The organism is Streptomyces sp. NRRL S-646 (assembly GCF_000720765.1).
Classification (GTDB): Bacteria; Actinomycetota; Actinomycetes; order Streptomycetales; family Streptomycetaceae; genus Streptomyces.
Genome location: NZ_JODC01000015.1, coordinates 1 through 57,671 on the forward strand (window position 1 = coordinate 1; position 57,671 = coordinate 57,671).

The window sequence follows — 57,671 nt, forward strand, 5'->3', positions numbered from 1 at the left end:
ATTCCGAACCCGGAAGCTAAGCCTTACAGCGCCGATGGTACTGCAGGGGGGACCCTGTGGGAGAGTAGGACGCCGCCGAACAAAATTTGAGAAAACCCCGCACCATTTTGGTGCGGGGTTTTCTGCATTTCAGGGCTTAGGTCGCGGGCCCTTCAAAGAGGGCCCTCCTCTTACAGACGACCCGCCGCCTTCAAGGCCAGATACGCATCTGCCAGTGCCGGCGCCAGTTCTTCGGGAGTCTCGTCGACGACCGTGACTCCGTGACGGCGGAGCTGCTCCGCGGTGCGGTGGCGGTCACTTTGGGCCTGGGCAGCGGCTGCAGCTTCGTAGATGGCCTCGGTGTTTCCACGGGCGTTCGCCATACGGGCGATGTATGGGTCCGCTACCGATGCCATCAGAATGGTGTGGCGCTGGGTGAGTTGAGAGAGCACCGGAAGCAGACCTTCCTCCACGGGGGCCGCATCGAGGCTTGTGAGCAGCACGATGAGTGAGCGGCGGGGGGCCGTGCGGAGTGCGGTGGCTGTCAGGCCTCGGGCATCCAGTTCGACCAGTTCGGGTTCAAGCGTGGCCATCGCGTTGACCAGGGACGGGAGGACATCGCGTGCTGTGCGGCCCTGGACGAGGGCGCGTACCCGGCGGTCGTAGGCGAGCAGGTCCACCCGGTCGCCGGCGCGTGAAGCGAGTGCTGCCAGGAGCAGGGCCGCGTCCATAGAAGCGTCGAGGCGGGGGGCGTCCCCCACGCGGCCGGCTGAGGTGCGGCCCGTGTCCAGGACGATCAGGATGTGACGGTCGCGTTCGGGTCGCCATGTGCGCACGGCAACCGTGGACTGGCGGGCCGTCGCACGCCAGTCGATGGAGCGGGTGTCGTCGCCTGGTACGTACTCGCGCAGGCTGTCGAATTCTGTCCCCTCGCCGCGAGTGAGCACGCTGGTGCGGCCGTCCAGCTCGCGGAGGCGTGCGAGTTTCGATGGCAGGTGCTTGCGGCTGGTGAAGGGGGGCAGGACGCGTACTGTCCAAGGGACCTGGTGGCTGCCTTGGCGTGAGAACAGACCGAGCGGGCCGTAGGAGCGGATCGTTACGCGGTCTGCCTGACGGTCGCCGCGGCGGCTGGGGCGTAGACGGGTGGTGGCGCGGCGGCGTTCGCCTGCAGGCACGGTCAGGCGGTGGCGGGAGGCCGCGAACTCTGTGCCGGGCTGCCAGCTGCTGGGGGGCCAGGCGTCGCGCAGGCGGGCACGCAGGAGGCGGCGCGATGGATTGGTGACGGTGAGGGTTACGTCGGCGGCCTCGCCCAGGCGGACGGACGTGTCCCCGGAGCGGGTCAGGCCTAGGCGCCGTACCGGTGCTGCGAGGGCGAAGTCGCAGGCGCAGGCCAAGGCCAGGGGACCGTTCACGGCGAGGATGCCCGTCCAGCTGGGGTCCCAGATTCCGACGGGGAGGGAGCCGAGGGCCGCGAGGAGCGCGGCGCGTCCGGTGAGTGCCATCAGCGGGGGACGGGGACGTGGGCGAGGATTGCGTTGATGACGGAGTCTGCCGTGACGCCTTCCATCTCTGCCTCGGGGCGGAGTTGTACGCGGTGTCGGAGAGTGGGGAGCGCCAGGGCCTTGACGTCGTCGGGGATGACGTAGTCACGGCCCGTGAGCCATGCCCAGGCGCGCGAGGTGGCAAGGAGGGCCGTGGCGCCGCGTGGGGAGACGCCCAGGGCGAGGGACGGCGACTCGCGGGTTGCCCGGCAGATGTCCACCACGTAGGCGGTGATTTCCGGGGAGATGGCTGTCTTGGCGACCGCGGCGCGGGCGGCCTCCAAGTCGGCCCCGCCGGCCACGGGGCGTACCCCGGCGGCGCGCAGGTCGCGCGGATTGAAGCCCTCGGCGTGTCGGGTGAGGACGTCGATCTCGTCCTGGCGGGAGGGGAGAGGAACCGTCAGTTTGAGGAGGAAACGGTCCAGTTGGGCTTCAGGGAGGGGGTATGTGCCCTCGTATTCGACCGGGTTCTGGGTTGCGGCGACCAGGAAGGGGTCGGGGAGAGGGCGCGGGGTGCCGTCGACCGTGACCTGGCGTTCCTCCATGGCTTCCAGGAGGGACGACTGGGTCTTCGGGGGCGTGCGGTTGATCTCGTCGGCCAGGAGGAGGTTGGTGAAGACCGGTCCGGGCTGGAACGAGAACTCGGCGGTGCGAGTGTCGTAGACCAGCGAGCCCGTGACGTCGCTCGGCATCAGGTCGGGGGTGAACTGCACGCGCTTCGTGTCGAGTTCGAGTGCGGAGGCGAGGGCGCGTACGAGCAACGTTTTGGCGACCCCGGGGACTCCTTCCAGTAGTACATGTCCGCGGCAGAGGAGGGCGACGACGAGGCCGGTCACGGCGGGGTCCTGGCCGACCACGGCTTTGGCGATCTCGGCGCGCAGGGCTTCCAGGGAGGCTCGGGCTTTGCCCGGGTCCCCGGTGTGCCCGGCGTTGTCAGTGGTCGGGTCCATCATGGACGGCGTACCTCTCTTTCGAGGGCGTCGAGTTGGTCGGCGAGGGCGATGAGAGCCGCGTCGTCGCTGGGTGGCGGGCCGAAGAGGAGGGAGTTCAGGGTCTGTCCGTCGCTGTGGAGGTGGGCGGACAGGGCGGGGAGCAGGGCCTCGGGCGCGTGCGCCTGGGCGGCGGGGACGCCGACGAGGGGGGCGAGGCGGGTGCGGGTGGTGGAGCGAAGAGCGGCGGCCGCGCGGTCGCGGGCGTTCGCCTTGCGGTAGAGACGAGCGCGGCCTTCGACGGTTTCGGAGGCGCGGATCGCCACGGGGAGTTTTTCGGGCACGAGGGGGCCCAGCCGGCGTGCCCGCCAGAAGGCTGCGAGGGCTGCCGCGACGAAGAGTTGCAGTGTGCCCCAGAGCCAGCCGGAAGGGACCAGGTCGAAGAAGCCTTTTTCGTCGCCGGTGTCGGTGGCGGAGCTGTCGGAAAGCGTGGGGAGGTACCAGACCAGATGGGGGCGGGAGCCGAGGAGTTGGAGGGCGAGCGAGGCGTTGCCCTCCTTGTCGAGGCGTTCGTTGAAGAGGATGTCGGGCGCACCGAGGACGACGGTGTCGCCGTCTCCGGAGGTCTCCGGGATGCGCAGGAGGGTGGCCAGGCGCTCGCTGCGGTAGCACTCGTCGGCGCCGAGGCGTGTGGTGGTGTAGCGGATGCCGCCCGTGTCTGCGGTGCCCGCGCGGCGGGCGGCGGGCAGTTGGCAGTCGGGGGAGAGCATCGAGTCGAGGCTGGTGGCGGGGTCCGCGGTGACGCCGGGGGCAAGTTTCTCGACGGACGAGCTGCCTGGGGCGATGAGTACGGTGCGGCCACCGGAGTGTGCGGTCGCGGAGTGCAACTTGGCCTGTTGACGGTGTGTCAACAGGTCGGGGAGGGCGACCAGGAGGGTTGTGTCCGGGGCGGCTGCGGCGCGCGCCCCGTCCAGAGTGGTGACCACGCGCGTGGACACGCCGCGGTCGGCGAGGAGTTCGGCGACGGCGCGGCTGCCGTAGGGGTCGACGGACCGTGGGTCGAGTTCGCCGTGCCGGGTGTCGGAGCGGATCACGGCGATCACGACGGCCGCTGCCAGGAGGAGCACGACGGCGAGTGCGATGCCGCGTGCGCGGGTCCACACCTGGCGTGCGGTGGGCGAGGCCGAGGTGGACGGGAGCATGACCTCGGTCGTCATCCGGCGGCTCCCTGGCGGGCGTTGTGGGCTGTGCTGGACCTGCTGCTCGCGAGCTGGGGCCTGGTGCGTTCGAGATCGTGGTCGAGTTCGGCCATGCGGTGGTACGACTGCTCGCTCGCCCTTCGGCCGCCGTATGTCACATCGTCGAAGTCCCGGGCAGCTGTGTATAGCCGGTCTCGGTGGTCGGGCAGTGCGCGGCCTGCTTCTGCGGCTGCCTCGTCCGCGGTGCGGCCGGGGCGGATGTCGAGGAGTGCGCGCTCCTCGAGGGAGCGGACGATGCCGCGCATGCGTTCCTGGACAGCTTGGTTCCAGTGGCCCTGGGCGGCGTGTGCCTCGGCGGCCGCGCGGTGTTCGGTGGCGCTGCGGGGACGGTCGTCGAACAGGGTGGCGGACGAGGCGGGTTTACGCCGTGGTGTGCCCAACCGCCACCACAGCGCGCCCAGCAACGCGAGGACGGCCACGATGACGACTACCAGGCCGAGTGTGCCTCTGGGCGTCGCGGTCGCCGCCGAGCCGAACAGCTTGTCGACCCAGTCCCAGAAGGCGTTCAGGGCACGCTGGAACAGGCTGGGGTCGTTCTCGTGGTACATGCGCTTCGACAGCTCGCGACGGGCTGCCTCACGTGCAGGATCCCGAGGGATCGTCACCGGCGGTTCGTCGCCGGAGTGCGCCAGTGACAAGACGTATGTGTCGGCGGCGCGCCGCAGCGTTCGTACGGCCGATTCTGCGGCGCGCGGCAGGACCGTCGGCACCGCTGTGAGAACTCCCCCCGTCATGCTCACCGCATCAGCCTCCCGAGCCGGCGTCGGCGCCGTAGCCCTGGACACCGGCGGCGCGGGCCAACTCGAGATCCAGGGCTTCGCGGCGGATGCGTTGGTCGATGTAGAGGAGCACGGTGACGCCGGCGTTGATCGGGAAAGTGATCATGGAGCCGATCACCGAGCCGACGCCGCTGATGATGAGGAAGGTCCAGCCGAGGTTGTTGCCCTCACCGTTGAGGAAGCCGACGACGCCGTCGCCGCCGAGCGCTGCGGCGAGGAAAGTGAAGGGGATGACGACGATCGCCGAGATGATGTTCGCGATGATTCCGGCGAGCAACTGGATGCCGAAGACACGCCACCAGGAGCCTCGGACGAGCTTCGCGGATCGGCTCATCGACTTCAGAACGCCCTGTTTCTCCAGCATCAGTGCGGGCGACGCCAGGGAGAAGCGGATCATCAGCCACAGGGCGACGACGCCGGCGGCGAGGCCGCCCAGGACGGCGAGTGCGACACCCGCGTCGGTGTTCCCGAAGACCGCCACGAGGATGCCGGGCAGCGCGCCCCCGAAGACAATCGTGGCGGCGATGAGAGGCAACAGGAGGATCAGGCCGAACAGTTTCAGGACCTGGGGGCGGGCGTCGCGCCAGGCCTCGCCGGTGGTCACCGGGCGGCCGAGGACCGCACGGCTGGTGACGGTGGTGAGCAGGGCGGTCGCGGCGACTGTGGCGACCAGAGAGATCAGGAAGACCGCACCGGAGCTGAGCATGACCTCGCCCATGGCGCGGGTCAGTTCGCCGGCGGTGGCGCTCGGGTCGTCGAGGGCCGCGGTGCTGGTGTCGTTGAGTACCAGGCCCTGGAGCAGGATGACGAGGACCTCGGTAACCACCGCGACGGTCAGGGAGATGCCCAGCACTGTGCGCCAGTAGGTGCGCATGGTGGAGACGGCGCCGTCGAGGATCTCGCCCACGCCGAGCGGGCGGAGCGGAATGACGCCGGGCTTGGCGGCCGGTGGGGGGCCGCCCCAGCCGCCGCCCCATGCGGGGTATCCGGGAGTGCCGTAGGCCTGGAAGCCGCCCGGACCGTGGCCACCTGGGCCAGGGGGAGGCTGGGTGCCCCAGCCGGGGCTGGGCGGTGGGGGTGGCGGAGCAGCGCGGCCGGAACCGGCGGAACCGGCGGGCGCGGACCACTGGCCGGGTGGCGGCTGCTGCTTGGACCACTGCGAGCCGGGGCCCTGCGGGTCAGGAGTGTCCTGCGGGTCGGGGCCGGACTGGTCCGCGGGCTCCGCGGGGCCGGGGCGGTCGGTGGGCCCGGCAGGGCCGGACGCGCCGGGCTCCTGCCCGTCGGACGGGGCAGATCCGGGCGAGGCCCAGCCCGGAGTGTCTTTCATCGTTGCTCCTTCACGGTGCCCGTCCGCGGTCGCGGCGGCAGGTTGGCAGCCATCGTGCCATGGGGTGGTCGCCGAGGTACCGGCCGCGGTATGGGCTGCACACCTTCAATTGTCTGCCGGATAACGGGCAGACTGACCGCATGGCTGATCAGTACGCGCAATCCGGCGAAGACAGCAGTCCGAACGAGATACCGGCGATCCGCTGGGAGGAGCCACCAGAAGGGCCCGTACTGGTACTTCTCGACCAGACGAGGCTGCCGGCCGAGGAAGTCGAGCGGGTTTGCACGGACGCGCCCGCGCTGGTGGAGGCGATCCGTTCACTGGCTGTGCGCGGGGCGCCGCTGCTCGGCATCGCGGGAGCGTACGGTGTCGCGCTCGCCGCCACGCGCGGCTTCGACGTGGACGAGGCCGCAACCGCGCTGGCAGGTGCCCGGCCCACTGCGGTGAATCTTGCTGTCGGTGTGCGCAGGGCCCAGGCCGCCTACCGGGCCGAGTACGCCAGCAGTGGCGATGCCAGGCAGGCTGCTGCGGCGGCGCTTGCCGCGGCGCGTCGGCTGCACAAGGAGGATGCCGAGGCCAGTGCCCGTATGGCCGAGTGCGGGCTGACACTTCTCGACGAGCTGCTGCCCGGTGGCGGGCACCGGATCCTCACCCACTGCAACACCGGGGCGCTGGTGTCGGGCGGGGAGGGGACTGCGTTCGCGGTGGCGCTCGCCGCGCACCGCGCGGGGAGGTTGCGGCGGCTGTGGGTGGACGAAACGCGTCCGTTGCTGCAGGGCGCTCGCCTGACCGCTTATGAGGCGGCGCGCAGCGGTATGGCGTACACGTTGCTCACGGACAACGCGGCGGGCTCGCTCTTCGCGGCCGGCGAGGTGGACGCGGTGCTGATAGGGGCGGACCGGATTGCCGCCGACGGTTCTGTGGCGAACAAGGTGGGGAGCTATCCGCTTGCGGTGCTCGCGCGGTACCACCATGTGCCGTTCATCGTGGTGGCACCGCTGACGACGGTGGATCCGGACACCCCTGACGGGGCCTCCATCGAGGTCGAGCAGCGGCCCGGCCATGAGGTGACCGAGGTCACAGCACCTCAGGTGCCGATGGCGGGAGCGGAAGCAGGAGGCGGGGTTCCGGTGGCGCCCCTGGGGACCCAGGCGTACAACCCGGCGTTCGATGTGACGCCGCCCGAGCTGGTGACCGCGATCGTCACGGAGGAGGGTGTCGTTTCGCCCGTGACCGCTGAGGCTCTTGCGGAGCTCTGTGCGAGGTCGCGCGAGGTGACGATCGGCTAACGGTGCTCGGCCCGGGCGATGCGAACGACCCTCCACCTGCCCGGGCGGGCGTCTGCCGGTCGCCGCGCGACGGCCGCGCGCCCTGGGGCCAATGTGCCCGGTAGAGGTTCGAGGCCGGTAAAAGGGTGCCCCGTCTGTGAAGCGAGACGTGTTCGGCCGGCTTCGAAATAGGTCTGCCCTGAATTGCCCGTCCGTCAGTCAATAGGGTCGGGGCGGGCATGCCAAGTCGTCACGGCATCGTCGCAGCCCGGCCAGGAGCCGCTGGGCCAACCGTATGGTCAGGCTGCGCCTACCCTGGGTAGCTGACATCCGTGTCTGACATCGACGTCGCGGGACAGGGGCAGACAGTGACGGCCGAGTACGACTATCGTCACGGGCCAGTGACGCTGCTCACCTGCACCTTCGCCACCGTTATGAGAATGGGATGATGTCGTTTATGAAGGGACGAGTCCTTGTCGTCGACGACGACACGGCACTGGCCGAGATGCTCGGCATTGTGCTGCGTGGTGAAGGTTTTGAGCCGTCTTTCGTAGCCGACGGTGACAAGGCGCTGGCCGCATTCCGTGAGAGCAAACCCGACCTGGTGCTGCTCGACCTGATGCTGCCCGGACGGGACGGCATCGAGGTGTGCCGCCTGATCAGGGCGGAATCGGGTGTGCCGATCGTGATGCTCACGGCCAAGAGCGACACCGTCGACGTGGTGGTCGGGCTGGAGTCGGGCGCCGACGACTACATCGTGAAGCCGTTCAAGCCGAAGGAGCTGGTCGCCCGGATCCGGGCGCGGCTGCGGAGGTCGGAGGAGCCGGCGCCGGAACAGCTGGCCATAGGTGACCTCGTCATCGACGTGGCCGGTCACTCCGTGAAGCGGGACGGACAGTCGATCGCGCTGACGCCGCTGGAGTTCGACCTGCTGGTGGCACTGGCCCGCAAGCCGTGGCAGGTGTTCACGCGTGAGGTGCTGCTCGAGCAGGTGTGGGGATACCGGCACGCTGCGGACACCCGGCTGGTGAATGTTCACGTGCAGCGGCTGCGCTCCAAGGTCGAGAAGGACCCGGAGCGGCCGGAGATCGTGGTGACGGTCAGGGGCGTCGGTTACAAGGCAGGGCCCAGCTGACATGTCCGGTGACAGTGCCGCTTCGGCGCCGGGGCCGGACAGGGCCGGCGCGGGGCGGCCTGTCGGCCGGACGACGACAGGGTCGCGCTGGGGCCGGCTGCTGGAGGGTGGGCTGCTGCAGGGCGGAGTCCAGGGCAGCCCGGTGCTCCGCTTGTTCATGCGCTGGGTCCGGCGGCCGTTGCTGCCCGTCATGCGGCTGTGGCGGCGGAACATCCAGCTCAAGGTCGTCGCCACCACGCTGCTGATGTCATTGGGTGTGGTGCTGCTGCTCGGATTCGTCGTCATCGGTCAGGTGCGCAACGGGCTGCTGGACGCCAAGGTGAAGGCCTCGCAGAGCCAGGCCACCGGTGGGTTCGCGGTGGCCAAGCAGAAAGCCGACGAGGCAGCGGCCGGGACCAGCGACGACGGCACGGCGGCGGACGGGCGGCAGTCGCAGAACCTCACCTCGTGGATGAGCGACCTCGTGGAGTCCCTGTCCAGCGGTGGCCAGGGCGCCTTCGAAGTGGTGACCCTGCCCGCGGGCGACGACAACAGCGGCGGCGGGCGCGGGCCGCGCGGCTCCGGCTACGTCGATCCGACGGCCAGCGTGCCCGAGGACCTGCGCGCGCGGATCAACGACGACACGACGGCCGCGCAGAGCTACACCCGGATCCTCTACAGCAACAACCGCCAGGAATCCCAGCCGGCACTCGTCATCGGCAAGCAGGTCAACGACCCGAGCGGCGCCCCGTACCAGCTCTATTACCTCTTCCCGCTCACCCAGGAGGAGAAGTCACTGAGCCTGGTCAAGGGCACGCTGGCGACCGCGGGGCTCTTCGTCGTCGTACTGCTCGGGGCCATTGCCTGGCTGGTGGTGCGGCAGGTCGTCACGCCCGTGCGGATGGCCGCGGGGATCGCCGAGCGGCTGTCCGCCGGGCGGCTGCAGGAACGTATGAAGGTCACCGGCGAGGACGACATCGCCCGCCTCGGCGAGGCCTTCAACAAGATGGCGCAGAACCTGCAGTTGAAGATCCAGCAGTTGGAGGACCTGTCGCGGATGCAGCGGCGGTTCGTGTCGGACGTGTCGCACGAGCTGCGGACACCGCTGACGACCGTTCGGATGGCCGCGGACGTCATCCACGAGGCGCGGGAGGACTTCGACCCGGTGACCGCGCGGTCGGCGGAGCTGCTCGCGGACCAGCTGGACCGGTTCGAGTCGCTGCTCGCGGACCTGCTGGAGATCAGCCGGTTCGACGCGGGCGCGGCGGCGCTGGAGGCGGAGCCGATAGACCTCAGGGAGGTCGTACGGCGCGTCGTCAGCGGGGCCGAGCCGCTCGCCGAGCGCAAGGGCACACACATACGCGTCCTGGGTGACCAGCAGCCCGTCGTTGCCGAAGCGGACGCGCGGCGTGTGGAGCGGGTGCTGCGCAACCTCGTCGTCAACGCCGTGGAGCACGGCGAGGGCAAGGACGTCCTCGTCAAGCTCGCCACGGCCGGCGGAGCGGTCGCCGTCGCGGTGCGCGACTACGGCGTCGGACTCAAGCCCGGTGAGGCCACGCGCGTGTTCAGCCGCTTCTGGCGCGCGGACCCGGCACGCGCGCGTACGACCGGTGGTACGGGCCTGGGGCTGTCCATCGCCCTGGAGGACGCGCGGCTGCACGGCGGCTGGCTGCAGGCCTGGGGCGAGCCCGGCGGCGGCTCGCAGTTCCGGCTGACGCTGCCGCGGACGGCGGACGAGCCGCTGCGGGGCTCGCCCATACCTCTGGAGCCCAAGGACTCGCGGCGCAACCGAGGACTCAACGACGCCGGACTGCCGCGCGGGGACAAAGCCGCCACCGTGCCCGCGCAGCCGGTCGCGGACCAGATACCGCCGATGGCCCCGAGACTGGCCGGTTCGGCCCCCACAGCCGACCCGACGGCACTGCCCGGGAACGGCGCGCGCGTGGTCCCCCGTCCTACTTCCGGAGCCAGGCGACAGAACGAAACGCCGGGTGAGGACGGGGCCGGGACCTCGAGCCGCCCGGACACCGGGCCGGAGGAGTCGAAGAATCAAGGGGAGGCATTTCGTGGGCGCTGACCGCGAGGGGGGCGCCGGGCGCAGACCGATGCGCGCGGCGACGTACGCAGCCTGTGGCGCCGTACTGCTGGCGGGATGCGCCTCGATGCCCGACAGCGGCGACCTGCGCGGGGTCGACTCCACACCGCGGCAGGACACGCAGGTGCGGGTTTTCGCCATGCCGCCCCAGGACGACGCCCAGCCCTCGGACATCGTCTCCGGTTTCCTCGAGGCACTGACCAGCGACGATCCGAACTATTCGACGGCGCGGCAATACCTGACCAAGACGGCGTCACAGACCTGGAAACCGGGGCTGTCCAGTACGGTCCTCGCCGACGGACCCGGCATCGGCCCCAACCGCCTGGGCGGCCGGGAGGGCGCCGACGACCTCTCGTTCACCTTGACCGGCACGCGGGTCGCGAACGTGGACGAGCAGCAGGCGTACTCGCCCGCCGACGGGCCCTACGACGCGCCGGTGCATCTCACGCGCGACAAGAAGACCAAGCAGTGGCGCATCGACCGGCTCCCGCAGGGCGTCGTCATGGGCAAGTCGGATTTCCAGCGCAACTACATGTCCGTCAACAAGTACTACTTCGCCTCGAACGCCGCGGCCGGGACAACGACGCAGCCGGCGGCCGTCGCCGATCCCGTGTACGTCCGCCGGCGCGTGGACCCCATGACGCAGATGGTCCGCTCGCTGCTCAACGGGCCCACGAACTGGCTCGATCACGTGGTGCGGACGAGCTTCCCGACGGGTACGGCGTTGAAGAACGGCGTCACCACGCTGGCGCCCGACGACCAGAACAAGCTGACCGTGCCGCTGAACGAGAAAGCCCGCCGGGTCGGTCAGGGCCAGTGCAACGAGATGGCCGCCCAGCTCCTGTTCACCCTGCAGAGCCTCACCCCCGCGGTGGACCAGGTCGAGCTGCAGTCCGGCAACTCGCGGCTGTGCTCGCTCCGCGAGACCGAAGCCGCCACCGCGCGAGGCTCGGTGCAGCAGCCCGGTTATCTGTACTTCATCGACAACAAGAACCGGCTCGTACGGATGGGGACCGGCAGCAGCAGCCCCAAGGCGGAACCGGTGGACGGGGCGTTCGGCGAGGGAGACAAGGAGCTGCGCTCGGTCGCCGTGTCGCACGACGAGGACAAAGCGGCCGCCGTCTCCGGCGACGGCAAGGAGCTGTACGTCGCGTCGCTGGTGTCCGGTGATTCACTCGGGACCCCCGTACTGACCAGCCGCGCCAAGTCGGAACAGGACCGGCTGACGGCGCCGAGCTGGGATGTCCACGGTGACCTCTGGGTGGCCGACCGCGCCCCCGACAACCCCCGGCTGCTCCTGCTGGAACAAGGCAAGGGCGAGCCGCTCGCGGTGAAGGTCCCGGAGCTGGACGGCCGCATCCGCGACGTCCGAGTGGCCGCCGACGGGGTGCGCATAGCGCTCGTCGTGGCGAAGGGCAGCAAGAAGTCGTCCCTGCTCATCGGGCGGATCGAGCGGCGGCAGGAGACAGCGGAGGGTCGGCCGACCGTCTCGGTGGCCGGACTGCACTCCGCAACACCGGAGTTGGAGGATGTCACAGCCATGTCGTGGGCCGGGGACAGCCGGCTCGTGGTGGTCGGGCGTGAACAGGGCGGACTGCAGACCATGCGGTATGCGCAGGTCGACGGCTCCACACCCGAGGGGCAGGCACCCGCGGCCCTCTCCGGGATCAAGGAGATCACCGCGGCCGAGTCCGACCGGCTGCCGTTGGTGGCGGACTCGGAGGACGGGATCGTACGGCTGCCGTCCGGCGGCCAGTGGCAGAAGGTCACGGACGGGGCGGCGCCGGTTTATCCGGGGTGACGCTGTCGTGCGGGGGAGCCGGTGAGGTTGTCCGGGGGCGGTCGTTTCCGGCCGCATCGAGGGGGCGGTTTGCACCCCGGATGACTTGTCCACAGGGAGTTGTCCACAGGGCTGGCCGGGGGGCTCGGGCGTTGGCAGAGTGGTGGGCATGCGGGGGTGGTGGCAGGAACTCACCGACCTGGTGCTGCCGGCCGAGTGCGGAGGCTGCGGGAGGCCTCGCACGGTGCTCTGCCCGGAGTGCCGTGCCGTCCTGAGCGGGACCGCACCGAGCCGGGTGCGACCGGTGCCGGAGCCGCCCGGGCTGCCCGTGGTGCACGCGGCCGCCCGGTACGCCGACGAGGTGCGAGCCACGCTGCTGGCCCACAAGGAACGGGGCGCGCTGGCCCTCGCAGCACCACTCGGCACGGCACTGGCAGGGGCCGTGCGGGCGGGACTCAGGGAGACGGCCGGTCCTGCGGCTGCGGGCGGTGGAGTGCCCGTACTGCTCGTTCCCGTTCCGTCCGCGCGAGCGGCGGTGCGGGCGCGGGGCCACGACCCGGCACGGCGGATCGCGCTCGCGGCCGCGGGCGAGCTACGGCGGACCGGGACCGCGGCCCGAGTCCTCGCCGTGCTGCGGCAGCGGCGCGCCGTGGCTGACCAGTCGGGGCTCAACTCCCGGCAGCGGCTGGACAATCTCGCGGGCGCCCTGGCGGTGGCTCCCGGCGGAGACCGGCTGCTTCGCGGCGGTTCGGTCGTGCTCGTCGACGACCTGATGACCACCGGCGCATCCCTGGCCGAAGCGGCGCGCGCCGTGCGGGCGGCGACGGAGCCGGAAGAAAGGGCGGGCGCGCACGAGAGGGGAGAACAAGAGGCGGTTGTGCAACGGCACTTCTCGGGGCTGGTTTCGTACGACGGAGCAACTAGGGCTGTGTACACGGCAGCTGCTCGGGAAGGCACAGGAGAATGGATCGCCGGCTCGGCGGGCGAGGCGCCCGGCCGTATGCACTCAGTGCCAGGAATGGCGGGTGCGGGCGGCGCAGGTGACGTGATCTGCGCAGCCGTGGTCGCCGCGCCGCCAGATTCTTTCGAAATAAACCGGAACTGACTGCCAGCTTGCATCGTTGCAGGTAATGAGAGGGTCAATTCACCTGAACGGAGGTACGCCGCGGTAGAGGGTGACGACATCCGTCCGGGCGAGATATGTTCGGTTGTGAGAGAAAGGCGCAGGCCATCGCTCTCGTACCCGAATGCCGTGCTGCGGGTTTTTCACAATCACCCGTCGCAGTGGAGTGGAGATCTTGTCCGCGGGGGAGGAGGTGGAAGTCACCGAGTCCGTAGGCTCCGGAGCTCGCCGGAGCCTGGTGCAAAAGGGAGATGCTCCGCCAGTGGAGCGGAGTGATCCGGGAACGGAGTTCTGCGTGGACATCGTCGTCAAGGGCCGCAAGACCGAGGTGCCCGAGCGGTTCCGCAAGCACGTGGCCGAGAAGCTGAAGCTGGAGAAGATCCAGAAGCTCGATGGCAAGGTGATCAGCCTCGACGTCGAGGTGTCCAAGGAGCCCAACCCCCGACAGGCCGACCGTTGCGACCGAGTGGAGATCACGCTCCGCTCCCGCGGTCCGGTGATCCGGGCGGAGGCAGCGGCCAGCGACCCGTACGCGGCGCTGGACCTGGCGGCGGAGAAGCTGGATGCCCGGCTGCGCAAGCAGCACGACAAGCGGTTCTCGCGCCGCGGCGCGCGCAGGATCTCGGCCGCCGAGGTCCCCGACCACGTCCCGGGCGCGGCGACGCTCAACGGGAACGGCCGCCCCGTCCACGAGGAAGACCAGGACGGAGTGCCCACCAAGAAGATCGGCTCACTGGAGGTCAAGGGCGAAGGCCCCCTCGTCGTCCGCGAGAAGACCCATGTCGCCTCCCCGATGACCCTCGACCAGGCCCTCTACGAGATGGAACTGGTCGGACACGACTTCTACCTGTTCGTCGACTCCGAGACGAAGGAGCCCAGTGTCGTCTATCGGCGGCACGCCTACGACTACGGCGTCATCCACCTCAGCACCGACCCGATGGTTGCCCAGGCGCAGTCTCCCGCGCCGGGCGGCACGCTGGGCGGCTGACCCGCGCGGCTGACGGCTGAGCCAGTGCCCCTGGAGCGCCTGTGCGCCCCCCAGGGGCACCGGTGTGACCCCTTCATGAACCGCTCTGTCACCGCGTTGTCGCCCGGGCATGGAATCATGGCGGCAATGGCCCAACCGGTGGGTCATTGCCTTGGGTTGGCGATGGCACAGCACCACAGGCCACAGCCTTCAGGGGGAGGAACGATGGCGGACAGCTTCGGACCGATGCGTGACGAGGATGCCGACGGCGGCGTCGTCGGCATGGGCCCGGACGCGGGCTCTCCACGCAAGGAACCGATCAGAGTCCTTGTCGTGGACGACCACGCCCTCTTCCGCCGGGGCCTGGAGATCGTGCTCGCGGCCGAGGAGGACATCCAGGTCGTCGGGGAGGCCGGGGACGGTGCGGAGGCCGTCGACAAGGCGGCCGACCTGCTGCCGGACATCGTTCTGATGGACGTACGGATGCCGAAGCGGGGCGGGATCGAGGCCTGCACCTCCATCAAGGAGGTTGCCCCCAGCGCCAAGATCATCATGTTGACGATCAGCGACGAGGAAGCCGACCTCTACGACGCGATCAAGGCGGGCGCGACTGGTTATCTCCTCAAGGAGATCTCCACGGACGAGGTGGCCACCGCCATTCGCGCGGTGGCCGACGGGCAGTCCCAGATCAGCCCGTCCATGGCGTCGAAGCTGCTCACCGAGTTCAAGTCGATGATCCAGCGCACCGACGAGCGCCGGCTCGTGCCCGCGCCGCGGCTGACGGACCGCGAGCTGGAGGTCCTCAAACTCGTCGCCACCGGGATGAACAACCGGGACATCGCCAAAGAACTGTTCATCTCCGAGAACACCGTGAAGAACCACGTCCGCAACATCCTGGAGAAGCTGCAGTTGCACTCCAGGATGGAAGCGGTGGTGTACGCGATGCGGGAGAAGATCCTCGAGATCCGCTGACGGGACGGCGACCCCGGTCAGCGCAGTGCCGCGACGAGTGCGCGGGTCACCTCCTTGGTGAGCGGCTCGTGAAGCTCAGGGGCGTCCACACGCTCCACGCGGACGCTGGTGCAGTTCACCCAGCTCGCTGCCTCGACCAGAGCCTCCGCCACGGCCGGGACCACCTTGGGGCCGTCCAGGGTGACCTGCTTGGCCACCAGCGTGGCGCCGTCGCGGGCCGGGTCCACCCGGCCGACGAGGCGGCCGCCGGCGAGGACCGGCATCGCGAAGTAGCCGTAGACCCGCTTCGGCTTCGGGACGTAGGCCTCCAGGCGGTGGGTGAAGCCGAAGATCCGCTCCGTGCGCGCCCTCTCCCAGACCAGGGAGTCGAAGGGCGACAGGAGCGTGGTGCGGTGGCGGCCGCGCGGCGGCGTGTCCAGGGCCGCCGGGTCGGCCCAGGCCGGTTTGGACCAGCCCTCGACCGTGACCGGGACCAGGCCCGAGTCGGCGATCACCGCGTCGACCTGCTCGCCCTTGAGGCGGTGGTAGTCGGCGATGTCCGCGCGCGTGCCGATGCCCAGGGACTGGCCTGCCAGGCGGACCAGACGGCGCAGGCACTCCGTGTCATCCAGCTCGTCGTGCAGCAGCGCGGCCGGGATCGCGCGCTCGGCGAGGTCGTACACCCGCTTCCAGCCGCGGCGCTCCACGCACACCACCTCCCCGTACATCAGCGCACGCTCCACGGCGACCTTGGCGCCGGACCAGTCCCACCACTCACTGGTGCGCTTCGCACCGCCCAACTCCGTCGCCGTGAGGGGGCCTTCGGCGCGGAGCTGCTTGATGACCTGCTCGTAGGTGCCGTCCGGGAGGGCGTGGTTCCAGTGCGGGCGGCTTCGGTAGGCGCGGCGGCGGAAGGCGAAGTGGGGCCACTCCTCGACGGGGAGGATGCACGCGGCGTGCGACCAGTACTCGAAGGCGTGCGGGGCGGCGGACGACGCCTTCCAGTACGCGTCCTCCACCTTTTTGCGGCCCACCGCGCCGAGGCGGGCGTACGGGATGAGCTCATGGGAGCGCGCCAGCACCGAGATCGTGTCCAGCTGGACCGCGCCGAGATGGCGGAGGACGCCGCGGACGCCGGCTCTGCGGTCGGGCGTGCCGAGGAAGCCCTGGGCGCGGAGGGCGATGCGGCGGGCTTCGTCTGCCGAGAGGTCGGTGGCGGGGCGCGGGGTCGTCATGGTCCGCACGATAGAAGGCGGCACTGACAATGCGAGGTGACCTGCGAATTCGTCACCGGACGCCCGGGGTTGAGGCGGGTGCCGGGAGATACGGCGCCGTCGACGCAAGCCCCAGGTCCGAGGGCAGCAGGGCACCCACCCAGGAGTCCCGGCGTACGCCCTGGTGGATGATCGCGGAGCGCAGGACGCCCTCGATGACGAAGCCCGCGCGCTCCGCCACCGCGCGGGAGGCGCTGTTGCCGACTTCCGCACGCCATTCCACGCGGTCGACCGACAGGTGGGTGAAGGCCCAGCGGGAGACCTCGACGACGGCCTCGGTGACATAGCCGTTGCCGCGGTGCTCCTTCGTGCCCCAGAAGCCGATCTCGGCCATGCTCAGAGAATGCATGGTGAGGCTGAGCATGCCCACGAGTTCCTCCCCTTCGGGGAGGAACAGAGCGAAGGTGAGTATGGAACCGTTCGCCCAGCCCTTGGGGGCGAGTTCCTCGGTGAAAGTCCGCGCGTGCTCGGCGAGGTAGGGCGAGGGAATCGCCGTCCAGCGCTGGATGTCGGGATCCTGGGCCGCGGCGTACACCGCGTCGGTGTCCTCGGGGCCGACCGTGCGCAGGAGCAGCCGGGAGGTCGTGAGCGTGACGGGTTCCATCGGCTGATTGTCCGCGGAGGCCCGACACGGACGCCATCCTTTTGCCGTGCGTGAGCGCGTGATCACAATTCGCGCAATTCGTGGCCGTGAAGCGGCACCATCCGCAGGGCCCGTCCGTTGTCCCCTTTGAAGGAGATTTGAAGCGGTGCGCGAAGCCTTCGGCGGTCGTCGTACCGGCAGGCCTCCCGGCTTGGTGGGGTCCTCGCATACGATGGCCGTTGCTCAGCAAGTCAAATGGAAACCGACCGTCCCAGGCCCGACCGGCAAGGAGACCAACCCCCGTGTCCGTCCTCTCGAAGATCATGCGTGCAGGCGAAGGAAAAATCCTGCGCAAGCTGCACCGCATCGCGGACCAGGTCAGCTCCATCGAAGAGGACTTCGTCGACCTCTCCGACGCCGAGCTGCGGGCCCTCACCGATGAGTACAAGCAGCGCTACGCCGACGGCGAGAGTCTGGACGACCTGCTCCCCGAAGCGTTCGCCACCGTGCGCGAGGCCGCCAAGCGCGTCCTCGGGCAGCGTCACTACGACGTCCAGATGATGGGTGGCGCCGCCCTCCACCTCGGCTATGTCGCCGAGATGAAGACCGGTGAAGGCAAGACCCTGGTGGGCACGCTGCCCGCGTATCTGAACGCCCTCTCCGGGAAGGGCGTTCACCTGATCACGGTGAACGACTACCTGGCCGAGCGCGACTCCGAAATGATGGGCCGCGTCCACAAGTTCCTGGGCCTGAGCGTCGGCTGCATCCTCGCCAACATGACGCCGGCCGAGCGCCGCCAGCAGTACGAGTGCGACATCACGTACGGCACGAACAACGAGTTCGGCTTCGACTACCTGCGCGACAACATGGCGTGGTCGAAGGACGAACTGGTGCAGCGCGGCCACAACTTCGCCATCGTCGACGAGGTCGACTCGATCCTGGTCGACGAGGCCCGTACGCCGCTGATCATCTCCGGTCCGGCCGACCAGGCCACCAAGTGGTACGGCGACTTCGCCAAGCTGGTCACGCGCCTGAAGAAGGGCGAGGCGGGCAACCCGCTCAAGGGCGTCGAGGAGACCGGCGACTACGACGTCGACGAGAAGAAGCGCACCGTCGCCATCCATGAGCCGGGCGTCAGCAAGGTCGAGGACTGGCTGGGCATCGACAACCTCTACGAGTCGGTGAACACGCCTCTGGTGGGCTACCTGAACAACGCCATCAAGGCCAAGGAGCTCTTCAAGAAGGACAAGGACTACGTCGTCATCGACGGCGAAGTCATGATCGTCGACGAGCACACCGGCCGTATCCTCGCCGGCCGCCGTTACAACGAGGGCATGCACCAGGCGATCGAGGCGAAGGAAGGGGTGGACATCAAGGACGAGAACCAGACGCTCGCCACGATCACCCTGCAGAACTTCTTCCGCCTCTACAGCAAGCTCTCCGGCATGACCGGTACGGCGATGACCGAGGCGGCCGAGTTCCACCAGATCTACAAGCTCGGCGTCGTCCCGATCCCGACCAACAAGCCGATGATCCGCATGGACCAGTCGGACCTGATCTACCGCACCGAGGTCGCGAAGTTCGAGGCGGTCGTCGACGACATCGCCGAGAAGCACGAGAAGGGCCAGCCGATCCTCGTCGGTACGACGTCGGTCGAGAAGTCCGAATACCTCTCGCAGCAGCTCTCCAAGCGCGGCATCCAGCACGAAGTGCTGAACGCCAAGCAGCACGACCGTGAGGCGACGATCGTCGCCCAGGCCGGGCGCAAGGGCGCCGTGACCGTCGCCACCAACATGGCCGGCCGTGGTACGGACATCAAGCTCGGCGGCAACCCCGACGACCTCGCCGAGGCGGAGCTGCGTCAGCGCGGCCTCGACCCCGAGGAGCACATCGAGGAGTGGGCCCACTTCCTGCCGGACGCCCTGGAGCGTGCCGAGAAGGCCGTGAAGGCGGAGTTCGAAGAGGTCAAGGAGCTCGGCGGGCTCTACGTCCTGGGCACGGAGCGGCACGAGTCGCGGCGTATCGACAACCAGCTGCGCGGTCGTTCCGGCCGTCAGGGCGACCCGGGCGAGTCCCGCTTCTACCTCTCGCTCGGCGACGACCTGATGAGGCTCTTCAAGGCCCAGATGGTCGAGCGCGTGATGTCGATGGCGAACGTCCCGGACGACGTGCCGATCGAGAACAAGATGGTCACGCGCGCGATCGCGTCCGCCCAGTCGCAGGTCGAGCAGCAGAACTTCGAGACCCGTAAGAACGTCCTGAAGTACGACGAGGTCCTCAACCGCCAGCGCGAGGTCATCTACGGCGAGCGGCGCCGCGTCCTGGAGGGCGAGGACCTGCAGGAGCAGGTCGTGCACTTCATGGACGACACGATCGACGCGTACATCGCCGCGGAGACCGCCGAGGGCTTCGCGGAGGACTGGGACCTCGACCGGCTGTGGGGTGCCTTCAAGCAGCTCTACCCGGTGAAGGTGACCGTCGAGGAGCTGGAGGAGGCGGCCGGCGACCGGGCCGGTCTGACCGCCGAGTTCATCTCCGAGTCCATCAAGGACGACATCCACGAGCAGTACGAGTCGCGCGAGGCGCAGCTCGGCTCCGAGATCATGCGTGAGCTGGAGCGCCGGGTCGTGCTGTCGGTCCTGGACCGCAAGTGGCGCGAGCACCTCTACGAGATGGACTACCTCCAGGAGGGCATCGGCCTGCGCGCGATGGCGCAGAAGGACCCGCTGGTCGAGTACCAGCGCGAGGGCTTCGACATGTTCACCGCCATGATGGAGGGCATCAAGGAGGAGTCCGTCGGCTACCTGTTCAACCTGGAGGTCCAGGTCGAGCAGCAGGTCGAGGAGGTCCCGGTCGAGGACGCCGAGCCTGTCGACATGGAGAAGCAGGACGTGGTGCCGGCGCAGGCGGGCGGCCGCCCGGAGATCCGCGCCAAGGGGCTGGACGCTCCGCAGCGCCGGAACCTGCACTTCTCCGCGCCGACCGTGGACGGCGAGGGCGGCACCATCGAGGGCGAATTCGTCGGTGACGAGGAGCCGGTGCGCTCGGAGGCCGACGGTCTCACGCGCGCGGAGCGGCGCAAGCAGTCCCGGAGCGGGCGCCGCCGTAAGAAGTGAGCAGCGCGTCGTAACGGCTTGAAGGGCCGGGTCACCTCGGGGTGGCCCGGCCCTTCGGCGCGTAGGGCGGTGCGCCTGCCGGGCCGGGTCGGCCCGGCAGGCGCCTCCGGTCGTCTAGTCGTCGCCGGTGGGGCGCGGCGGGCGCGGGCCGCCGAGTTCCACCGCCGTGCAGCGCCAGCGCAGGTCCTGGCCCCGTTCCAGGCGGAAGGCCATGGCCCGCAGCTGGTCGCCCGCGCCGATGCGGGCGAAGGCCTCGACGGCGCCGGGACGGGCTTCGTAGTAGCCGATGTCGCGGACGACGGGGCGTGTGCCGCGGGTGCGCAGAGGGCCGCGTTCGGCGAGCCAGGCCAGCTCGTCGTAGGCCCGGCCCGCAGTGTGCCGCAGCATCGAGTGAACGGGGCGCTGACCGCTCAGCACGGCGAGGAGGAGGTCGGCGAAAACGTCGGTGGGGCGGGGCTGGGGGACCGGCCGGGTGTGGCCGGCTGGGCAGGGCGGCTGGGCGGCTGTGTCCCCGGGGGCAAGGGCGGTTTCCCCTGGGGCGGGAGTCTTGTCGGGCGGGGCTGGGGCGGTGGTGCGGGCCGTGGCGGCGGTACGCGCGCCCGGAGCCGCCGTGGTGGTCGCGGTGCCCCTGGGCGGGGAGGCCGGGCCCGGCGGGCTGACCGGCCCCCTGAGGGCGCTGGTCCTGTTCCTGGCCGTGGTGGCAGAAGGTGTCGGCGGTCGGTTGTCGGCAGGCTCGGTGCTCGGCGAGAGGCCCTCGGTCCGGGAGCTCGGTGGGCGGCCGCCGCCGGGGGAGGTGCGGGTCGTGGTTCCGCCCGGGGTGCGGGGCGGGGTGCCGCCGGGACGGCGGGAGTCGCGGCGGCCGGGAGGGCGGCCGCCCGGCTGGTGCTGTGCCCTGGTCATGATCTTGTGCATGCGCGTCCCCGTTCGGTGAGCCGGACTGATACCGGTCGGTAACTTGCTGTCGGGGATCTTGTACGGGGCGAAGGGCGGCGGCAGCAAGGAAGCGGGGGGCCGGGGCGGGGCGGTCGGAATCTTCACCTATCAGGGTGATGGAGGGGGTGTGGAATCCCGTGATCGCGGGGGTGTGCCGGGTGAGTTCCGAGGCCTGAAGTGGACGCCTCCGGGCATGTGGGCAGGGACTCGAAAGGGGACTCCCGCACGTATCCTGAAGGCCCTCCAGGAGGCGCGTGAGCGCGCCCAGCCACCGACCACGAAAGCGGCCAGCCATGCGCGTCTACGTCCCCCTGACCCTCTCCGGTCTCGCCGAGGCGTACAAGACGGGAGAGCTGGGGGCAGGGCCGCTCGTCGCGTACGCCGTCACTCCCGCTCTGCGCGAGTGGTACCTCTCCGACGACATCGAGGAACTGGAGTACGCGGCCCTCAACCGTGCCGCGCTGGCCTCGCTCCGGCTGCTGGCCGCGGATCCCGGGGCGGTACGACGCCGGGTCGTGGTCGCGATCGACGTGCCCGACGGCGCCGCGTCCGCCGACCCCGACCGGAGCCTCGACCCGGCCGCGCTCGGCGAGGTGCGGGTGACCGGGACCGTGGCGCTGGCCAAGGCCGCCGCCGTTCACGTCGACCTCGATGACGCTGAGGCGGACGTGGCCGCCGCGGCCGAGGCGCTCGACGCGGCGGACCGCGGGGACGACGACGCCCAGTTCGTGGTGGATGGCGCCGAGGACCACGAACTGCTGTGGTACGCGACGCAGGAGATCCCCAACCTGGTCGGGCTCGAGGACTGAGCCCTCCCGCGTCTGCGTCCTTCCCTACCCGCGCCCTCCCGTGCCTGTGCCCTCCAGCGTCGGGTCAATGGCCGTCTGACCTGCGGCGCTCTTGATTGTCAGTGGCAGCGGGTACGTTTTTGGCATGGGGAAGCAGACAGGGCCGCACATTGTCTGGGACTGGAACGGGACTCTGTTCCACGACAATGACGCGATCATCGGGGCGACGAACGCGGCGTTCGCCGAGCTGGGTCTTGAGCCGATCACGATGGAGCAGTACCGGGCGCTGTACTGCGTGCCGGTGCCGAAGTTCTACGAACGGCTCATGGGCCGGCTGCCGACGGACGCCGAATGGGAGGTCATGGACGAGACCTTCCACCGGTACTACGCCGAGCACCGGGTCGGCTGCGGGCTGACCGAGGGGGCGACGGAACTGCTCGCCGGATGGCGGTCGGCGGGACGCAGTCAGTCGATCCTGAGCATGTACACGCACGACGAACTCGTCCCGTTGGTGCGGGGGTTCGGGATAGAGGCGCACTTCATACGCGTCGACGGGCGGACCGGGCCCTCGGGGGGCAGCAAGGCGGAGCACATGGTGCGGCACCTTGCCTCACTGGTCGGTGTGGATCCGGCTCGTACGGTGGTGATCGGCGACGCTGCCGATGATGCGGTGGCCGCGCGGCATGTGGGGGCACAGGCGGTGCTGTACACCGGCGGGTCGCATGGTCGGGCCAGCCTTGAAGTGGTGGGGGTGCCGGTGGTGGACACGCTGAGGGACGCTGTTGCTGAGGCGGCGCGGTTGGCTGCGTAGGGGGTCTGCGGGGCTGGGCGGGGGTGGGTTCGCTTGCCCGCGTCGGCGGAGCGCCGCCTCTCTTTGGGTCGGGAGCCGCCCCAGCGGCACGACTGTCCGCAGACGGCACGGCGGGGCACGACTGCCCGCGGACGGCACGGCTACGTCAGGTCACCGGGGCCTTTGCTCGCAGTACTGTCAGGAATTCCCGCATCCATGCGGGGTGATCCGGCCAGGCGCGGGATGAGACCAAGGTGCCGTCGACCACCGCCTCGGTGTCCTGGAAGGTGGCGCCGGCGGCCTGCATGTCGGGTTCCAGGGCGGGGTACGCCGTGACGCGGCGGCCGCTGAGGCCGTCGACCGCGGCGGTGAGCAGCGGACCGTGGCAGATCTGGGCGACCGGCTTGTCCGCGTCGAAGAAGGACTTGAGGATCTTGCGGAGTTCGGGGTCGTTGCGGAGGTACTCGGGGGCGCGGCCGCCCGGGATGACGAGGGCGGCGTACTGGCCGGGGTCGACCTCGGCGAAGGCGAGATCGGCGGGCCAGGTATAGCCGGGCTTCTCGGTGTAGGTGTCGAAACCGGGCTCGAAGTCGTGGACGACGAACTGGAGCTTCTTGCGGGTGGGGGCCGCGATATGGACGTCGTAGCCCTCCTCGCGGAGGCGTTGGTAGGGGTACAGGACCTCCAGTGACTCTGCTGCGTCGCCGGTGACGATGAGGATTTTCGCGGTCATGTCGGACGGCTCCCCTCGGGCGGGCGTGCGCTGTCATGGGCAACTTGCCTCCTGGGGGGTGGCCTTGCCAAGGGGTCCGGCCGTTTTCGAGCAAGGGGGATCAGATGAGGGGTTGGATTCGTAGGCCCGCACGACCGTGGGGCCTTTGCCGCTGTGCAGAGTGTCAAAGTTCCACCCCCGGTTTTGTACACATACGGCTCATGACGGGCCCCCCGTACTGAGCGATAGCCTTATGGCGTGATCAGCGCGATAGCTCGCGGGGGCACCGTTGCCCCTGCCCTGCGCCCGGCGAGCACGGACCATCTCCGTGACCGGGCGGCAGTCGCTGGTCTTCGCGGGCAGGAGGGGGCCGGAAGGGCTCCCGGGATGCCATTCACCCCCTGGACGCGGGCGCTGCGGAGAGCAGTGTCACACCCTCGGGGCAGCTCAAATATGGCTCATATCTTCCCGCTCATCTCACCTTGCGGCATAGCGTCGGAGCAGACCGGAGAACCCGGGCCGTGGCGTCGAGCCGCAGGGGAAGAGACCGTACTTCCTTCTACGTCACGCAACGGCGCGCGACAGGAGCCAGAGGACAATGCAGACCAAGCTGGACGAAGCCAAGGCCGAGCTGCTCGAGAGGGCCGCCCGGGTAGCTGAGAACAGCCCGGTCGGGGGGCACCTACCGACCGGGACGACGGACGAGAGCACCCCAGACCGGGAGACCGTGCTCGCGTTCCTCCAGCGCTACTACCTGCACACCGCCCCGGAGGACCTGAACGGCCGCGACCCGGTCGACATCTTCGGAGCCGCGCTCTCGCACTACCGGCTGGCCGAGAACCGACCCCAGGGCACGGCCAACGTGCGGGTCCACACGCCCACGGTGGAGGAGAACGGGTGGACGTGCAGCCACTCCGTCGTCGAGGTCGTCACCGACGACATGCCTTTCCTGGTCGACTCCGTCACCAATGAGCTGACGCGACAGGGACGCGGCATCCACGTCGTCATCCACCCGCAGATCATCGTCCGCCGGGATGTCACCGGCAAGCTCATCGAGGTGCTCAGCGCGCAGCCCGGCGGCGACCTGGCGCACGACGCGCACACCGAGTCGTGGATCCACGTCGAGATCGACCGCGAGACCGACCGTGGCGACCTCAAGCAGATCACCGCCGACCTGCTGCGTGTGCTGTCCGACGTCCGCGAGTCCGTCGAGGACTGGGACAAGATGCGGGACGCGGCGCTGCGCATGGCCGACGAACTGCCCGAGGAGCCCGTCGCCACCGACCTGCGCGAGCAGGACATCGAGGAGGCCCGCGAGCTGCTGCGGTGGCTGTCCGCCGATCACTTCACCTTCCTCGGCTACCGCGAGTACCAGCTGCGCGAGGACGACTCGCTGGCCGCCGTGCCCGGAACCGGCCTCGGCATCCTGCGCTCCGACCCGCAGCACGCCGGGGACGACAGGCACCCGGTGAGCCCGTCCTTCGAGCGGCTGCCCGCCGACGCCCGCGCCAAGGCCCGCGAGCACAAGCTCCTCGTGCTGACCAAGGCGAACAGCCGGGCCACCGTGCACCGGCCCTCGTACCTGGACTACATCGGCGTCAAGAAGTTCGACGCGGACGGCAATGTCGTCGGCGAGCGCCGCTTCCTCGGGCTGTTCTCCTCCGCCGCCTACACCGAGTCGGTGCGCCGGGTCCCGGTCATCCGCCGCAAGGTCGAGGAGGTCCTGGAGCGCGCCGGCTTCTCGCCCAACAGCCACGACGGGCGCGACCTGCTGCAGATCCTGGAGACGTACCCGCGCGACGAGCTCTTCCAGACGCCGGCCAGTGAGCTCGAGTCCATCGCCACGTCCGTCCTCTACCTGCAGGAGCGCAGGCGACTGCGGCTGTACCTGCGCCAGGACGAGTACGGGCGCTACTACTCCGCCCTCGTCTACCTCCCGCGCGACCGCTACACCACCGGTGTGCGCCTGAGGATCATCGACATCCTGAAGGAGGAACTCGGCGGCACCAGCGTCGACTTCACGGCCTGGAACACCGAGTCGATCCTGTCCCGGCTGCACTTCGTGGTCCGTGTCCCGCAGGGCACCGAGCTGCCGCAGCTGTCCGACGCCGACAAGGAGCGCATCGAGGCCCGCCTGGTGGAGGCCGCCCGCTCCTGGGCCGACGGCTTCGCCGAGGCGCTGAACGCCGAATGCGGCGAGGAGCGCGCCGCGGAACTGCTGCGCCGCTACAACAACGCCTTCCCCGAGGGCTACAAGGCCGACCACAACCCGCGTGCCGCAGTCGCCGACCTCGTCCACCTCGAGCAGCTCAGCGAGGCGCAGGCCCACAGCGGCCAGGACTTCTCGCTCAGCCTGTACGAGCCCGTCGGCGCCGCCCCCGAGGAGCGCCGGTTCAAGATCTACCGCAAGGGTGAGGCCGTCTCCCTGTCCGCCGTGCTGCCGGCCCTCAGCCGGCTCGGCGTCGAGGTGACGGACGAGCGCCCGTACGAGCTGCGCTGCTCGGACCGCACCACTGCGTGGATCTACGACTTCGGCCTGCGCATGCCCAAGGTGCAGAACGGCAGCGGCGACTACCTCGGCGACGACGCCCGCGAGCGCTTCCAGGAGGCCTTCGCCGCCACCTGGACCGGCAAGGCGGAGAACGACGGCTTCAACGCCCTGGTGCTGAGCGCCGGACTGACCTGGCGGCAGGCGATGGTGCTGCGGGCGTACGCCAAGTACCTGCGCCAGGCCGGTTCCACCTTTAGCCAGGACTACATGGAGGACACCCTCCGCAACAACGTCCACACCACCCGGCTGCTCGTCTCGCTGTTCGAGGCGAGGATGTCGCCGGACCGGCAGCGGGCCGGACTCGAGATCGTCGACGCGCTTCTCGAAGAGGTCGACGCGGCCCTCGACCAGGTGGCCTCCCTCGACGAGGACCGGATCCTGCGGTCCTTCCTGACCGTCATCAAGGCGACCCTCCGGACGAACTTCTTCCAGGAGGCGGCGGGCGGCAAGCCGCACGCGTACGTGTCCATGAAGTTCGACCCGCAGGCGATCCCCGATCTGCCGGCGCCGCGCCCGGCGTACGAGATCTGGGTGTACTCGCCGCGCGTGGAGGGCGTGCACCTGCGCTTCGGAAAGGTCGCCCGAGGCGGTCTGCGCTGGTCCGACCGGCGTGAGGACTTCCGGACCGAGATCCTCGGCCTGGTCAAGGCGCAGATGGTGAAGAACACCGTCATCGTGCCGGTCGGCGCGAAGGGCGGCTTCGTCGCCAAGCAGCTGCCGGACCCGAGCGTGGACCGGGACGCGTGGCTGGCCGAGGGCATCGCCAGCTACAAGACGTTCATCTCGGCGCTGCTCGACATCACCGACAACATGGTGGCCGGCGAGGTCGTGCCCCCGGCCGACGTCGTGCGGCACGACGAGGACGACACCTACCTCGTGGTCGCCGCCGACAAGGGCACCGCGACGTTCTCGGACATCGCCAACGGGGTCGCGGAGACATACAACTTCTGGCTCGGCGACGCCTTCGCCTCCGGTGGCTCGGCCGGCTACGACCACAAGGGCATGGGCATCACCGCCCGCGGTGCCTGGGAGTCCGTCAAGCGGCACTTCCGGGAGCTGGGCGTCGACACGCAGAGCGAGGACTTCACCGTCGTCGGCATCGGCGACATGTCCGGTGACGTGTTCGGCAACGGCATGCTGCTGAGCGAGCACATCCGCCTGGTCGCCGCCTTCGACCACCGGCACATCTTCATCGACCCGAACCCGGACGCGGCCACCTCGTACGCCGAGCGTCGCCGCATCTTCGAGCTGCCGCGCTCCAGCTGGGCCGACTACAACACCGAGCTCATCTCCGCCGGTGGCGGCGTGTTCCCGCGTACCGCCAAGGCCATCCAGCTCAACTCGCACATCCGCGAGGCCCTCGGTATCGAGGGCAAGGTCTCCAAGATGACCCCGGCCGACCTGATGAAGGCCATCCTCCAGGCCCCGGTGGACCTGCTGTGGAACGGCGGCATCGGTACGTATGTGAAGGCCAGCACGGAGAGCCAGGCGGACGTCGGCGACAAGGCCAACGACCCGATCCGGGTCGACGGCGCCGACCTGCGTGTCAAGGTCGTCGGCGAGGGCGGCAACCTGGGTCTGACCCAGCTCGGCCGGATCGAGTTCGCACGGCACGGCGGCAAGATCAACACGGACGCGATCGACAACAGCGCGGGCGTGGACACCTCCGACCACGAGGTGAACATCAAGATCCTGTTGAACGGCCTGGTCGCCGAGGGAGACATGACCGTCAAGCAGCGCAACAAGCTGCTCGCCGAGATGACCGACGAGGTCGGCGCGCTCGTCCTGCGCAACAACTACGCGCAGAACACGGCGCTCGCCAACGCGCTGGCCCAGTCCAAGGACATGCTCCACGCCCAGCAGCGGTTCATCCGCCATCTGGTGCGCGAGGGCCACCTGGACCGGGCGCTGGAGTTCCTCCCCGCCGACCGCCAGATCCGTGAACGCCTCAGCGCCGGCCAGGGTCTCACCAGCCCCGAGACGGCCGTCCTGATGGCGTACACGAAGATCACGGTCGCCGAGGAGCTGCTGCACACCTCGCTGCCGGACGACCCGTATCTGAGCGGTCTGCTGCACGCGTACTTCCCGACGGCCCTGCGCGAGAAGTTCGCCGACCGCATCGACGGGCACCCGCTGCACCGCGAGATCACCACGACCGTCCTGGTCAACGACACGGTCAACACGGGCGGTACGACCTATCTGCACCGCCTGCGCGAGGAGACCGGCGCCTCCCTGGAGGAGATCGTGCGGGCGCAGACCGCGGCCCGGGCGATCTTCTGCTCGGCTCCGGTGTGGGACGCGGTCGAGGGCCTGGACAACCAGGTCGAGGCCGCCGTCCAGACCCGTATCCGGCTGCACTCGCGCCGACTGGTGGAGCGCGGCACGCGCTGGTTGCTCAACAACCGGCCGCAGCCGCTGCAGCTCGCCGAGACGGTCGACTTCTTCGCCGAGCGTGTCGAGCAGGTCTGGCAGCAGCTCACCAAGCTGCTGCGCGGCGCGGACCTCGAGTGGTGGCAGCAGATCTACGACGAGCTGACCGGCGCCGGCGTCCCGGACGCGCTCGCCACCCGCGTGGCCGGGTTCTCCTCCGCCTTCCCGGCGCTCGACATCGTGTCGGTGGCCGACCGCATGGGCAAGGAGCCGCTGGACGTCGCCGAGGTCTACTACGACCTCGCCGACCGTCTGCACATCACCCAGCTCATGGACCGCATCATCGAGCTGCCGCGCGCCGACCGCTGGCAGTCCATGGCCCGCGCCTCCATCCGTGAGGACCTGTACGCGGCCCACGCGGCGGTGACCGCGGACGTCCTGGCGGTGGGCAACGGCACCTCGACTCCCGAGCAGCGCTTCAAGGCCTGGGAGGAGAAGAACGCGGCGATCCTGGGCCGGGCGCGCACGACTCTGGAGGAGATCCAGAGCTCGGAGACGTTCGACCTCGCCAACCTGTCGGTGGCGATGCGCACGATGCGGACGCTGCTGCGCACGCACTCGTAGCAGGCGGTACGAAAGCGAGGTGCCCCGAGCCGACCGGCTCGGGGCACCTCGCTTTCGTGGCGGTGTTTCAGGCGGCCTTCGGCTTGTCCGCGCCGCCGGTGAACTCCTCGTAGGCCCGCATGACCTCTTCCGTCGGGCCGTCCATGCGCAGTTCGCCGCGCTCCAGCCACAGCACGCGTTCGCAGGTGTCGCGGATGGACTTGTTGTTGTGGCTGACCAGGAACACCGTGCCCGCCTGCTGGCGCAGTTCGCGGATGCGTGCCTCGGAGCGCTTCTGGAAGGACCGGTCGCCGGTGGCGAGCGCCTCGTCGATGAGGAGCACGTCGTGGTCCTTGGCGGCGGCGATGGAGAAGCGCAGGCGGGCGCCCATGCCGGAGGAGTACGTCCGCATGGGGAGGGTGATGAAGTCGCCCTTCTCGTTGATGCCGGAGAAGTCGACGATGCCCTCGTAGCGCTCCTTGATCTCCTCGCGGGACATACCCATGGCGAGGCCGCCGAGGTAGACGTTCTTCTCGCCGGTCAGGTCGCCCATCAGGGCCGCGTTGACGCCGAGGAGGGAGGGCTGGCCGTCGGTGTAGATGTGGCCGTTCTCGACCGGCAGCAGGCCCGCGACCGCCTTCAGCAGGGTCGACTTGCCGGAGCCGTTGGTGCCGATCAGGCCGACCGCCTCGCCCTTGTACGCGACGAAGGACACGTTCTTGACGGCGTGCACCGTGCGTACGCCGGCCGCCTTCTCGGCCTGCTGGCGGCGCAGCATGCGGTTGAGGGCGGCGGTCGCGGAGCCGCGCCCGGCGCCGGTGCCGTTGACCCGGTAGACGATGTCGACGCCGTCGACGACGACGGTGGGGATGCGTTCGATGGTGTGCTCAGCCACGGCCGTACGTCTCCTCAGCCTTCCAGAAGTAGATGAAGCCGCCGACTCCGGCGAGCAGGGCCCAGCCGGCTGCGAGCGCCCACACATGGGGCGGCAGCTGGTGGGCGTGGAAGCTGTCGATCAGGGCGTAACGCATCAGGTCGATGTAGACCGCGGCCGGCTGGGCCTGGAGCACCGGCTCCACCCAGTGCGGCAGGTTGCTGTGCTTGCCGGCCAGCTTGTCGATGCTCCACATCACGCCGGACACATACATCCAGGTGCGCAGGACGAAAGGCATCAGCTGGGCGATGTCCGGGGTCTTGGCGCCCATCCGGGCCATGATCATCGAGACGCCGGTGTTGAAGGTGAACTGCAGGACCAGCGCCGGGAACGCCAGCACCCAGGAGAACGCGAGCGGCACCCCGAAGCAGAGCAGGATGACGACCAGCGCGGCCATCGAGAACAGCAGCTGCTGCAGCTGCTGGAGGCAGAAGGAGATCGGCAGCGCGGCCCGCGGGAAGTGCAGCGCCCGGACCAGGCCGAGGTTGCCGGAGATCGCGCGGGTGCCCGCCATGATCGAGCTCTGGGTGAACGTCCAGATGAACACGCCCGTCACCAGGAACGGGATGTAGTCCGGCACGTGCCGCTTGGTGCCGAGCAGGACGCCGAAGATGAAGTAATAGACCGCCGCGTTCAGCAGCGGCGTCATGACCTGCCAGACCTGGCCGAGCTTCGCCTGGCTGTACTGGGCGGTGAGCTTGGCGGTTGCGAAGGCGGTGATGAAGTGGCGCCGGGCCCACAGCTGCCGGACGTACTCGGGCAGGGAGGGGCGGGCGCCGCTGACCGAGAGGCCGTGGCGGGCGGCGAGGGCCGCGAGGTCGTCGTCGGCCGGGGCCGGCGTCGGGGGCGGTGTGTCGAGGACCTGGCTCACATCCGCTGCTTTCACTCGGGGGAGGGGGTGCTGGCGTCGTCCGGCCCGTCGGCCGGGCGGTCCGATGCCCGGCGTTTCCTTACGCTTCTCTTCACGTTCTCTTACGTCGGGACGGGACCGTATCGTCGCAACGCGAGCGTAGGACAGGTTGACGTCGGAACGCAACCGTTTCGTCGTAACGTGTTCGCCGGTCGGGCCGTCGGGACGACACCGTTTCGTCGCAACGCCTCCCGCGTCAGGACGCAACCGTTTCGTCGCAACGCCCTATGCTGGTCCGCATGACGACGAACGCCGACGAGCCCCAGACGCGTCCGCGCCGCCGAACCCCTGCCGGGGCGGCCGTACTCCGAGAGGACGTGACGGAGGCCATCCGTGCGGCCGTCTTCGAGGAGCTCGCGGCAGTCGGCTATGCGCGGATGTCGATCGAGGGAATCGCGCGCCGCGCGGGCGTCGGCAAGACCGCGGTCTACCGCCGCTGGCGCTCCAAGCTGCACCTGGTCCTCGACGTCGTCTCGGCGATCGCGGTGCTGGGCCTGCCGACGCCGGACACGGGTTCCCTGGAGGGCGATCTGCGGCTGCTGTACGAGGTCACCTCGCGCGCCCTGCGGCACCCGGTGGCCTCGCAGATCATCCCGGACCTGCAGGCCGAGGCGGCCCGTAACCCGGAGATCGCCGAGGCCATGCAGAAGACCCTGCGCGAGGGGCAGGAAGGCGTGGCCCTCAAGATCATCGTGGCGGCGGCGCAGCGCGGTGAGATCAGCGGGGAGCTGGACGAGGACCTGGCGCTCGACCTGATCTCCGGGCCCCTCTACTGGCGCTCGGTGGTGATCCGTAGCCCGAAGCTGCCGAAGGACTACCTGGCGGCGCTGGCACGGGCCACCGCGGAGGCTCTCAAGGTGCTCTGAGTATGCTGCGGTCGCCGGCCGCCGGTGGCCGAAAGCTAGTCGCCGCCCGCGGTGACCGGAGTTGAGGCGGAACTGCCGTGAGAGTCGTGATCGCCGAGGACAACGCCCTGCTGCGCGAGGGCCTCGTCCTCCTGCTGACGTCCGCCGGGCACGAGGTCGTGGCCGTCGCCGGCACCGGGCCCGAGGTCCTGCCCGCACTCCTGGAGCACCGTCCCGACGCCGCCGTGCTCGATGTGCGCATGCCGCCCGGCTTCCGTGACGAGGGCCTGCGCGCGGCGCTCGAGGCACGTGCGCGGATCCCGGGGCTGCCGGTGCTGGTGCTCTCGCAGTACGTCGAGGAGTCGTATGCCGCCGAACTGCTGACCGGGGGCGCGAGCGGGCTCGGCTATCTGCTCAAGGACCGGGTCGGCCGGGTCGACGAGTTCCTCGACGCACTGGAGCGGGTTGCCGCCGGCGGTACGGCGCTCGACCCCGAGGTCGTCACCGAACTCCTCACCCGCCGCAAGGACTCGCCGCTCGACTCGCTCACGCCGCGCGAGCGCGAGGTGCTGAAACTGATGGCCGAGGGCCACGACAACGCGACCATCGCCAAGACCCTCGTCGTCACGGAACGCGCGGTCCACAAGCACATCGGCAACGTCTTCCTCAAACTGGGCCTGCCCCCGAGCGACAGCGGCCACCGCCGGGTGCTGGCCGTACTGACGTACCTGAACAACCGGTAGTTTCAGACTTCCCGGCCGTGCAGCCGCCGTGCGAGGTCCGCCAACTCCGGGGCGCGCAGGACCCGTCCGCCGAAGCCGGGCAGGGGTACGTGCAGCGCGGCGGTCCAGCGTTCGGGTATCGCGCTCATGCCGTACACGGCTCCCGCGAGCCCGCCGGTCACTGCGGCGACGGTGTCCGTGTCGCCGCCCAGGTCCCAAGGGTCGCCGCTGCAAGGCGCTCCGCGGGAAGCACCGCGATCGGCCGTCGACAGCCGCGGGTGCGTCGTGGCTGGTCGCGCAGTTCCCCGCGCCCCTTCGGGGCGCGGGCCACATCACCGCACTTCACCGCGCACCCTGCGCAGCCCGGCACCCCCCGCGGCGCCTAACCCCGCGCCGCCCCCGGATGCACCCGTACCCAGCCCTCCCAGGCCGACGTGATCATGTCTTCGACGTCGTGTTTGGCCTTCCAGGCCAGTTCGGTGGCGGCGCGGGCTGCGGAGGCGACTACTCGGGCCGGGTCGCCGGGGCGGCGGGGGGTGACGGTCGGGGGGCGGTCGTAGCCGGTGATGGCGTTGATGCGGTCGATCATTTCGCGGACGGAGACGCCCTCGCCCCGGCCGATGTTGAGGGTGAGGTGGCGGCCCGGTGAGGACTGGAGCGTGCGGGCGGCCGCTACGTGGGCTTCGGCCAGGTCCACTACGTGGATGTAGTCGCGGACGCAGGTCCCGTCAGGGGTTTCGTAGTCGTCGCCGAAGATGCGCGGGGGTGCGTTGTCGGTGAGCTTCTCGAAGACCATCGGGATCAGGTTGTAGACGCCGGTGTCCGCGAGTTCGGGGGTCGCGGCGCCCGCCACGTTGAAGTAGCGCAGGGAGGCCGTGGAGAGGCCTGTCGCGCGGGCCGCCGCACGGACCAGCCATTCGCCGACCAGCTTCGTCTCGCCGTACGGCGACATGGGCACGCAGGGCGTCTCCTCCGTCACCAGCTCCACGTCCGGCATGCCGTACACCGCCGCGGAGGACGAGAACACGAAGGACGGGACACCGGACGCGGTCACCGCCTCCAGGAGGACGCGCAGGCCCTCGACGTTCTCCCGGTAGTAGTGCAGCGGCAGGTCCACGGACTCGCCCACCTGCTTCTTCGCCGCCAGGTGGATGACCCCGCTGACGTCGTGGACCGTGAGGGCGCGGGCGACGCGCTCGCCGTCCAGCGTCGACCCCACCACCAGCTGCACACCCCGCGGCACGCGCTCGGCGATCCCCGTCGACAGGTCGTCGTACACCACGGTCCGCTCGCCCGCCTCGATCATCGCCCGGACGACGTGCGCCCCGATGTATCCGGCGCCGCCGGTGATCAGCCAGGTCATGTGCGGCCGTCCCCTTCGTCAGTTGGCCCGTGGTGGTGCGGTATCAGTGAAGCAGGCGGTGGAGTCCCGCGCCGTCAGCACTTTCTATGCGCCGGAGTGCTGGGGAAGGCGGCGGGTGACCGGGTCAGGTCCGCGCGTGGGCGCGGGAGACACGGGCGCGGGGCGGGTGGAGCGCCACAGCCGGACGAGGGACAGCACGGCGGCCGCGGCGAGCAGCCCGTTGCGGGCGAGCATCAGCGCGCAGCCCGGCCAGGTGCAGGCGATGACCTGGCCGTAGAACAGCGGATAGGCGACGGCGCTGAGCGCGGTCGCCGCCAGCAGCAGGGCGGCCACCGGGCGCTGCACGGTGTGCCGTGAGGTCAGGCACACGGCGGCCAGGCCCAGCAGCCAGATCATGTACTGCGGGCTGATCACCCGGCTGGTGACGGTGAACAGCAGGACGGCGCTCAGCGCGGCGTCGTACGGCGTCGCAGGCGTCCAGCGCCGGGCCCACAGCCGCCACAGGAGCAGCAGCCCGAAGGCAACCGCCGTGAGCGCGAGGGACACTTGCGCGACGGTCCGTACGTACGGGCCCGTGAACTCCATGGCGCCGTACTGGTAGCGCACCTGCCCCGGCCACCCGGCGTGTGTCGCGAAGGCGAGCGCCGTGCCGCCGAGCGACTCGATCTGCACGCCCCGCCCGCCCTGTTGGCGCAGAAAGGCGGAGGGGTTGTCGAACAGTGCCGCGAGGACCGCGAGCGACCCGGCCCCGGTGACGGCGGCCCACGCCCACGCCGAACGCGTCGTCCGCCCCCTCGGTGTGCCCAGCAGCACCAACGCCGGCCACACCTTCACCAGGGCGCCCAGCGCCGCGAACACCCCGCACGCGCGCGTGGAGCGCGGCAACGTCAACAGGGAGATGACGGCGAGGGCTGTCACCTGCACGTCGTAGCGGGCGAGCGGGAGGTGCAGGAGGAGCGGCAGGCCGCCCACCCACATCGCCGCCCCGAGGAGCGTGCGGCCGGGGCGGTTGCCCGCGAGGGCCAGCGCCAGCGTGATCGCCGCGTCGGCGGCGAGGGTGAGGACGACGAACGCCTGGAAGTACGTCAGGCCCGGCAGCAGCGCGGGCGACAGCAGCACCGCGCCGGCCCCGGGCGGGTACTGCCACAGCGGGTCGTGCGCGGGGAAGGCGCCGTGCGCGAGGATGCCGTACCAGTGGTGGTACAGGTGCCATACCTCCCGTGCGACCGAGCCCCCGCCGAGCCGGGGCGCCGCGTCGTGTGCGAGCAGCCACAACATCAGGGCCCGGGTGGCGAGCCAGGCGGCGGCAAGGGCGAGGAGGCGGCGTTTTCCGGCGGTGGTCATCACGGCGTTCGTCACGGCGTTCATCACGGCGGATCGTAAGCCGGGCGAATGGTGTATGACTGCTAATACACCGTCAATGCTCGGTAAGAGCCCGCCTACCGCACAAAATCAGCCGTGTGCTGAGCGAGGACGCGGGGCGGGCGAACCGTCGGTGGGTGCGTGCGGAGATCGTGGCCGTGACGGTTCCTGCCGTCGTCATACTCGTGATCGGTCTGTGGGGGCTCGACCGCGGCGGCATGTGGGGCGACGAGAGCGTCACCTTCCTGGTCGGCCGCCGCACGGTGCCGCAGATCTGGCAGCTGCTGCACGGCCTGGACGCCGTACACGGCCTGTACTACCTATTCATGCACGTCGTCCTCGCCGTCCACCCCGGTGAGGTCGTCCTGCGGCTCCCGTCCGTGTTCGGGGCCGCCGCGACCGCCGGTCTGGTCGCGGCTCTCGGCGTACGGCTGGTCCGGCCGCGGGTCGGGCTGTGGGCCGGTCTCCTGTACGCGGTCACCCCGCTGACCGGCCACTACGCACAGGAAGGGCGTTCGTACGCACTCGTCGCGGCAGGCGTGGCGGCGGCGACACTGCTGCTGCTGCGCGCGGTGGAGGGACGGTCGCGGCGCGCTTGGTGGTGGTACGGCGGTGCCCTCGCCGTGACCTGTCTGCTGCACGAAATGGTCGTCCTGGTGCTGTGCGCGCATGCACTGACGCTGGCGCTCATGCGGGTGCCGAGGACCGTATGGCTGGGCTGGGGGCGTGCGGCGGGGCTGGTGGGGGCCGTTCTGCTGCCCTTGGTGTGGGTGTCGCAGGAGCAGTCGGGGCAGGTGGGGTGGCTGGTGACACCCGGGTGGGACCAGGCGGGGCTGCTGGTGGGGGACTTCGTCGTCGCCCCGGACGGGGTGGTGTTCTGGGTGTCCGTCGCGCTGATGGTGCTGGGGCTCTGGGCGGGCCGACTGGCGGCGGTCGCACTCCCGCTGCTCGTGCTGCCCCCGGCGCTCCTGATCGCCGTGTCGCAGATCCGGCCGCTGTATCACGAGCGGTATGTGCTGTACGCGCTGGCGGGGGCGCCGCTGCTGGCCGCCGCCGGCGCCGACCGGCTGGCCGCAGCCGTGGCGCACCTGTGGCCCAAGCAAGCCGGGCAAAGTCCGCTGGGGCGCGGGGCCGTATCGATGAGCGGCTCCGCCGTGGGGCGCGTCCAGCCCCGAGGGCGCCGCAGACGACAGACGGCCCATCGGGGCACATCCAGCGGAGCGCTCGGCACCCTGACCGGAGTCCTGGCCGTCGCCCTCGCCTTCGTCCAGTGCCTCCCGCTCTACCGCCAGGACCGTTCCCCGGGGCACCGCCCCGAGAACCTCGGCGCCGTCGCCGCGCGGGCCGCCCGCGACATCCGTCCCGGCGATCCGGTGCTGTTCCTGCCGTCGAACTGGCGGCTCACGGCGCTGACCTATCCGAAGGCGTTCCGCAAGGCCCGGGACATCGCGCTGCGGGAGTCCGGGCCCCGGTCCGGGACGCTGAGCGGCATCGAGACCACACCGGGCGAGCTGCGGCGCAAGCTGGCCGGCGTGGACCGGGTCTGGGTGGTCGGCCAGTCGAGGGTCCTGCGCTCGGGTCTGCTGCCGGCCGACCCGACCGAGCGTGTGAAACTCGCGGTCGTGGAGGAGCAGTTCATCGCCCGGGAGAGATACGTCAGCGGCCGGGTGACCTTCCTCCTCTACGTCCGCCGCCCCGCCGCCTCCGCCGCGGTGGCCGCGTCCAGCGCCGCTGTGAGCTCGTCGAGCCGGGACCGCAGCTGACGGATCTCGTCCACGTCGAAGCCCGTGGCCGCGACGATCCGGCGCGGTACCTGAACGGCCTGATCGCGCAGGGCGGCGCCCTCCTCGGTCAGCCGCACCTCCACCGAGCGCTCGTCGCGGGCGCTGCGTTCCCGCCGTACCAGACCGGCCGCCTCCAGCCGCTTGAGCAGCGGGGAAAGGGTGCCGGAGTCCAGCCGCAGGTGTTCGCCCAGCTTCTTGACCGGCAGATCGCCGTGCTCCCACAGCAGCAGCATCACCAGGTACTGCGGATAGGTGATCCCGAGGTCCTTGAGGATCACCCGGTAGACGCCGCCGAAGGCGCGCGAGGCGGCGTTCAGGGAGAAGCAGATCTGCTGGTCGAGGCGGAGCCAGTCGGTGGTCGGGGTGTCGGGCGCGGTGGTCATGCATCCAGAATAGCTCTTGCGGGCCATTCAGTTGTGCACAACTGAATTGTGTGCTCTACTCGTGGTCGTGAGGCGGCCGCCAGAAGGGCCGCCGGAACACGACTTCGAGAGGGATTTCATCCATGGACGCGCTCTACACCGCTGTCGCCACTGCCACCCACGGCCGCGACGGTCGCGCCTTCACCAACGACGGCAAGGTCGACCTCAAGCTGGCCCCCCCGGTGGAGCTGGGCGGCAACGGCGAGGGCACCAACCCCGAGCAGCTGTTCGCCGCCGGTTACGCGGCCTGCTTCGGCAGCGCCCTCGGCCTCGTCGGCCGCCAGGCGAAGGTCGACGTCAGCGACGCCGCGGTCACCGCCGAGGTGGGCATAGGCAAGCAGGGCGAGGGCTTCGCGCTCAAGGTCACCCTCCGCATCGAGCTGCCGGACACCGTGGACGAGGCGACCGGCCGCAAGCTGGTCGAGACCGCTCACCAGGTGTGCCCGTACTCCAACGCGACCCGCGGCAACATCGACGTCGACCTCGTCATCGAGTAACCGAGCAGCCGGGTAACCGTCAGCTCAGCGAGTGAGCCCGCTCCGTCGCAGGAGCGGGCACCGCCGGGGCCGCCTGCGGCTCCGGCATCTTCTCGCCCAGCAGCACCGTCCGTACCACCCGCTCGGCGGCCCGTCCGTCGTCGAACTCGCAGAACCGCTGCCGGAAGGCGGCCCTGAGGCCCGCGGACTCCTCGTCCCGCCAGGTGTCCGAGGCGAACAGCCAGGCCAGCTCCCGGTAGGAGCGCGACACATGGCCCGGCGCCTCGGCGGTGATGTCGAAGTAGGCTCCGCGGCTCGCCGCGTACGCGCCCCAGTCGTCCGCGTGGATCACCATCGGCCGGTCCAGGTTGGCGTAGTCGAACATCAGGGCCGAGTAGTCGGTGACCAGCACGTCGGAGGCGAGCATCAGGTCCTCGACGTGCGGCTCGTCCGTCGCGTCGACGAGCACGCCGCGCGCGTGCAGATCGGCGAGGCCGAGCCCGCGCGCCGTACCGGTGGCGAGGGTCGGGTGCAGACGTACGACGAGGGTGTGCCCGGCACCGAGGTCCGCGGCGAACCGCGCCAGGTCGATCCGGTCGACGTGCCCGCCCCGGCGGTACTCGCGGCGGGTCGGCGCATACAGCACGACCGTGTTCCCGGCAGGGATGCCGAGCCGTGCCCGCACGGCCTCGGCGTGCTCCTCGGGCGGGGCGACCAGCACGTCGTTGCGCGGACTGCCCGTCCGCAGCGAGGTGAAGTGGCAGGGGTACGCCCGGTCCCACACCAGCTCGGAGTGCCGGTTGGCGACCAGGCTCAGATCCCAGCGGTCGGCGCGGTGCAGCATCTTCGGCACGCTGAAGCCGTGCCGGGCGCCGGGCTTGGTCAGCAGGTCGGCACCCATGTACTTGAGCGGTGTGCCCTGGTGGGTGTGCACATGGACCTGGCCGGGGCGTTTGACCAGGGAGCCCGGCCAGTTGACGTTGTTCACCCAGTACGTGGCCCGCGCCATGACCGCGTGGTACTCCCGCGAGCCCGGCGTCACAAAGTCGGTACCGGGCGGCAGCGAGTCCACCGCGTCCTCCCGGACCACCCACACCCCGCGGATGTGCGGCGCCAGTTCGGCGGCCTTGGCGTGGATCGCGGCCGGGTCGCCGTGCACGCCCGCGTGGTGGGTGGCCGAGTAGACGGCCAGGCGCGGATCGAGCGGCAGCCTCGATTGGGCTGCGTACCAGGCGCGTTGGACCGCCGCCGATGCCTTGCCCACCGTACGCCGCTTGCCCGCCCCGGCGATCCTGCGCAGACCGCGCACCCCGCGCAGTGCCGCGTACGAGACGTACGGCGAGCTCGCCAGGAGCCGCATCTCGGTGCCGCGCGGGCCGTCCGGCGGGACGAAGTCCTCGGGGCAGTGACGGCGGTGGAAGGAGCGCATCTCGCGGTAGAACGCGGAGCGGTCCGACGGGGTCACCCGGTCCTCGCGGGCGATCACGAACAGCATGTGGTCCAGGGCCCGTTCGAAGAGAAGGGGCCGCGCCCAGGCGAGGTCCTCGCGCTCCTCCAGGAACGCGAACAGCCCCTCGTACTGCGCAAAGATATCGAAGTGCCTGCGCCCCGGCGTCTTGGTGATCGCGCCCTGCCGGCGCTGCCGGTATTCGACGCCGATCCGGTTGAGGCAGGCGATGCGGTCGGCCAGCACCATCGAGCGGTAGGTGACCGGCGCGTCCTCGTACAGGCCCGGCGCGTACTGCAGACCGTGCTCCTGGAAGAAGGAGCGCCGGTACGCCTTGTTCCAGGCGACCAGGAACAGATGGGCGTACTGCGGGCTCTCACGGAGGCTGAAGACGTCCTGGCCCGCGGCGGCCAGCAGGGCGGAGGCGTCGCTCGGGCCGCCCCGGCCCCACCAGTGGGTGCGTACGTGGTCGAAGACCAGGATGTCGGGGTCCTCGGCCGACTTCAGCCGGTCGGCGACCGCGCCGAGGAGGCCCGGCGTGTAGTGGTCGTCGCTGTCGAGGAAGAGGACGTAGTCGCCACGCGCCTCGGCCAGCCCGGCGTTGCGGGCCCGGCCGAGACCGACGTTCTCGGGCAGGTGCAGTACCCGCACCCGCTCGTCGCGTGCCGCGTACTCGTCGAGGATCGCGCCGCAGCCGTCGGGCGAGCGGTCGTCGACGGCGATCACCTCGAAGTCGGGGTACGACTGTCCGAGCACCGAGTCGATGCACTCGCGCAGGAAGCCCTGCACCTTGAAGACGGGGACGATGATGCTGAAGCGGGGCACGGGTTTCAGTTCCTCACAAGGGCGGGGACCGGGGCCGGGGTGCGCTCGGCTAGCGGGATCACGGGCGGGATCGACTCGGGCGGCTCGCCCAGCAGCACCCGGCGCACGACCCGCTCGGCGGCGCGTCCGTCGTCGAACTGGCAGAACCGCTCACGGAAGGCGGCCCGTGCCGCCGTCGACTCCTCTCCCGCCCAGGAGCCGTCACGGAAGACGCGGGCCAGCTCCTCGGGCGTGCGGGCCACCGGCCCCGGCGGGTGTTCCATCAGGTCGAAGTAGACGCCACGGGTCTCCCGGTAGACGTCCCAGTCGTCGGCGTACACCACGATGGGCCGGTCCAGGTTGGCGTAGTCGAACATGATCGACGAGTAGTCGGTGATCAGCGCGTCCGCGGCCAGGCACACGTCCTCGGAGGAGCGGTGCGCGGTCACGTCGATGATCCGGCCGGTGCTCCGCGCCCTGCCCTGGTCGTAGAAGTAGTGGGCGCGCAGCAGGACGACCACGTCCTCGCCGGCCTCCTCGCAGAAGGCCTCCAGGTCCAGGCCCGTCTCGAAGCCCGTGTGGTAGTCGCGGTGGGTGGGCGCGTACAGGACGGCCGTCTTCCCCTCGGGGACCCCGAGCTCCCGCCGGACACGGGCCACGTCGTCCGCGGTCGCCGTGTAGTACACGTCGTTGCGCGGATAGCCGTACTCGAGGGTCTCGTGCGCGGCGGGGTAGGCCCGCTCCCACATCTCGGTGGAGTGGCGGTTGGAGGTGAGGTTGTAGTCCCAGCGGTCGATACGGGCGAGCAGCTTGGCGAAGCTGCCGGTCGCCGAGGCCACCACGGGGTAGGTCGCCTGGTCGACGCCCATCTTCTTCAGCGGGGTGCCGTGCTGGGTCGACAGATGGACGCTGCCGGGGCGCTTGACGACGGCATCCGCGAAGTTGGCGTTGTTGACGAGGTACTTGGCGGCGGCCAGCACGTCCCAGTACTTCGTGCTGCCGATGACCGCGTACTCGATGCCCTCCGGCATGGTGTGCTCCTGGCCCGGTTCGACGAGGAACACCGAACGCAGGTGCGGGGCGAGTTCGCGGGCCTTGGCGTGGATCGCGGCCGGGTTGCAGGCATAGCCGCGGCCCCAATAGGCGCAGTAGACGACGAGGTTGGGGTCCAGCGGGCGGCGCAGGTTCCGCGCGTACCGCAGGCGCGTGCGCACCATGTGGGGCCGCGGCAGGCGCTCGGCCGCCTTCACCGCCGCCTGGTTGGCCTCCCGCAGGGCACGGAACGCCGTGTACGCCCCGGCCGCGAGCAGCCGGTGCTGCAGGCCGAGGCTGCCGGGCGGCGTCCGGTGGCCGACAGGGCGGTGCCGGCGGTACAGCCTGCTCGCCAGCCGGAAGAAGGCGCGGCGCCTGCCGGACAGCCGCCTGGGGTGCGCGGCGGTCTTCAGCACGGCCGCGAAGAGCTGCTCGAACAGCGGGGCCGACCGTTCGCAGGGCAGGTCCAGCTCCGTGGCGCGGGTGAGCACCAGGTCGGTCTGGGCGAGGAGTTCGAGGTGGTGCTCCCCGGGGAGGGCGAGCCGGCTGCCCTGTCTGCGCGCCAGATGCCGTACGACGACCTGGCGCAGCACCGCGGCCTTCTCGGCCGCCAGCGTGACCAGGCCGCCGAAGCCCACATCGGTGAAGTGGCCGTCCGGGAAGCCGATGCGCTGCTCGACCAGGAAGGCCCGGCGGTAGGCCGCGCTCCAGGCCGGGAGCTGCACGCCCGTCAGCTGCGGCACCTGCTCGGGGGAGAAGGCGCCCGCCGGAGTCTTCGGCAGGAGCAGCGCGGCCGGGTTGGTCGGCTCGCCCTCCCACCAGGGCACACGCTCGTGCTCCAGGTACAGGACGTCCACGTCACCCGTCTCGGCCAGGCGTGCGTCCACGGCCGCCAGGGCGCCGGGGACGAGGGCGTCGTCGCAGTCGAGGAACAGCAGATACGTGCCGGTCGCCGCCCGCATCCCGGTGTTGCGCGCCCCGGACAGACCGGCCGTGGGGGGCGAGTGCACCGCGGTCACCCGGGAGTCCCGCTCGGCGTATCCGTCGACGACGTCCGCCGCGGGCGTGCCGGGGCCGTCGCAGACCGGGATCAGCTCGAAGTCGCCGAAGGACTGCGCGAGCACGGAGTCCAGCGCCTGGGACAGCCGGCCTGCCACCCCATGGGACGGGACGATGATGCTGAAGCGGGGCATGCTGCTCTTTCTGTCGATGTTCGTGCGGGGACCCGTATACGTCTCAGCCGAGGCGTCCCGGCCGTCCTGTGGGACGCCAGGTGGACGGCCGGCTCGGTGTGGGCCGCGACGGGCTGGAGGGCATGCGAACTCCCCGGAGTGAGAACGGCGTTCAGAGGCTGTCGGTGACGGTCAGCGGGCCGCCGGGTTGCGGCACGGTCGCCTGCGGGGAGCGCGCGAGGGTCGCGGCCGCGGAGGGCACGGGGTGGCGCTCGGCGAGCGGGGTCACCGGCGGCAGGTCGGTCTCGCCCAGGACGACACGGCGTACGACGCGCTCGGCGGCGCGTCCGTCGTCGTACGGGCAGAACCGCTCGCGGAACGCGGTCCGCAGCTGGGTCGAGCGGGAGCCGCGCCAGTGGCCGGTGGCGAAGATGTCGATCAGCTCGTCCTCGCTGCGGGCGACCGCGCCCGGCGGGAAGGCACGCACGTCGAAGTAGGTGCCGCGGGCCGCCTCGTACGCCGCCCGGTCGTCGTCGGCGGAGTGGAGCACGATCGGGCGGTCCAGGCCCGCGTAGTCGAACATCAGGGACGAGTAGTCCGTGAGCAGGGCGTCCGAGGCCAGACAGAGCGATTCGACGCCGGGGTGGCCGGTCACGTCGATGATCCGGGCGCTCTGCGGGACGGGGCTCTCGGTGCGGGCGAGGACGACGTAGCGGGGGCCCAGGCGGCGCAGGACGCGTTCCAGGTCCAGGGGGGAGCGCTGGGTGCGGCGGTAGTCGCGGTGGGCGGGGGCGTAGAGGATGGCGACGCTGTCCTCGGGGATGCCGAGGGACTCACGCAGGCGGGTGACGTCGTTCGACGTGGCCTTCTGGAACACGTCGCCGCGCGGGGAGCCGTATTCGAGCGTGGTGTAGCTGCCCGGGTAGACCCGCTCCCAGGTGAGGGTGGAGTGGCGGTTCGCCGACAGGACGTAGTCCCATTTGTCGACGTCGTCCAGGAGCTCTTCGAAATCCAGGTCACGCGCCGCGGCCGGGCGTTCCTGCAGGTCGAGGCCCGTGTGTCCGAGCGGGGTGCCCTCCAGGGTCTGGACCAGGATCTGCCGGCGGCGCTTGACCAGGCGGGGCTCGAAGCCGGTGTCGCTGACGAGGTACTTGGAGCGGGCCAGGGCCGTCCAGTAGGCGGCCGTGCCGGGGCGGGCGAGCCAGGACGTGCGGATGTGCGGCGCGAAGGTGCGGAAGGCCTCCTCCAGGGCGCCCGGGTTGCAGCCGTGCTCGCGGCCGTCGTACGCGGTGAAGACGGCGCGGTCGGCGCGCAGGGGCAGCCGGAGCTGGATGCGGTAGTGCACACGCAGCGCCGTCGCCCTTGCGGTGCGCAGGAGTTTGACGCACAGCTTGACCGCCCTGCGGCGCAGGGCCGCCGCCAGCTGCAGTGAGCGGTAGGTGCGGTGCAGGCCCCAGCGGATCAGGGTGTGGCGGAGGCGGGAGCCCAGCGGGACGGGCGGGCCGGGCACACGGTAACGGCGGTAGTGGGCGCGGGCCTTGCGCAGGAAATCGGCGCGGGAACCTCGGGGCAGGCGCTCGCGGTGGGAGAACACCTTCGTCAGGTGGTTGACCATGCGGCGGAACAACAGCGGCCGCCAACGGGCGAGTTCGGGGCGCTCGTCGAGGAACGCGAAGACACGGTCGTACTGTTCGAAGAGGTCGAAGTGCTTACGGCTGGTGGTGGAGAGGATGTTGCCCTGGCGGCGCTGCCGGTAGTGCACACACACCCGGTCGAGGGTCGTGATGGACTCCGCGGCCATCAGCACCGGGAACGTCCACGGGGTGTCCTCGTAGTAGCCGGGCGGGAAGGTGAAGCCCTCGCGCTCGACGAACTCCCGCCGGTACGCCTTGTTCCAGGCCACCATCAGCAGCTTCAGCAGGCCCGGGCGGTCCTCCAGGCGGAAGGGGGCCGCGCCCTGCTCGGTGAGCTGGCCGGCGACGACGTTGCGGACGGTCTCGCCCGACCAGAACGTGCGCGCGTAGTCGTACACGACGAGGTCCGGTTCGCCCGTCTCCTTCAGACGGTCGGCGATGGCGCGCAGCGCGTGCGGGGTGAGGGTGTCGTCGCCGTCCAGGAAGACCAGGTAGTCGCCGCTCGCCCGCTCCAGGCCCGCGTTGCGGGCGCGGCCCAGGCCCTGGTTCTCGGTCAGGTGCACGGGGTGGACGCGCGGGTCGCGGGCCGCGAACTCGTCGATGATCGCGCCGCTTCCGTCCGGCGAGCAGTCGTCGACCGCGACCAGTTCGAGATCGGGATACGACTGCGAGAGCACCGATTCCAGGCATTCGTGCAAATACGCCTGAACCTTGTACGCGGGGACGATGACACTGAACCTGGGCAAGGCACATCCATGGGGTCGGCGCGGACGACGGGGCCTTGCCCGGGAACGGCCGATGGAGTGACTTGGTTACGGTGCCTGCGGCATACGGGGGATCCTGGGTGAACGGAAGGGGGCGGGACCGTAACGCCCCACCCCCTCCATCACGTTGTCCCCCAGGGCTATTTGACGGCTCCCGCCATGACACCGGAGACGAACTGCCGCTGGAACGCGAAGAACACGACCAGCGGGATCACCATCGAGATGAACGCGCCGGGTGCCAGTACGTCGATGTTGTTGCCGAACTGCCGTACCTGCTGCTGCAGGGCGACCGTCAGCGGCTGCGACTCCGCGTTCGAGAACACCAGCGCCACCAGCATGTCGTTCCACACCCACAGGAACTGGAAGATGCCGAGGGACGCGATCGCCGGCGCGCCCAGCGGCATGACGACGGTGAGGAACAGCCGGGTCTCGCCGGCGCCGTCCAGCCGTGCCGCCTCCAGGAGTTCACGCGGGATCTCCGCGAAGAAGTTCCTGAGCAGGAAGATCGCGAACGGCAGTCCGAAGCCGACGTGGAAGAGGACCACGCCGATGATGTCTCCGAAGATCCCGATCTTGCCGAAGAGGTCGGCGAGCGGGATCAGGGCCACCTGGACCGGCACGACCAGCAGCGCCACCACGACCAGGAACCACCAGTCGCGCCCCTTGAAGTCCATCCAGGCGAAGGCGTATCCGGCCATCGCACCGAGAAGCACCACCAGGAGCGTGGCCGGGACCGTGATCCAGACCGTGTTGAACAGCGCGTGGGTGATCGCGTCCTTCTCCAGGAGCGACTGGTAGCTCTTGGCGGTCAGTTGGCTCGGCGCGGTGAAGACCTTCCACCAGCCCGAGGTGGCGATGTCGGTCGGGTCGCGGAACGACGAGACCAGCAGGCCGAAGGTGGGCACCAGCCAGAACAGGGCGACCAGGATCAGGAAGATCCGCATCACCCCGCCCGCCGCGCCGCTCGCCACCCGCGTGGCGAACGAGCGCTTGGCGCGCACGGTCGTGTCGAGGGCGCTCACCGCTGACGCTCCTTCCTCAGCCGGCGGATGTTCACGAACATCACCGGCAGCACGAGCAGCAGCAGGATGACGCCGATCGCGCTGCCGACGCCCTCGTTGCCGCCGCCGCCGAAGGACGACAGGAACAGCTGCAGGGCAAGGACGTTGGCGTCGTCCTGACTGGGCTGCGGGGCGATGATGTAGACCAGGTCGAAGATCTTCATCACGTTGATCATCAGCGTGATGAGGACGACCACCAGGACGGGTGCGAGCAGCGGGACCGTGACCCTTCTGAACACCTGCCACTCGTTGGCGCCGTCCACCCGGGCCGCCTCCAGGAGGTTGCGGTCCACGCCCGCCAGGCCCGCCGCGATCAGCACCATCGCGAAGCCCGCCCACATCCACACGTACGCGCCGATGATGGCCGGGGTGACCAGCGTCGGGCCGAGCCAGTCGATGCCGTTGTACGGAGCCGAGAAGTTCGAGGCGGGCAGCCGCAGTTGGGCCCCGTCGGCCTTCGCCGGGAGAGTGAAGGTGCCGTCGGCGCCGCTCTTCGCGGAGGCGACCACCTTGCCGCCCTTCACGGCCTCCACCTGGACGCCCTTCAGCGCCTTCTCACCCGGGTCGACCTTGCCCTTCGTGCCGCCGCCGCCCAGCTTGAAGTCCAGCCAGACGGTGCCGGTGACGCCCGAACCGCTCGCCGTCTTCGCGTTCTCGGGGGTGCCGGGCAGCCTGTTGGGTGCGATGCCGACCAGGGGGAGCAGGGCCGGGGTGCCCGCCTTCACGGTGCCCGTCGTCGTGAACGAGCCGCCACCGGACGGCTTGAGATCGGTCGCCGTCTCGTTCGGCCGCGCACCCGGATACACCGACGACGACACGAAGGTGTCGTGGATGGACTTGGCGACCGCGTTGGCGGCGCCCAGATGGGGATCCTGCTCGTAGACGAGACGGAAGATGATCCCGGCCGCGAGCATCGAGATCGCCATCGGCATGAAGACGATCAACTTGAACGCCGTTCCCCAGCGCACCCGTTCGGTCATCACGGCGAAGATCAGACCCAGTGCGGTGACGATCGCGGGCGCCACCGCCACCCAGATCGCGGTGTTGCGTACGGCGGTCAGAGTGGCGTCGTTGCTGAAGATGTCGCCGTAGTTCTTCAGCCCGACGAAACCGGAGCCGTCGGCGTCGTAGAGACTGCGCCAGACCGAGTACCCGATCGGGTAGACCACGAGCGCCCCGAGAAGCACGAACGCGGGCAGCAGAAACAGCACCGCCACCCACAGCCGGGTCCCCGTGACGCTCTTGCGCGGCGAGACGGAGGGCGTCGGCAGTGCGCCGGCGCCCCCCGTCGAGTTCGCTACGGACGTCATGGCCGCGCCGTCAGCCGGCCGCGTACGCCTTGGCCGCGTCGGCCTCCAGCTTCTGCTGGGTGCCGGCGACGTCCTTCGGGTTCCTCAGGAAGTCCTGCAGGTCCTTCCACTCGCCGATGCCGGCCGTGCCGCCGAAGGCAGCCGGCGCCTGGTCGGACATGTCGAAGCGGAAGCTGTCACCGGCCGCGAGCAGCTGCTTGGCGATCTGCGCGGTGATCGCGTCCTTGTACTTGGACTGGTCCATCTCCTTGTTCGGGGAGAGGATGCCGCCCTGCGCCGCCCAGATCTCCGCCGCGTCGGTGGAGGCCAGGAACGTCAGCAGCGCCTGGGCGCCCTTGCTGTCCTTCAGCGCCACGGCCACGTCGCCGCCGCTGACCACCGGGGCCTGGGAGCCGACCGCCGGGAACGGGAACACCTTCGCGTCCGTGCCCAGCTTCGCCTTGGTGTCGCCGTTGATGTTCGCGGCCACGAAGTCGCCCTCGAAGACCATCGCCGCCGGGGTGCTGCCGGAGAAGGTCTGTGTGACGGACTTCGGGAACTCCGTGTTCAGCGCGCCCTTGGTGCCGCCCGCGATCAGGTCGTTCTTGCCCCAGAGCTGGGCGAGCGTGGTGAGTGCGTCCTTGACGGACGGATCCGTCCACTTGATCTTGTGCGCGGCCAGCTGGTCGTACTTCTCGGGGCCCGCCTGGGAGAGATAGACGTTCTCGAACCAGTCGGTGAGCGTCCAGCCGTCCGCGCCGCCGATCGACACGGCGGGCGAGCCGGCGTCCGACAGCGTCTGCGCGGTGCTGAGGAAGTCCTTCCAGGTCTTGGGGGACGTGGTGATCCCCGCCGCCTCGAAGGCCTTGGTGTTGTACCAGACCAGGGACTTGTTGGCGGCCTTGGCGTAGACGCCGTACTGCTTGCCCTTCCAGGCACCGAGGTCGACCCAGCCCTTGCTGAAGTTCTTCTCCAACTGGGCCTTGGCGTCCGCGCCGAGCGGCTTGAGCCAGCCCTTGTCGGCGAACTGGTGCAACACGCCCACCTGCGGCAGGAACGCGACGTCCGGCGGCTGGCCGCCCTGGATCTTGGTGCCGAGGAACGTGGAGGTGTTGTTGCCCGTCGGCACGAAGTTGACCTTCGCGCCGGTGCGCTTCTTGAACTCGTCCATGACCTTCATGAAGTTGTCCTGCTCGGCGCCGGTCCAGACGGCGGCCACCTCGAGCGTCTGGCCGTTCAGCTTGGGCAGCTTGACGGAGCCGGAGCTCCCCGAGCTGCTGCCGCCGTCGCTGCTCTTGTCGCCGCCCCCGCCGCAGCCCGTGAGTGCCAGCGCGAGTGCCGCCGCCAGGAGGGCGGCTGCGGATTTGGCGGCCCTGCGTGTCCGGTTCTTGCTGCTCGTGCTGCGCATCACTGCCCCGTTCTCCGTTCTTCGTCGAACGTCGAGCGCTGTCCCGTGTGATCTGGTCTACGCCCGCGGGGTGGGGTCGGCAAGTGCGCGTCCGCTGTCAACCGGGGGATCGTGACCGCCTCGTGACGGTTGCCTCCGGCGGTTGGGCAGACATGGGGGCGGGTGGGGGTGCGCGACCCTGGGGGCTGCCGCCCCCAGACCCCCGCTTTCGGCCTGAACGGCCTCGTCCTCAAACGCCGGACGGGCTGGAGCGACGGAGCTACAGCAGTGAGGGAACCTCCGTCGCCGCGACCTCCCGCGCAGCTCGCTCCAATGCGCTGGCCAGCAGGGCCAGGTCCGTCGGGCCGTTGCCCAGTTCTCGTACGGGTCGGCGGGTCGGGGGGTCGCCCATGCGCTGCCAGTCCAGGGGGACGACCGTGGGGCGGAGGGTGGCCGTGCGGGGGATGCGGCCCGTGACGCGGCCGCCCTGGAAGGGGGTCGTCCGGCCGTCGGGGCGGGTCAGGCCGCCGCGGCCCGGTGCCGGGTCGTCGGGGCCGCTGCCCGGGGCGTCGAGGGTCACCCGGAGGGTGGCCTTCCGGGCCGGTTCCGTGTCCGCCGTACGGCCGCCGGGGGCGGTCGCGGCCACCAGGTGGACGCCGAGTCGCTCGCCCTCGCGGGCCACCGCCTCCAGCGCCCGCATCACGGAACCCGCGGCCGGGCGGCCCGGTGAGCCGAGTGCGGGGGAGACCAGGGCGTCCAGGTCGTCCACGACCACCACGAGCCGGGGGAGAGGCGGTGCGGCCTCTGTCTGCCGGCGCGCCGCTCCCGGCCGCAGCCGTATCGTCGAGCTGGGCGGGGAGTCCAGGTCGCCGGTTGCGTTCGTGCCGGTCGCCCGCTGGGTCACCATGCGGCCCGACAGCTCCCGGCCCGTGTGCCATTCGGCGAAGGTGGAGCGGCCCAGCAGCTCGGCCCGGCGTTTCAGCTCGGCGCTCAGGGATTGGGCGAACTCCCGCATGCGGACGGGGTCGTTGGCGGTGAGGTGGGTCGTGACGTGCGGGACGTCCGTGCAGACCCGTAGGCCGTCGCCGCTTCCGGAGGGCGCACCCCCGGTGCCCACGCTGTCCCGGCCGTCCATCAGGACGATGCCCAGCCGGTCGGGGCGCTCGGCCGCGGCCAGCGAGGCGACCACGGCCCGCAGCAGCTCCGTACGCCCGCTGCTTGCAGGGCCCTCGATCAGCAGGTGCGGGCCGTCGGCGGCGAGGTCCGCGCTGACCGGGCCGCGCGGACCGGCGCCGAGCACGGCCCAGGCACGCCCGCCGAGCGCCTGGGCGTCGTCCGCCGCGTCCGCCCAACGCGCCATCAGCGACGCCGGGGTGGCCCTCGCAAGCCCCAACTCGTCCAGCAGCCGCGCCGCTTGGGGCAACGGCACGGACACACGTGCCTGCCGCTCGGTCCCGGAACCGTCCGTCCTCAGCGGCGCCAGCGCCCGCGCGAACCGCTCGGCCCAGGCGAGCGAGACGGCGTCCACGGCGGCCACCGTGCCGGGGCCTATGGGGCCGGGGTGCGGATGTGCGGTGGCACCTGCGGGCGGGGCGGTCGCCGGGTTTATGGGCACGGGCCTGGGCATGGTGTGGGTGTCGGCCGGTGACGCCGGTTCCGTGCGGTCGGCCGGGTCCACCGGCGTCGGCGGGCGGTCCGCCGCCCCGCTTCCGGGTGCTCCCGAACCGGTCCGCGCCACCCGCATCAACCGCAGCGCCGTCGCCACGTCCCCGCTCAGCAGGGCGACCGCGCCGCAGTCCCGGAAGGCCGGTGCCACCGCGCACGCCGCCTCGTACGTCTCCGTCACCGGCGACGCGGGCGAGGCCGACGCCGTCTCGGCGAGGCAGACGACATGTATACCGGCCCGCGGTCCCTCCAGGGCCAGCCGCGCCACCGCCTCCCGCACCGCGGCGCCTCCGGGGTCGCCGTCCACGACGACCACGGTGTACGGCCCGGCGAAGCCGTCATGCTCCGCCGCACCGTCGTCGGCGTGCGCCCAGGAGGGCCTGCGGGCGGCACCGCGGGTCTGGGAGCGGACGTCGGAGGTACGTGGTGCCGGCCGTGTTCCGTGCCGTGCCTCCGTCTGCTGGTCCTCCAGGCGCCGCAGCAGCTCGTCGGTGCGGGCCGTGGCCTGTTCGCGGTCGTAGGCGAGGAGGAGACGGCAGTCCTGGCCGTGGCCGGGGCGGAGGTGGGGGAGCCAGCCGAGCCAGGACCATTCCGCGGTGCGCTCCTGAAGCGGGCGGGAGCGGTCCGCGGCGATCAGGACGATCTCCAGGGCTTCCGGGGAGTGCAGCGCGGCCAGCTGGGCCAGCACCGCGCGGGCCAGCCCGGACAGCCGGGTGCGGGGGCCGGCCAGGCCCAGCGCGCCGGCCTCGCGCAGGTCCGCGGTCACCGGCACCGCGGGCAGCAGCCCGGAGCCGTCGGGCGCCGCCCGGTCCGCCGTGCCGAGCCGCACCGTGAGCGCCTCCGGGTGCTCCGGCCCGCGCTCCCACAGCCGTGGGCCGGGCCCGAGCGCCGTCAGCAGCAGCGCGGCCGGGTCGGGCCAGGCCTCCGGGAGCTGGGGGCCGGTGCGGGGGGCGGGCCCCACCGTCGTGTCCGGGCCGTCGTCCTCGTCGTACGCGTCATGCTCGGCTGTGGCCTGCTCGCCGCGGCCGCCGGCCAGCCGTCGTGCCCACGCGGAGAGCCCCCCGCGCCTGCGAAGGCCAGGGGGCACGTCGGTCCCGCGCAGCGGGGTTCCCTTGCGGCGGCCGGTTTCAGGGGCGTCCGTGCCCTCCGGTGAGTCCCATACGACCGCACCGAAGCGGCCCGCGTGCGTGTTACCCAGGTCTGCCTGGCGATGCCCGCGCCGGTCGTCCCCACTGACCTGCTTCTCGGCCGGGGGTCCGGGGGTTGTCCCCCTGGAAGGCGCAGTGCCGCCCGCTGCGGATGCTCCTGCGGCCCTCATCTCCATCCGCGGTGCGCCGCCCTGCTCGGGAACCAGCGGGGGTTCGGCGGAGCCGTGTCCCTGGGCGGAGGGCATGCCGCGCGAGGGGGTGGCGGAGGGATCGCCGCCGTCGGCCACGCGCGCGTGAGGCGTCGCTTCGGGTGCCGGGGTGCCGCTCCCAGGGGCCGCCGGTGTCCCGTCGGCGGCCTCCGGCTCGCGCTCGCCCACGGACGTCACCCGGACATGCCCTTCCCCGTCCGGAGCCGTAGGCACCCGAGCCCCCGGTCCCCCGGCCGGAGCAACCCGCAGCGCCGACTCCCCGATGCGGAGCAGGGCGCCCGGTGTGAAGCGCACCGGGCGGGTGCTCAGGCGGGTGCCGTCCAGGGTCGTGCCGTTCGTCGAGTCGAGGTCGGCGACCGAGACCTGGCCGTCCGCGGCGACCGTGACCGCGCAGTGGAGGCGGGAGACATCCGGGTCGTCGAGCGGGACGTCGGCGTCGGCGGAGCGGCCGATGCGGATCTCGCCGCCGTGCAGGAGGTGGACGCCGCCCGCGTCCGGACCCGCGATCACATGCAGCTGGGTCGGGGCGTCGTCCAGCTCGGGGTGCGGTTCGGGCTCGGCGGGGGCGCCCAGGGAGAGCACCGCGCCGTCGATCAACGGGGGCTCGCCGAGCGTGCTGCGGCGGTCGTCCAGACGCTCCGCGCCCGCGTACAGCACCACCGCGCCGCCGGAGGCCGAGGCGCTCGCCTCGCCCGCGACCGCCGAGGCCAGTGCCGACGCCACCGCGGCCAGGGCCGTACCGGCGGGCGCCGTCACCAGCACGTCGCAGCTCGCGGTGCGGCCCCGCGCGCGGTCGGGCGGGCCCAGGGGGTCTACGACGGTCAGCCGGATCTGCATCGCCGTCAGCGGTCCCTTCTGCGCGGTTCTGCGCGGGCGCGGACTACCCCCACCCCACACGAGCACATCGGCCAGTACTGGTACTCAAGGCATCCTCGCACCTGCCACTGACAACGCGCCCGCCCCTCAGGGGCAAGTGATCTTGATTGGTCGGCTCTGCCCGCAAAAGTGCCTGACAGATGACACAGCGCAGACCGCTTGAGATCAGTCACGCCCGCTTCGGGCAACCGGCGGACCAAGTCGAGCGTCTTTCCTTCGAACATGCACGGGGAGACGTACGTAAGACGCTGGGACGGCGACAGGTCGGTGCCGCGCACAGCGGCACTACAGTGGGTCGGAACGGTAAGCAAGCAGCAGGGAGCACATGACGTGCGGCCGGTAGGCAGCAAGTACCTGCTCGAGGAGCCGCTCGGTCGCGGCGCCACGGGCACCGTCTGGCGGGCCCGCCAGCGAGAGACCGCGGGGGCCGAGGCCGCCGTGGCCGGTCAGCCCGGCGAGACCGTCGCGATCAAGGTCCTGAAGGAAGAGCTCGCGAACGACGCGGACATCGTGATGCGTTTCCTCAGGGAGCGCTCCGTGCTGCTGCGTCTGACCCACCCGAACATCGTCCGGGTCCGCGACCTCGTCGTCGAGGGCGATCTGCTGGCGCTGGTCATGGACCTCGTCGAGGGCCCCGACCTGCACCGCTACCTGCGCGAGAACGGCCCCTTCAGCCCCGTGGCCGCGGCCCTGCTCACCGCCCAGATCGCCGACGCGCTCGCCGCCAGCCACGCCGACGGCGTCGTGCACCGCGACCTGAAGCCCGCCAACGTCCTGCTCAAGCAGGACGGCGGCCAGATGCACCCGATGCTCACCGACTTCGGCATCGCGCGCCTGGCCGACTCCCCGGGCCTGACCCGCACCCACGAGTTCGTCGGCACGCCCGCGTACGTCGCACCGGAGTCCGCCGAGGGCCGCCCGCAGACCTCCGCCGTCGACATCTACGGCGCGGGCATCCTGATGTACGAGCTGGTCACCGGCCGTCCCCCGTTCGGCGGCGGCTCGGCCCTGGAAGTACTGCACCAGCACCTGAGCGCCGAGCCACGCCGCCCGTCCACGATTCCGGACCCGCTCTGGACGGTCATAGAGCGCTGTCTGAGCAAGAACCCGGACGAACGGCCGAGCGCCGAGAACCTCGGGCGCGCCCTGCGCGTCGTCGCCGAGGGCGTCGGTGTGCACGCGAACGCCGCGCAGATCGCCGCCGCGGAGGCCGTCGGCACCCTGCTGGCCCCCGACCCGATGCCGGCCGCCGTCCCCGGCTCGGCCGACCCCACGCAGGTCCTGCAGCACGGAGCGGGGTCGTACGACCCGAACGCGGCGACCAGCTTCCTGCCGCACACCGGCGGACCGGGCCCGGCGGGCGCCGCCGACCCCACCGCCGTACTCCCGAACACGGGAGCGGCCGACCCGACCGCCGTCATGCCGCCGGTGCCCCAGGGGCAGCCGGGGCAGCAGCCCGAGCAGCCGCACCCCTGGCAGAACCAGCTGCGCGCCGCCCGCGACCGCAACGAGCAGACGCAGGTCCAGCAGTACCTCAACCCCGACGAGGACCCCCTGCGCCGCCGCCCCCAGCGGCAGGTCGCCCGCCCGCAGCAGCAGCGACCCCAGCAGCAGCGACCTCAGCAGGCGTACGGCTATCCGCAGCAGCAACAGCCGCAGCAGTACGCCCCGCCGCAGCACCAGCAGCCCCAGCGGCACGCGCCCCCGCAGGAGCCGCAGCGGCCCGCGCGTGAGCCCCGCCGGTCGCGAGAGCCCAGCCCCAACCGGATGAAGATCCCCGGGCTCGGCTGTCTGAAGGGCTGCCTGTTCACGATCGTCATCCTGTTCGTCGCGGGCTGGCTGGTCTGGGAGCTGAGCCCGCTCCAGGAGTGGATCGGCACGACCAAGAGCTACTGGCAGCAGCTCGGCGACATTTACAACACCGTGAGCGGCTGGATCGGGAAACTGGGCGACCAGGTCGGCAGCAAAGGCGGCAACTGAGCAGCGAGCTTGGTGATTTGTCGACACCTGGCGGGTGATTTCCGTCTCTGCGGTGAAGGTTGGCTCCTCGGGCGCGTAGTTTTGGCGACACACGCGTCCCGTAGGAGCAGTCTTGGCACGGAAGATCGGCAGCCGGTACACCGCGAACCAGATCCTGGGGCGGGGCAGCGCCGGCACGGTGTGGCTGGGCGAGGGGCCCGAGGGACCCGTCGCCATCAAGCTGCTGCGCGAGGATCTCGCGTCCGACCAGGAACTCGTCGGCCGCTTCGTGCAGGAACGCACGGCGCTGCTCGGTCTCGACCACCCGAACGTCGTCTCCGTACGCGATCTGGTGGTGGACGGCAACGACCTCGCGCTGGTCATGGACCTCGTACGCGGCACCGACCTGCGCACCCGCCTCGACCGCGAACGCCGGCTGGCGCCCGCGGCGGCGGTGGCGATCGTGGCCGACGTCGCGGACGGGCTCGCGGCCGCGCACGCCGCAGGCGTCGTGCACCGCGACGTCAAGCCGGAGAACGTGCTCCTCGACATGCAGGGCCCCCTGGGCCCCGGCGGCTCCCACCCCGCCCTCCTGACCGACTTCGGCGTTGCGAAGCTCATCGACTCCCCGCGCCGCACCCGCGCGACGAAGATCATCGGCACTCCGGACTACCTGGCCCCGGAGATCGTGGAGGGCCTGCCCCCGCGCGCGGCCGTCGACATCTACGCCCTCGCGACCGTCCTGTACGAGCTGCTGGCGGGCTTCACCCCGTTCGGCGGCGGACACCCCGGCGCCGTGCTGCGCCGGCACGTCACGGAGACGGTGGTCCCGCTCCCGGGTATCCCGGACGAGCTCTGGCAGCTCCTCGTGCAGTGCCTGGCCAAGGCGCCGGCCTCCCGGCTGCGCGCCTCGGAGCTGGGCGCCCGGCTGCGGGAACTGCTGCCGCTGGTCGCGGGGATGCCGCCGCTGGACGTGGACGAGCCGGACACGGAGCCGACGGAGGAGCCGGAGACGACGGCCGGGGAGGCCGCGGCCCCGGCTCGCGAACGGGTTCGGCGTGGCGCGGTCCCTCTGGTACCGGGCGCGAAGCCCGCCGACTCCAACCGGGACACCCATACGTCGATGAGGGTCCCGGCGCCGGACGAGCTGGCCGGCGGCGCTCGCGGGACGGCCCGGGTGCCGCGGGCTGCGGGGGCGCCACGGCCGGGTTCCGCACGACACCGCGCCGTGACGCGTCGGCGCCGGATGGTGCTGGGGACGGCCGCGGCGCTGCTGGTGGCGGCGGCCGGGGTGGGGACGTGGCTGGCGACGTCGGGGGACGACGCGGGGGCGACACCGCAGGACTCGAAGCACTCGGCACCGGCTTCACCCTGAGCTCTCCAGTGCCGGTCCGCATCATTCAGCCCGTCGTGGGGGTCCCCCCGCTCGAGCGAAGCCGAGAGTGGGGGAGTCTGAGGACGAGGCCGTTCAGGCCGAAAGCGGGGGCCTGGGGGCGGAAGCCCCAGGTCGACGGCCACGAAAGCGCTGGGTACTGCCAGGCTGCGGCTGCCCGACACGGCTCACCCGGCGGAGCCGTTACGCTGGAGGCGTGGCAGTCGTCGATGTATCCGAAGAGCTCAAGTCCCTCTCCTCGACCATGGAGTCGATCGAGGCCGTTCTGGACCTCGACAAGCTGAGGGCAGACATCGCCGTGCTCGAGGAGCAGGCGGCCGCGCCGTCCCTCTGGGACAACCCGGACGAGGCGCAGAAGATCACCAGCAAGCTGAGCCACCTGCAGGCCGAGGTCAGGAAGGCCGAGGCGCTGCGCGGGCGGATCGACGATCTCTCCGTGCTCTTCGAGATGGCCGAGGAGGAGGACGACCCGGACACACGTGCCGAGGCCGAGTCCGAGCTCACCGCCGTCAAGAAGGCGCTGGACGAGATGGAGGTCCGGACGCTCCTGAGCGGTGAATACGACTCCCGCGAGGCGCTCGTCAACATCCGCGCCGAGGCCGGTGGCGTCGACGCCGCCGACTTCGCCGAGAAGCTGCAGCGGATGTACCTGCGCTGGGCGGAGCAGAAGGGCTACAAGACCGAGCTCATCGAGACGTCGTACGCGGAAGAGGCCGGCATCAAGTCGACCACCTTCGCCGTGCAGGTGCCGTACGCCTACGGCACCCTCTCGGTCGAGCAGGGCACCCACCGTCTCGTGCGCATCTCGCCCTTCGACAACCAGGGGCGGCGCCAGACCTCCTTCGCGGGTGTCGAGGTGCTTCCCGTGGTCGAGCAGACCGACCACATCGAGATCGACGAGTCCGAGCTGCGCGTGGACGTGTACCGCTCCTCGGGCCCCGGCGGCCAGGGCGTGAACACCACCGACTCCGCGGTGCGCCTCACCCACCTCCCCACCGGCATCGTCGTCTCCTGTCAGAACGAGCGGTCGCAGATCCAGAACAAGGCCACCGCGATGAACGTCCTGCAGGCCAAGCTCCTTGAGCGCCGCCGCCAGGAGGAGCAGGCCAAGATGGACGCCCTGAAGGGCGACGGCGGCAACTCCTGGGGCAACCAGATGCGTTCGTACGTCCTGCACCCGTACCAGATGGTCAAGGACCTGCGAACCGAGTTCGAAGTCGGAAACCCCGAGGCCGTGTTCAACGGTGAGATCGACGGGTTCCTCGAGGCGGGTATTCGCTGGCGCAAGCAGCAAGAGAAGTAACTTTGTCGACTTGCCAACTGCCGCCCATCGGGCGGCAGTTGCTGTTTGTCTGGGTTTTACATCACACTCACAGGTTCCAACTCGATGTAAACGAGACGCAAGTGGACATTGCGCCCGCAACGCCCTTGACGTTGCTTTGAAAAATGGGAAGGGTGAAGCGCGGCATGCGTATCTCTGGGGCGCATGTGAACCGGGGGAACTTGTAGCGCCATCACCCCCGTCGATCACGGCCCCCGAGCGCCGCCTCAATGACGATGAGCTACTGGGGGTAGCAACCTTATGACGAAGAAGACGCGGCTCCGCGTCGCGCGGGTAGCCGCTGGCGCAGTGATCGCCGCCGGTGCCTCGCTGACCGCCGCCGGTGCCGCTTCCGCGGTGGGCATAGACGTGAACGTGGCCGGAGTCGACGTTGGTGTCAACACCGACGGCGGCAGCACGACCGGCGGTGACACCACGGGCGGCGACACCACCGGCGGCGACACGATCGGCGGCGTGATCGGCGGCAGCACGACCGGCGGTGACACCACGGGCGGCGACACCACCGGCGGCGACACGATCGGCGGCGTGATCGGCGGTGACACCACGGGCGGCAGCACCACCGGCGGTGACACCACGGGCGGTGCCACGACCACTGGTGGCAGCACCACGGGCGGTGACACCACGGGCGGTGACACCACGGGCGGTGCCACGACCGGCGGTGCCACGACCGGCGGTGACACCACCGGTGGCAGCACCACGGGCGGTGACACCACGGGCGGTGCCACGACCGGCGGTGGCAGCACGACCGGCGGCGACACCACGGGTGGCGGCCACGGCAACTCGGGCGGCAACGGCAACTCGGGTGGCAACGGCACCGGCGGCAACGCGACCGACCCTGA

40 protein-coding genes, 1 rRNA gene and 1 pseudogene (1 of these 42 running past the window's edge) are annotated in these 57,671 nt (G+C 70.7%); 20 read left to right on the forward strand and 22 right to left on the reverse strand.

Translation table 11 applies throughout. The features are described 5' to 3' along the window. Positions 1-81, forward strand: a 5S ribosomal RNA gene (rrf, locus tag IH68_RS0135155); the annotation flags it as partial. A gap of 89 nt (positions 82-170) precedes the next feature. On the opposite strand, the gene IH68_RS0135160 is transcribed toward rrf, so the two are convergent. From IH68_RS0135160 to IH68_RS0135180, 5 genes are read right to left on the reverse strand one after another with little or no spacing between them, the layout of a single operon-like run. Next, positions 171-1,481, reverse strand: a complete 1,311-nt coding sequence (locus IH68_RS0135160) for a DUF58 domain-containing protein (protein ID WP_030943317.1) — start codon at positions 1,479-1,481, stop codon at positions 171-173. Beyond that, positions 1,481-2,470 (reverse strand): AAA family ATPase, encoded by a 990-nt coding sequence (locus tag IH68_RS0135165; RefSeq protein ID WP_107057572.1) that lies wholly within the window; start codon positions 2,468-2,470, stop codon positions 1,481-1,483. The genes IH68_RS0135160 and IH68_RS0135165 overlap by 1 nt, the downstream gene beginning before the upstream one ends. Beyond that, positions 2,470-3,666 carry a DUF4350 domain-containing protein gene (locus tag IH68_RS0135170; RefSeq protein ID WP_030943323.1) on the reverse strand — a complete coding sequence of 399 codons (1,197 nt, stop codon included), beginning with the start codon at positions 3,664-3,666 and terminating at the stop codon, positions 2,470-2,472. The genes IH68_RS0135165 and IH68_RS0135170 overlap by 1 nt, the downstream gene beginning before the upstream one ends. Next, positions 3,663-4,448 carry a DUF4129 domain-containing protein gene (locus IH68_RS0135175; protein ID WP_420719023.1) on the reverse strand — a complete coding sequence of 262 codons (786 nt, stop codon included), beginning with the start codon at positions 4,446-4,448 and terminating at the stop codon, positions 3,663-3,665. Before IH68_RS0135175 ends, IH68_RS0135170 begins: the two co-directional genes overlap by 4 nt. 4 nt (positions 4,449-4,452) lie before the next feature. Then, positions 4,453-5,814 carry a proline-rich domain-containing protein gene (locus IH68_RS0135180; protein ID WP_030943331.1) on the reverse strand — a complete coding sequence of 454 codons (1,362 nt, stop codon included), beginning with the start codon at positions 5,812-5,814 and terminating at the stop codon, positions 4,453-4,455. 140 nt (positions 5,815-5,954) lie between these two features. Between IH68_RS0135180 and mtnA the strand changes: the two genes are divergently transcribed. The 7 genes from mtnA (at position 5,955) to IH68_RS0135215 (ending at position 15,133) form a co-directional block, all read left to right on the forward strand. After that, on the forward strand, positions 5,955-7,103 hold the full coding sequence (gene mtnA / locus IH68_RS0135185; RefSeq protein WP_030943335.1) for an S-methyl-5-thioribose-1-phosphate isomerase: 1,149 nt from the start codon (positions 5,955-5,957) through the stop codon (positions 7,101-7,103). A 424-nt stretch (positions 7,104-7,527) separates the two neighbouring features. Next, positions 7,528-8,217, forward strand: a complete 690-nt coding sequence (gene mtrA, locus IH68_RS0135190; RefSeq protein ID WP_187284748.1) for a two-component system response regulator MtrA — start codon at positions 7,528-7,530, stop codon at positions 8,215-8,217. Position 8,218: 1 nt separating this feature from the next. Next, entirely contained in the window at positions 8,219-10,273 is a 2,055-nt protein-coding gene (gene mtrB / locus IH68_RS0135195) for an MtrAB system histidine kinase MtrB (protein WP_030943341.1), read from the forward strand. Then, complete coding sequence (locus IH68_RS0135200; RefSeq protein WP_030943344.1) at positions 10,263-12,092, forward strand: LpqB family beta-propeller domain-containing protein; 1,830 nt, start codon at positions 10,263-10,265, stop codon at positions 12,090-12,092. The genes mtrB and IH68_RS0135200 overlap by 11 nt, the downstream gene beginning before the upstream one ends. 148 nt (positions 12,093-12,240) lie before the next feature. Further along, positions 12,241-13,176: a ComF family protein gene (locus IH68_RS53905; protein ID WP_078912753.1), complete on the forward strand. Its 936-nt coding sequence runs from the start codon at positions 12,241-12,243 to the stop codon at positions 13,174-13,176. Between the two features lie 313 nt (positions 13,177-13,489). Next, a complete protein-coding gene (gene hpf / locus IH68_RS0135210; protein WP_030943349.1) occupies positions 13,490-14,182 on the forward strand; it encodes a ribosome hibernation-promoting factor, HPF/YfiA family in 693 nt (230 codons plus the stop codon). Positions 14,183-14,386: 204 nt separating this feature from the next. Beyond that, complete coding sequence (locus tag IH68_RS0135215; RefSeq protein ID WP_030943352.1) at positions 14,387-15,133, forward strand: response regulator; 747 nt, start codon at positions 14,387-14,389, stop codon at positions 15,131-15,133. Between the two features lie 17 nt (positions 15,134-15,150). Here the strand turns inward: IH68_RS0135215 and IH68_RS0135220 are convergent, their stop codons facing one another. Both IH68_RS0135220 and IH68_RS0135225 read right to left on the reverse strand, forming a co-directional pair. Then, positions 15,151-16,347, reverse strand: a complete 1,197-nt coding sequence (locus IH68_RS0135220) for a winged helix-turn-helix domain-containing protein (protein WP_030943354.1) — start codon at positions 16,345-16,347, stop codon at positions 15,151-15,153. 52 nt (positions 16,348-16,399) lie between these two features. Continuing rightward, positions 16,400-16,990, reverse strand: coding sequence for a GNAT family N-acetyltransferase (locus IH68_RS0135225; RefSeq protein WP_030943356.1), 591 nt, complete (start codon positions 16,988-16,990; stop codon positions 16,400-16,402). A 281-nt stretch (positions 16,991-17,271) separates the two neighbouring features. On the opposite strand from IH68_RS0135225, the gene secA reads away from it, so the two are divergent. Then, complete coding sequence (gene secA, locus IH68_RS0135230) at positions 17,272-20,085, forward strand: preprotein translocase subunit SecA (protein WP_030943358.1); 2,814 nt, start codon at positions 17,272-17,274, stop codon at positions 20,083-20,085. Between the two features lie 114 nt (positions 20,086-20,199). On the opposite strand, the gene IH68_RS52425 is transcribed toward secA, so the two are convergent. Next, the gene (locus tag IH68_RS52425; protein WP_063763569.1) at positions 20,200-20,997 is read right to left on the reverse strand and encodes an Rv3235 family protein; all 798 of its coding nucleotides are present in this window, start codon (positions 20,995-20,997) and stop codon (positions 20,200-20,202) included. A 314-nt stretch (positions 20,998-21,311) separates the two neighbouring features. On the opposite strand from IH68_RS52425, the gene IH68_RS0135245 reads away from it, so the two are divergent. Beyond that, on the forward strand, positions 21,312-21,827 hold the full coding sequence (locus IH68_RS0135245; protein ID WP_030943366.1) for a DUF6912 family protein: 516 nt from the start codon (positions 21,312-21,314) through the stop codon (positions 21,825-21,827). A gap of 124 nt (positions 21,828-21,951) precedes the next feature. After that, positions 21,952-22,617: an HAD family hydrolase gene (locus IH68_RS0135250; protein WP_030943368.1), complete on the forward strand. Its 666-nt coding sequence runs from the start codon at positions 21,952-21,954 to the stop codon at positions 22,615-22,617. A 145-nt stretch (positions 22,618-22,762) separates the two neighbouring features. Here IH68_RS0135250 and IH68_RS0135255 read toward each other — a convergent pair whose 3' ends face one another. Beyond that, a complete protein-coding gene (locus IH68_RS0135255; RefSeq protein WP_030943370.1) occupies positions 22,763-23,329 on the reverse strand; it encodes a DJ-1/PfpI family protein in 567 nt (188 codons plus the stop codon). 577 nt (positions 23,330-23,906) lie between these two features. On the opposite strand from IH68_RS0135255, the gene IH68_RS0135260 reads away from it, so the two are divergent. Further along, positions 23,907-28,853, forward strand: coding sequence for an NAD-glutamate dehydrogenase (locus IH68_RS0135260; protein ID WP_030943372.1), 4,947 nt, complete (start codon positions 23,907-23,909; stop codon positions 28,851-28,853). A gap of 67 nt (positions 28,854-28,920) precedes the next feature. Here the strand turns inward: IH68_RS0135260 and IH68_RS0135265 are convergent, their stop codons facing one another. Both IH68_RS0135265 and IH68_RS0135270 read right to left on the reverse strand, forming a co-directional pair. Beyond that, complete coding sequence (locus IH68_RS0135265) at positions 28,921-29,727, reverse strand: ABC transporter ATP-binding protein (RefSeq protein WP_030943374.1); 807 nt, start codon at positions 29,725-29,727, stop codon at positions 28,921-28,923. Continuing rightward, complete coding sequence (locus IH68_RS0135270; RefSeq protein ID WP_030943377.1) at positions 29,720-30,637, reverse strand: ABC transporter permease; 918 nt, start codon at positions 30,635-30,637, stop codon at positions 29,720-29,722. The genes IH68_RS0135265 and IH68_RS0135270 overlap by 8 nt, the downstream gene beginning before the upstream one ends. 278 nt (positions 30,638-30,915) lie before the next feature. On the opposite strand from IH68_RS0135270, the gene IH68_RS0135275 reads away from it, so the two are divergent. Together IH68_RS0135275 and IH68_RS0135280 are read left to right on the forward strand one after the other, a co-directional pair. Then, on the forward strand, positions 30,916-31,542 hold the full coding sequence (locus tag IH68_RS0135275; RefSeq protein WP_037885798.1) for a TetR/AcrR family transcriptional regulator: 627 nt from the start codon (positions 30,916-30,918) through the stop codon (positions 31,540-31,542). 77 nt (positions 31,543-31,619) lie between these two features. Then, entirely contained in the window at positions 31,620-32,264 is a 645-nt protein-coding gene (locus tag IH68_RS0135280; protein ID WP_030943382.1) for a response regulator, read from the forward strand. Positions 32,265-32,266: 2 nt separating this feature from the next. On the opposite strand, the pseudogene IH68_RS53910 reads toward IH68_RS0135280, so the two are convergent. The 3 genes and pseudogenes from IH68_RS53910 to IH68_RS0135295 all read right to left on the reverse strand — a co-directional run. Then, a pseudogene (locus IH68_RS53910) lies at positions 32,267-32,458 on the reverse strand (ADP-ribosylglycohydrolase family protein); the annotation flags it as partial. A gap of 167 nt (positions 32,459-32,625) precedes the next feature. Further along, positions 32,626-33,606 (reverse strand): UDP-glucose 4-epimerase GalE, encoded by a 981-nt coding sequence (gene galE, locus IH68_RS0135290; protein WP_030943385.1) that lies wholly within the window; start codon positions 33,604-33,606, stop codon positions 32,626-32,628. A gap of 84 nt (positions 33,607-33,690) precedes the next feature. After that, positions 33,691-34,974: a glycosyltransferase family 87 protein gene (locus IH68_RS0135295; protein WP_234341703.1), complete on the reverse strand. Its 1,284-nt coding sequence runs from the start codon at positions 34,972-34,974 to the stop codon at positions 33,691-33,693. 92 nt (positions 34,975-35,066) lie between these two features. Here IH68_RS0135295 and IH68_RS0135300 point away from each other — a divergent pair, with 92 nt between their 5' ends. Further along, complete coding sequence (locus IH68_RS0135300) at positions 35,067-36,731, forward strand: glycosyltransferase family 39 protein (RefSeq protein WP_234341704.1); 1,665 nt, start codon at positions 35,067-35,069, stop codon at positions 36,729-36,731. On the opposite strand, the gene IH68_RS53915 is transcribed toward IH68_RS0135300, so the two are convergent. Next, positions 36,650-37,135, reverse strand: a complete 486-nt coding sequence (locus IH68_RS53915; RefSeq protein ID WP_030943395.1) for a MarR family winged helix-turn-helix transcriptional regulator — start codon at positions 37,133-37,135, stop codon at positions 36,650-36,652. The genes IH68_RS0135300 and IH68_RS53915 overlap by 82 nt on opposite strands. Before the next feature lie 122 nt (positions 37,136-37,257). Here IH68_RS53915 and IH68_RS0135310 point away from each other — a divergent pair, with 122 nt between their 5' ends. Next, positions 37,258-37,671, forward strand: coding sequence for an organic hydroperoxide resistance protein (locus IH68_RS0135310; RefSeq protein WP_030943398.1), 414 nt, complete (start codon positions 37,258-37,260; stop codon positions 37,669-37,671). Between the two features lie 19 nt (positions 37,672-37,690). Here IH68_RS0135310 and IH68_RS0135315 read toward each other — a convergent pair whose 3' ends face one another. From IH68_RS0135315 to IH68_RS0135345, 7 genes are all read right to left on the reverse strand, one after another. Then, positions 37,691-39,922, reverse strand: coding sequence for a bifunctional glycosyltransferase/CDP-glycerol:glycerophosphate glycerophosphotransferase (locus tag IH68_RS0135315; protein ID WP_030943401.1), 2,232 nt, complete (start codon positions 39,920-39,922; stop codon positions 37,691-37,693). Between the two features lie 5 nt (positions 39,923-39,927). Then, positions 39,928-42,126, reverse strand: coding sequence for a bifunctional glycosyltransferase/CDP-glycerol:glycerophosphate glycerophosphotransferase (locus tag IH68_RS0135320; RefSeq protein ID WP_030943404.1), 2,199 nt, complete (start codon positions 42,124-42,126; stop codon positions 39,928-39,930). 151 nt (positions 42,127-42,277) lie between these two features. Further along, a complete protein-coding gene (locus IH68_RS0135325) occupies positions 42,278-44,485 on the reverse strand; it encodes a bifunctional glycosyltransferase/CDP-glycerol:glycerophosphate glycerophosphotransferase (protein ID WP_030943407.1) in 2,208 nt (735 codons plus the stop codon). 158 nt (positions 44,486-44,643) lie between these two features. After that, positions 44,644-45,525, reverse strand: a complete 882-nt coding sequence (locus tag IH68_RS0135330; RefSeq protein ID WP_030943411.1) for a carbohydrate ABC transporter permease — start codon at positions 45,523-45,525, stop codon at positions 44,644-44,646. Next, entirely contained in the window at positions 45,522-46,874 is a 1,353-nt protein-coding gene (locus tag IH68_RS0135335; protein WP_030943414.1) for a carbohydrate ABC transporter permease, read from the reverse strand. The genes IH68_RS0135330 and IH68_RS0135335 overlap by 4 nt, the downstream gene beginning before the upstream one ends. Before the next feature lie 10 nt (positions 46,875-46,884). Further along, on the reverse strand, positions 46,885-48,261 hold the full coding sequence (locus IH68_RS0135340) for an ABC transporter substrate-binding protein (protein ID WP_030943418.1): 1,377 nt from the start codon (positions 48,259-48,261) through the stop codon (positions 46,885-46,887). A gap of 259 nt (positions 48,262-48,520) precedes the next feature. After that, positions 48,521-52,099 (reverse strand): FHA domain-containing protein, encoded by a 3,579-nt coding sequence (locus tag IH68_RS0135345; RefSeq protein ID WP_030943421.1) that lies wholly within the window; start codon positions 52,097-52,099, stop codon positions 48,521-48,523. A 369-nt stretch (positions 52,100-52,468) separates the two neighbouring features. On the opposite strand from IH68_RS0135345, the gene IH68_RS0135350 reads away from it, so the two are divergent. The 4 genes from IH68_RS0135350 to IH68_RS0135365 all read left to right on the forward strand — a co-directional run. Then, complete coding sequence (locus IH68_RS0135350) at positions 52,469-54,118, forward strand: serine/threonine-protein kinase (RefSeq protein WP_030943425.1); 1,650 nt, start codon at positions 52,469-52,471, stop codon at positions 54,116-54,118. A 112-nt stretch (positions 54,119-54,230) separates the two neighbouring features. Then, on the forward strand, positions 54,231-55,472 hold the full coding sequence (locus tag IH68_RS0135355) for a serine/threonine-protein kinase (RefSeq protein ID WP_030943428.1): 1,242 nt from the start codon (positions 54,231-54,233) through the stop codon (positions 55,470-55,472). 214 nt (positions 55,473-55,686) lie between these two features. Continuing rightward, the gene (prfB, locus tag IH68_RS0135360) at positions 55,687-56,793 is read left to right on the forward strand and encodes a peptide chain release factor 2 (RefSeq protein WP_030943433.1); all 1,107 of its coding nucleotides are present in this window, start codon (positions 55,687-55,689) and stop codon (positions 56,791-56,793) included. A gap of 279 nt (positions 56,794-57,072) precedes the next feature. Then, positions 57,073-57,671: the 5' portion of a hypothetical protein gene (locus IH68_RS0135365; protein ID WP_030943436.1), read on the forward strand. Its footprint extends 223 nt past the window's final position; the window shows 599 of its 822 coding nt (coding positions 1-599); the start codon lies at positions 57,073-57,075; its stop codon lies beyond the right edge, outside the window.

Bases quoted from the DNA above. Each gene is read 5' to 3' on its own strand.
- IH68_RS0135160 (WP_030943317.1), bottom strand. From the start codon at position 1,481: ATGGCACTCACCGGACGCGCCGCGCTCCTCGCGGCCCTCGGCTCCCTC.
- IH68_RS0135165 (WP_107057572.1), bottom strand. From the start codon at position 2,470: ATGGACCCGACCACTGACAACGCCGGGCACACCGGGGACCCGGGCAAA.
- IH68_RS0135170 (WP_030943323.1), bottom strand. From the start codon at position 3,666: ATGACGACCGAGGTCATGCTCCCGTCCACCTCGGCCTCGCCCACCGCA.
- IH68_RS0135180 (WP_030943331.1), bottom strand. From the start codon at position 5,814: ATGAAAGACACTCCGGGCTGGGCCTCGCCCGGATCTGCCCCGTCCGAC.
- mtnA (WP_030943335.1), top strand. From the start codon at position 5,955: ATGGCTGATCAGTACGCGCAATCCGGCGAAGACAGCAGTCCGAACGAG.
- mtrA (WP_187284748.1), top strand. From the start codon at position 7,528: ATGATGTCGTTTATGAAGGGACGAGTCCTTGTCGTCGACGACGACACG.
- mtrB (WP_030943341.1), top strand. From the start codon at position 8,219: ATGTCCGGTGACAGTGCCGCTTCGGCGCCGGGGCCGGACAGGGCCGGC.
- IH68_RS53905 (WP_078912753.1), top strand. From the start codon at position 12,241: ATGCGGGGGTGGTGGCAGGAACTCACCGACCTGGTGCTGCCGGCCGAG.
- IH68_RS0135215 (WP_030943352.1), top strand. From the start codon at position 14,387: ATGGCGGACAGCTTCGGACCGATGCGTGACGAGGATGCCGACGGCGGC.
- IH68_RS0135220 (WP_030943354.1), bottom strand. From the start codon at position 16,347: ATGACGACCCCGCGCCCCGCCACCGACCTCTCGGCAGACGAAGCCCGC.
- IH68_RS0135225 (WP_030943356.1), bottom strand. From the start codon at position 16,990: ATGGAACCCGTCACGCTCACGACCTCCCGGCTGCTCCTGCGCACGGTC.
- IH68_RS52425 (WP_063763569.1), bottom strand. From the start codon at position 20,997: ATGCACAAGATCATGACCAGGGCACAGCACCAGCCGGGCGGCCGCCCT.
- IH68_RS0135245 (WP_030943366.1), top strand. From the start codon at position 21,312: ATGCGCGTCTACGTCCCCCTGACCCTCTCCGGTCTCGCCGAGGCGTAC.
- IH68_RS0135250 (WP_030943368.1), top strand. From the start codon at position 21,952: ATGGGGAAGCAGACAGGGCCGCACATTGTCTGGGACTGGAACGGGACT.
- IH68_RS0135255 (WP_030943370.1), bottom strand. From the start codon at position 23,329: ATGACCGCGAAAATCCTCATCGTCACCGGCGACGCAGCAGAGTCACTG.
- IH68_RS0135260 (WP_030943372.1), top strand. From the start codon at position 23,907: ATGCAGACCAAGCTGGACGAAGCCAAGGCCGAGCTGCTCGAGAGGGCC.
- IH68_RS0135275 (WP_037885798.1), top strand. From the start codon at position 30,916: ATGACGACGAACGCCGACGAGCCCCAGACGCGTCCGCGCCGCCGAACC.
- galE (WP_030943385.1), bottom strand. From the start codon at position 33,606: ATGACCTGGCTGATCACCGGCGGCGCCGGATACATCGGGGCGCACGTC.
- IH68_RS0135295 (WP_234341703.1), bottom strand. From the start codon at position 34,974: ATGAACGCCGTGACGAACGCCGTGATGACCACCGCCGGAAAACGCCGC.
- IH68_RS53915 (WP_030943395.1), bottom strand. From the start codon at position 37,135: ATGACCACCGCGCCCGACACCCCGACCACCGACTGGCTCCGCCTCGAC.
- IH68_RS0135310 (WP_030943398.1), top strand. From the start codon at position 37,258: ATGGACGCGCTCTACACCGCTGTCGCCACTGCCACCCACGGCCGCGAC.
- IH68_RS0135320 (WP_030943404.1), bottom strand. From the start codon at position 42,126: ATGCCCCGCTTCAGCATCATCGTCCCGTCCCATGGGGTGGCAGGCCGG.
- IH68_RS0135335 (WP_030943414.1), bottom strand. From the start codon at position 46,874: ATGACGTCCGTAGCGAACTCGACGGGGGGCGCCGGCGCACTGCCGACG.
- IH68_RS0135340 (WP_030943418.1), bottom strand. From the start codon at position 48,261: ATGCGCAGCACGAGCAGCAAGAACCGGACACGCAGGGCCGCCAAATCC.
- IH68_RS0135345 (WP_030943421.1), bottom strand. From the start codon at position 52,099: ATGCAGATCCGGCTGACCGTCGTAGACCCCCTGGGCCCGCCCGACCGC.